We start from the raw sequence: 54,557 nt of genomic DNA on the forward strand, positions 1-54,557 counted from the left end.
CATGGCTTGTCCGGCGGGCAGGAAGAAGAACACCACGGTAATGATCAGCTGCGGCAGGAGCAGCAGATAGGGCAAGGTCTTGTGCCCGAATACAACGCGTTTTTCCATAGGGGGAACCCAAGGTACAGAAAAGCGGCGGTTGAAATAACCGCCGCCTGAAACCGCCATCGCGCATGCCGCGCGTGGCGCCCGGAGCCCGAAAGCACCGGCACTCATAAAAACACGATAGGCTTAAAGCCCCAGAAAAACCAGGGCTTTAAGCCTCGTAAGTCCTTGTCGCAACATGGAAAATGCCGATTGACAAGGCGGTCAGATCACGCGAAAGGGCGTTACTTTACACTCTTCTCGAACTTTTCCAGCAACTCGTTGCCGCGCTTGACGATGTTCTCGGCGCCGTCCTTCGGAGCAACCTTGCCCGAAACGATGCGTTCGATTTCAGCGTCTTCGATTTCGCGGATCTGGGGCAGGAAGCCCAGGCGCAGGCCGCGCGATTGGGCGGTCGTTTCGACGTTCAATTGCTTCACGCCGACTTCGGTGCCCGGGTTCTTGTCGTAGAAGCCTTCCTTCTTGGTCAGCTCGTACGCAGCCTTGGTGACGGGCACGTAGCCGGTCTGCTGGTGCCAGCGGGCGGCGATTTCGGGGCTGGCCAGGAACTTGAAGAACGCGGTCACGCCCTTGTAGGTTTCGGGCTTCTTGTTGGCGAAGACCCACAGCGAGGCGCCGCCGATGATGGTGTTCTGCGGCGCGCCTTGCACGTCGGCGTAGTAAGGCAGCGTGGAGGTGCCGAACTCGAACTTGGCGTTCTTGGCGATGTTCGCGCGCAGGCCGGACGAGCCGGTGATCATGGCGCACTTGCCGCTGATGAACAGCGAGTTGGGCTCGTCGCCGCGGCCGCCATACATGAAGATGCCTTCCTTGCCGAGCTTGGCCAGGTTTTCCAGGTGGCGCACGTGCAGCGGGGTGTTGATGGCGATGCGCGCATCCACGCCGCCGAAGCCGTTGTCCTTGGTGGCGTACGGCACGTTATGCCAGGCCGAGAAGGTCTCGAGCTGGGTCCACGACGGCCACGACGTGGTGTAGCCGCATTCCTGGCCAGCGGCCTTCAGCTTCTGGCCGGCAGCGGCCAGCTCTTCCCAGGTCTTGGGGGGATTGTCGGCGTCCAGGCCAGCCTTCTTGAAGGCGTCCTTGTTGTAGTAAAAGACGACGGTCGAGCTGTTGAACGGCATCGACACCAGCTTGCCGTCGGCCGACGAGTAGTAGCCAGCCACCGCGCCGATGAATTCCTTGGGATCGATCGGATTGCCGGCTTCTTCGGACATCTGCTGCACCGGCTTGATGGCGCCCTTGGCGTACATCATGGTGGCGGTGCCGACTTCGAAGACCTGCAGGATGTCCGGCGCGTTGCCGGCGCGGAACGCGGCGATGCCGGCGTTCATGGATTCACCGTAGTTGCCCTTGTAGATGGCCTTGACCTGGTAGTCGGGGTTCTTCTTGTTGAATTCCTCGACCAGGCCGTTGACGCGGTCGCCCAGCGCGCCTTCCATCGAATGCCAGAACTGGATCTCGGTGGCTGCTTGCGCGGAAGCGCCGGCGAAAGCCGTCATGATGGCGGCAAAGGTCAGTGCAATACGATGGGATCGCATAAAGGGTTCTCCAGTTGGGCGTGTTGCGAACGGGTTGTCCGGGCGCATGAAACACGACACCTTATGAATTGTTTGTGACAAAACCGTGACTTTCACATCACTACAAACGCCTGTCAAATTGCGCGTTTCATGCGCGAACGAACATTTCTGGGGTTTTTGCTGCCCGGAAGTGACCGTTTACAATTGCCGCCTATGAAAAACGAACTTTCGATTGCGTTCATCGGCGGTGAGGGCAGGGTGAGAGCCCTGGCCGCGCGCCCGGCCGGCAAAGTATGCGCCGCCAGGGACGTTCATGTCATTGACATAAACCAGCATGCAACGCGCGCATCGCAGGCGGGGCGGCCGACGGGCGCGCGAGCCCGTAATGGTCGCATGGTGCGCACCGCCGGGGCACTGTTCGCGCGCGCGACACGGAACATGCAAGGTGTTGCGGCTTCGACACGTCAATGGATGCAAGACAACGTCGCGATTGCGCGAATGGCTGCAGTTGGCGCAGTGCGCGGGCCGATCGGAGCGTGCCGCCAATGACACCGTCCGCCGCGCGCTTTCCGGCCATGACCCGCCTGCAGTTCGGCATTTCGGTGCTGTGCATGCTGGCTGTCGTGGTCGGCTCCAATATCCTGGTGCAGGTGCCGCTCAATGACTGGCTGACATGGGGCGGGCTGTCCTATCCGGTGGCGTTCCTGGTCACCGATGTGCTCAACCGCCGCTTCGGCCCGGGCGCCGCCCGGCGCGTGGTGTGGTTTGGCTTTGCCGCCGCCCTGGCCGTGTCCGTCTGGGTGGCCTCGCCGCGCATCGCGCTGGCCTCGGGGCTGGCGTATATCTGTGCGCAGCTCGTCGACATCCAGGTGTTCGACCGCCTGCGCGACCAGCGCTGGTGGCGTGCGCCGCTGGCGTCCGGGGTGCTGGGCGCCATATTGGATACGGCGGTGTTCTTCAGCGTGGCATTCGCCGCATCCGGGGCGCCGTGGGTCACGTGGATGCTGGGCGACCTGGCGATCAAGCTGGTCGTCAATATCAGCATGCTGGCGCCGTTCCGTGCCCTGATGTGGAACCTGGCCAAGCCCGCGAACGCTTAGCCGCGTTCCGCTCCGTCTGCGCGAGGCCATGACTACGCGCGTCCGATGCTGTTTTAAGCCGGACGCGCGTTTTTTATTAATCCGCCAGACATTATTTGCGCGGTACGCAGTAAGTCCGGCGTAAGCACTGTATTTAAATGCGTTCTTAAACGCCGTATTAATGCGTTTTCATATAAATAGCCTAACCATAAATTCCAGCAAAGCGCCAGCGGACATCGCAGCCGGAATTGCGTTTTCTCCAACGAATTCACCGCATTACGCGAGCTATCCGTCACGAATAAAAGCCCCAATTGAAATATTGGGGATTACACGCAGTGACAGTATGACGGCTTGCTTTCAGAATACCGGCCACACCGTGTTTTTGCCCAAGAAGCCGGCGACGGGCAATGCGGACGAAGGGGTACTCTCCCGATAAGCCGTGTTGGACAGAGCCGCTCAAAACCTCGCTGGAGAACTCCGCATGAAGTTTCTGAATCGCCTTACCCCGGTAGCCATGGCGCTTGGGGCACTTGCCTTGGCTGGCGCCGCGCACGCCGCCGACACGATCAAGATCGGCATTCCCCAGCCCATGACCGGTCCCAACACGCAATACGGCGACCAGATCCAGGCCGGCGCGCTGACCGCCATCGAGACCATCAACGCCAAGGGTGGCGTCAAGGGCAAGAAGCTCGAACCGATCCTGATCGACGACGGCTGCGAACCCAAGCAGGCCGTGCCCGCCGCCAACCGCGTGGTCAACTCCGGCGCCAAGTTCGCCGTGGCCCATGCATGCTCGGGCGTTACGGTCGCCGCCGTGAAGGTCTACGAGGAAGAGGGCATTGTCGGCATCACCCCGGGCGCCACGTCGCCCCTGGTCACCGACACGATCAAGCCGCATTTCTTCTTCCGCACCATCGGCCGCGACGACCAGCAAGGTCCGTACGCCGCCGGCTACATCGCCAAGACCTTGAAGCCCCAGAAGGTTGCCGTGCTCCACGACAAGCAGACCTACGGCTCGGGCGTGGCCACGCAGGTCAAGGACGCGCTGGCCAAGGAAAAGGTCAACGTCGCGCTGTTTGAAGGCATCAACGTCGGCGACAGCGACTACTCGGCCATCATCACCAAGCTGAAGTCCGCGGGCGTGGACCTGGTCTACTTCGGCGGCTATCACCCCGAGCTGGGCCTGCTGCTGCGCCAGGCGCGTGAACAGGGCCTGAAGGTTCAGTTCATGGGTCCGGAAGGCACGGCCAACCAGGATCTGGTGGCAATCGCCGGTCCGGCCATCGACGGTCTGCTGGTCACGCTGCCGGCCGACTTCACCAAGCTGCCGGGCAACGAAAGCATCGTCAAGGCCTTCAAGGACGCCAAGCGCGATCCGGACGGCGCCTTCCAGATGCCGGCCTACGCCGCGGTCCAGATCCTGGCTGACAGCATCAACGCTGTCGGCGAAGATCCGGCCAAGGTCGCCGACTACATGCACAAGACCACGTTCAACACCGGCATCGGCAAGGTCGAATACGATGCCAAGGGCGACCTGAAGGACTTTGAGTTCGCCGTCTATAAGTGGGACAAGGACGGAAAGAAGACCCAGCTGTAAACTCGCGATCCCGCCGGCGTGTCGCCGGCGTGTAGGGCCTGCTGTCTCCGTCTTGCCGTAATCCGCGTAGCGATGCGCCAAAAGCGCTGTGCGGCCGGCAAGGCGGCGCCGGCAGGCCCTTATAAAATACGCCCAGGTTTCCGGCTCCGGGTCTCGCTACCGGAGCCGGAACTATTTGGAGCAATGGAATCATGTCCGACCTCATACCCCAACTTACCCAGCAATTCTTCAATGGATTGTCCCTGGGAGCGATCTACGCGCTGATTGCCATCGGCTACACAATGGTCTACGGCATCATCGGCATGATCAATTTCGCCCACGGCGAAATCTATATGATCGGCGCCTATGTGGGCCTGGTCACCTTGACGGCAATCGGCACCAACAGCGGCTTGCCGACCCCCTTCATCATCGCGGCCATGCTGCTCGTTGCCATTACGGTTACCGGCATCTACGGCTTTTCGGTCGAACGCGTGGCGTACCGGCCGGTGCGCGGCAGTCCCCGTCTGGTGGCGCTGATTTCCGCCATCGGGATGTCGATCTTCCTGCAGAACTGGGTGGCCCTCGGCCAGGGCGCACGCGACATGGCCGTGCCCTCGCTGGTGTCGGGCGCCGTGCAGTTCCACATGGGATCGGACTTCGACGTGACCGTGCCGTATTCGCGCCTCATGATCATCGTGGTGACGGTGGTGCTGATGATCGCGCTGACGCTGTTCATCAAGTATTCCCGCATGGGCCGCGCATCGCGCGCCTGCTCGCAGGACATGCACATGGCCAACCTGCTGGGCATCGACACCAACCGCGTGATCTCGTTCACGTTCGTGATGGGTGCGATCCTGGCGGCAGTGGGCGGCGTGCTGATCGCCATCACCATCGGCAAGCTCAATCCCTTCATCGGCTTCCTGGCCGGCATCAAGGCCTTCACGGCGGCGGTGCTGGGCGGTATCGGCAGCATCCCCGGCGCCATGCTGGGCGGCGTGCTGCTGGGCCTGGCCGAGACCTTCGCGGCCGCCTATATATCGTCGCAGTACAAGGACATCGTGGCGTTCTCGCTGCTGGTCCTGATTCTGCTGTTCCGTCCCACCGGGCTGCTGGGCAAACCTGAGGTGGAAAAAGTCTGATGTCGACCAACAATCTCAAAAACGCCACGATGGCGGCCGTGCTGACGGCGGTCATCGTCACCCCGGTCTTCGGTCTGCAGCTTATCCGCCAGGGCGCGCGCACGTCGATGGAATCGAACTGGTCGCTGGTGGCGCTGGCCGCGGCGGTGGTGTTCGTTTTCCAGCTGCTGCGACCGTGGCTTGCCATACCGTTCAAAAAGTTGAAGACCAGCCTGCCGACGCTGTCGTCGGCGCCCGCCCGCAACCATAAGCCGCTGATGCTGCTGCTGCTTGCCGTTGCGGTGATCTGGCCGTTTTTCGCGGGCCGCAGTTCGGTGGACATCGCCACGCTGGTGCTGATCTACGTGATGCTGGGCCTGGGCCTGAACATCGTGGTGGGTTTTGCCGGGCTGCTGGATCTGGGCTTCGTGGGCTTTTACGCCGTCGGCGCCTACACGTATGCGTTGCTCTATCACTGGGGCGGCTGGAGCTTCTGGGAAGCGCTGCCGTTCGCGGGTGCAATGTCGGCGCTGTTCGGTTTCGTGCTGGGCTTTCCGGTGCTGCGGCTGCGCGGTGACTATCTGGCCATCGTGACGCTGGGCTTCGGTGAAATCATCCGCCTGCTGCTGATCAACCTGAATAAGATGACGGGCGGTCCTGACGGTATTTCCGGCATTCCGAAGCCGACGTTCTTCGGCCTGGAAATGACGCGCCGCCCCAGCACCGAGGGCGGAACGACGTTCCATGAGTTCTTTGGGCTGACGTTCCAGAACCAGGACATGGTGATCTACCTGTACATGATGGCGCTGCTGCTGGCGCTGGTGACGCTGTTCGTCTCCACGCGCCTGATCCGCATGCCGGTCGGCCGCGCCTGGGAGGCGCTGCGCGAGGACGAGATCGCCTGCCGTTCGCTGGGCCTGAATCCCACGCGCATCAAGCTGTCCGCATTCACGCTGGGCGCCATGTTTGCCGGCTTTGGCGGCGCGTTCTTCGCGGCGCGCCAGGGCATGGTGAATCCGGAGTCCTTCACGTTCATCGAGTCCGCGCTGATCCTGGCCATCGTGGTGCTGGGCGGCATGGGTTCGCAGGTGGGTGTGATCCTCGCTGCCATCCTGCTGACCGTGCTGCCCGAACTGGCGCGCGAGTTCGCCGAGTACCGGATGCTGATGTTCGGTCTGGTGATGGTATTGATGATGATGTGGCGTCCGCAGGGGTTGTTGCCCATGAAGCGTCCCCACGTGGAGCTGGCTAAATGAGCGAGGCATTGCTGAAAGTTTCCGGCCTGACCATGCGGTTCGGCGGCCTCCTGGCCGTCGACAGCGTGGGTTTCGAGGTCATGTCCGACGAGGTCTTTGCCATCATCGGCCCGAACGGGGCGGGCAAAACCACGGTGTTCAACTGCGTGGGCGGCTTTTATGCGCCAACGGCCGGTGAAATCGTCATGGACGGCAAGCCCATCACGGGTCTTGCCAGCCACAAGGTGGCGCGCCATGGGCTGGTGCGCACGTTTCAGAACGTGCGCCTGTTCAAGCAGCTGACGGTGCTGGAAAACCTGCTGGTCGCGCAGCATACGCAGGTCGAGTCCCGGCTTCTGCCTGGTCTGCTGAAGACCAAGGGCTATCGCCAATCCGAATCCGAGGCGCTGTCGCGTGCGGCGCAATGGCTGGATTTCATGGGCCTGCGCGAGTTCGCCAACCGCGAAGCCGGCAACCTGGCCTATGGCCACCAGCGGCGTCTGGAAATCGCGCGCTGCATGATCACCAAGCCGCGCCTGCTGATGCTGGATGAGCCGGCCGCGGGTCTTAATCCTCAGGAAAAACGCGATCTGCAATCGCTCATCGACCAGCTACGCCGCGAATTCGGCGTGGCGGTGCTGCTGATCGAGCACGACATGAGCCTGATCATGGGCATTTCGGACCGCATTCTGGTCATGGAACACGGCAAGCCCATCACGACCGGCACCCCCGAGCAGGTGCGCAACGACGAGCGCGTCATCAAGGCGTACCTGGGGGAGGAATGATGCTGAAGCTGGAAAACATACACACGTACTATGGCGCCATCCAGGCGTTGAACGGCGTGTCGGTGGACGTCAACCAAGGCGAGATCGTCACGCTGATCGGCGCCAACGGGGCGGGCAAGACGACGCTGCTGATGACGGTCTGCGGCAATCCGCGGGCGCGCGAAGGCAAGATCACGTTCGAAGGCGAGGACATCACAAACAAGGACACGCACCACATCATGCGCAGTGGCATTGCCATTTCGCCTGAAGGACGGCGCGTGTTCAAGGACCTGACGGTCGCCGAGAACCTGATGATGGGCGGCTTCTTCTCCAAGCGCGACCAGATTGAGGCCGGCATTGACCACGTCTACGGTCTGTTCCCGCGCTTAAAAGAGCGCGCCAGCCAGCGCGCGGGCCTGATGTCGGGCGGCGAACAGCAGATGCTGGCCATCGGCCGCGCGCTGATGACCCGGCCGCGCCTCTTGCTGCTGGACGAACCGACGCTGGGCCTGGCTCCGCTGGTGATCGCCCAGATCTTCGACATCATCCGCGAGATCCGCGAGCAGGGCGTGACCGTGTTCCTGGTCGAGCAGAACGCCAACAAGGCACTGGGCGTGGCGGACCGCGGCTACGTGCTGGAAAACGGCCGCGTGGTACTGCAGGACACCGGCGCCAACCTGCTGGTCAACGACAAGGTGCGCAAGGCGTACCTGGGCGGTTGACCTCTTCCCCACGAAGGAAGCAGGCGCATCGAAAGATGCGCCTTTTTTTTGTTTTGGCGGTGGGAATGCGTAGCGGCCGGTGTCTGACACCCTTGAAGCACTGCGGCTGACCCGGGGTTATCGCACTTGGGTGTCAGACACCTCGTTCAGCGGCACTTCGCGTAGCGGCCGGTGTCTGACACGCTTGAAGCACTGCGGCTGACCCGGGGTTATCGCGCTTGGGTGTCAGACACCTCGTTCAGCGGCACTTCGCGTGGCGGCCTGTGTCTGACACCCTTGAAGCACTGCGGCTAACCCGGGGTCAACTCACCTGGGTGTCAGACACATCATGCCCCTTACGCGGCGATCCGTTCCGCGGGCTGGTCGGCCTGGTAGTGCGCGATGGCGGCGCGGGCAAGGGCGTCGATGGAGTCGGTGAGGGTCACGCCCAGGCTGGGGCGCAGGGCGTGGGGGACGGCCAGGGGCAGTTCCGTGCAGCCCAGCACCACGGCGTCGGCGCCGCGGGCCTTCAGGCGGGCGATGCATTCGGCGGCGGGCGCGAAAGCGTCTTCGAGCTGGTTTCCCTTGACGGCGCGGATCGAGCCCATGCAGAAGCGTTCGACTTCGTCGTCGTCAGGCACGATGCACTCGTAGCCTTGGGCTTCGAGGTGGCGCTGGTAGAGACCGAGCTTGAGCGTGGCAGCGGTGCCCATCAGGCCGATGCGGCCGCTGGGCAGGCCGAGCCGGCGCAGGTCTTCGATGACCGCCTGGATGATGTGCAGCACCGGCAGTTGCGTGGACGCGGCGATCTCGTCGAACCACAGGTGGGCGGTGTTGCACGGAATGGCGATGAGCTGGGCGCCGGCCTGTTCCAGGAAGCGCACGCCATCAACCATGTGGGGCAGGGGGCTTTCTCCGCCGGCCATGTAGGCGCTGGACCGGTCAGGAATGCGGGGATCGTTGCGCAGCAAGGTGGGAATGTGTTGCTGGTCAACCGTGGCGGGCGTCAGCGCCGCCAGGCGAAGGGCAAAGGCCGCGCCGGCCATGGGGCCCATTCCGCCCAATACACCCAGGTAGCAGCCCTGGGAAAACGTCTTCACTTTAGGTACTCCGTGCTCATGCATCACCGGGCGTCAGGACATGGCCCGGGCGTTCGGTGCCCGTCCGTTCCCCGTCCCAGACCTGCCTGCCGTTGACCCACACGGCGTGGATGCCCCGGCTTGCCTGAATGGGCGCTGAAAAAGTGGCCGCGTCGGTGACGGTGGCGGGATCGAACAGCACCAGGTCAGCATGATACCCCTCCCGGAGCAGGCCGCGCCGGGCGACGCCGTACTGGGCCGCGGCCAATCCCGTCATCTTGTGGATGGCGGACTCGAGCGACAGCAGGTTCTGTTCACGCACCATGGTGCGTAGCACGTTCGTGAACGTGCCCCATTGGCGGGGGTGCGGATGCGGGTCGAAGGGCAGACCGTCCGAGCCAACCATGGTCAGCGGATGGGCGAAGATGCGTTTGACGTCCGACGGGTCCATCAGGAAATAGATGGCGCCGGCCGGGGCCAGCCGGGCGACGGCGGCTTCGTCGTCCAGGCCCAGTTCGGCCATGACGTCGCTGAAGTCGCGGCCCGTGGCCTCGGGATAGCCTTTGGACCAGGTGATCATCGTGCGGCTGGCGAGCCGCGCGCGGTCCAGCCGCAGCATGGTCGACGTCGCGGGGTAGGGGTGGCAGTCCAGGCAGACGGGCTGCGCGGCCGCGGCGCGGCTGATGAGGTCCAGCGTTTCGCGGGTGCGGCCGTGATTGCGTTCGCCGGCCAGCTTGTGATGCGAGAACACCACGCGGGATTCGGTTTCGCGGCCGATGAGCAGCGCCTCTTCCATGGCGGGCACGATGTGGTCGGCCTCGTCGCGCAGGTGCGTGGCGTAGATGCCGGCTCGGCCGCGCAGCGGTTGGCACACGTCGATGATCTCGTCCGTGGGCGCGGCGCTGGCCGGCGGATAGAAGGTGCCGGTCGATACGCCGAACGCGCCGGCGTCCAGCGCTTCCTGCATCAGGTCGCGCATGGCGGCCCGTTCGGCGTCGTTGGCCGCGCGCGAGGTGTCGTCCATGACGGCGACGCGCAAGGTGGTGTGACCCACCAGCGGAATCACGTTGACGGCCGCCGGCGTGTCGCGCAGGGCGTCCATCCAGGCGCGGAAGGTGCCAAAGCGGAACAGCGCTGGCGGACCCAGCAGATCGAGCGGCTGCGGGACCTGCGTGCGCGCGAGCGGCGCCAGGCTGATGCCGCAGTTGCCGGTGACGACCGTGGTGATGCCTTGCGACACCTTGGGCAGCATGTCGGGATGCGCCAGCAGGTAGCCGTCATCGTGGGTGTGCGAGTCGATGAATCCCGGCGCCAGGACCTGGCCCCGGCCGTCGATGACCGGCACGCCTGCGGGCTGGGCAAAGCTGCCCACCGCCGCGATGTGCCCGCCGCGCACAGCCAGGTCGCCGTGGGTGGCGGGCCCGCCCGAGCCGTCGATGAGCGTGGCGCCCGCGACGATGAAGTCAGCCTGCAAGGTGTCTGCCGTCATGAAGAATGCTCAGTCCAGTTTTTCGATGCCGGCGGTGTCGATGATCTGCTGCCACTTGGCGGTTTCGCGATCGATCAGCTTCTTGAAGTCCGCCGGGGAGCCGGTGGCAGGTTCCGCGCCCAGCGTGGCCAGGCCCTGGCGCACTTCCGGCGCTTGCAGCGCCTTCTGAATGGCGGCGTTCAGCGTCGCCACCACGTCGTCGGGCGTGCCCTTGGGCGCGACCACGCCGCCCCAGGCGACGGTCTCGTAGCCCTTCAGGCCGGATTCGTCCAGCGTGGGCACGTCGGGCATCAGCGACAGGCGCTTCAGGCTGCTGACGCCGATGGCGCGGACCTTGCCGCTCTTGACCAGCGGCGCGGCCTCGGACGTGTTGACGAACAGGTAGTCCAGGCGGCCGCCCAGCAGATCCTGGATGGCGGCGGGGCCGCCGTTGTACGGGATGAACATCACGTCCAGCTTGGCCATGCTCTTGAAGAGCTCGCCGCCCATGTGGCCGGTGGTGCCGACGCCCGATGCGCCATAGGACAGACGGCCCGGCTCCTTGCGGGCGCGGTCGATCAGTTCCTGCACGCTGTTGACGGGCGAATCGGCCGGGACGATCAGGGCGTTGTACAGGTCGAACATGTGGGCGACCGGCGTCAGGTCCTTGTCCACGTCGTACGGCAGGCGCTTGAACAGCGAGCGGTTGACCGCCAGCGTATTGATGTTGCCGTAGCCGACCGTGTAGCCGTCCGGGGCTGCGCGCTTGATGAGCGCAATGCCGATGTTGCCGGCAGCGCCAGGGCGGTTTTCGACGACCATCGTGGCGCCGGTGTCCCGGGCGATCTGCGTGGTGATCAGGCGCGACAACACGTCGGGCGAGCCGCCAGCGGCGGAAGGCACCACGAAGGTGATCGGCTTGTCGGGATAGCCGGCGGCCGAGGCGGCGCCGGCAAAGGCGACGCTGAGCGCCGCCATGGAAAGACTGCGAAGGAGCGCGCTGCGCATGGTGGATTTCCCCTGGTTTTGTTTTGTGGAGCGGGCAGATTACACCCGCCCATGCGGCACTGCGTCATCGAAAAATGTCTCAAACCTATAATCCCCCGTTATTGGAAAAGGGGAAAAAAATGGAAGCCGATGGGTATGCCGACGAGGTCGGGCCGAGCGCCGGGCGGCCGCTGAACCTGCGCCAGATCGAGGTGTTCCGAGCCATCATGATGGCCGGCTCGATCAGCGGGGCGGGGCGCATGCTGCATGTGTCGCAGCCAGCCGTGAGCCGGGTGCTGGCCCTGACGGAAAACCGCCTGGGCTACCGGCTGTTCGAGCGCGTCAAGAGCCGGCTGTCGCCCACGGCCGAGGCCCGGCGCCTGTATGCCGAGGTCGAGCAGGTGTATGGCGGTATCCAGCGCGTGAACGACCTGGCCGCCAGCCTCGGGCAGTCGGGCGCGGGCATGCTGAAGATCGTGGCAAGCGCCAGTTTCGGGCAGCGCCTGATCCCCATGGCGCTGGATCGGTTTCGCGGACGCAATGCGGGCGCGCGGGTCGATTACCGGAGCGTGACGTTCGACGAGCTGGCGGCGTACTTTCTGTCGGGACAGGCGGACATCGGCATTTCCATGCAGCCGCCGGATCATCCGAACCTGACGTCGGTCCGGCTGGCGCGCGTGCCGGTGGTGTGCGTGCTGCCGCCCGGGCATCCGCTTGCCAGCCACGACGCGGTGCGGCCGGAAGACTTTTCGTCGGCGGCGTGGATCGGCTACCCGCGCGATACGCCGCTGGGACGCGCGCTGCAGCCGTTCTTCGGCGAAGGCCCGCACTGCGCGGCGGCGATCGAGGTGCATTCGCCTGTGACCGCCTGTTCCTTCGTGCAGCAGGGCCTTGGACCGGCGCTGGTGGATGCCTGGTGCGTCACGCCGGATCAGGCCGCGCACATGGCGCTGCGTCCGATCACGCCCGAGGCCAGCGTGGAGATCTGGGCGACGCATTCCAATCTGAGCGCGCCGCCCTTGCTGGCACGGCGCTTTCTGGCTGCGGTGAAGAAGATCCTGGAGAGCGACGCGCTGCCCGGGGTGACGCCGGAATAGGACTTCCGTGCGTCAGCCGGGCAGCGCAGCCGCTTACAGTCCTTCGGCCTGCAGCGCGGCCTTGACGCCGGCGTTGGCCTGCATGCGCTCGAAGAACGCGGACAGGTTGGAAAGGCCGGACAGGTCCACTTCCTTGGCGTGCGCCCAGCGCAGCACGACGAACAGGTAGGCGTCCGCGACCGAGGGCGCGGCGCCTGCCAGATACGACTTGCCCGCCAGTTGCGTGTCCAGTTGCGCGAACAGCTTGGTCAAGAGCGCCGAGGCCGAGGCGGCCAGTTCCTTCTGCGCGCCTTCGTCCTTCAGGTAGCGCTGCGCGCCGAAAAGCAGCGAGAACGTCTTGTGGACGTCGGAGTTGATGAAGCCGACCCAGCGGCGCACTTCGGCGCGTGAACGCGCGGTGCCGTCGCCCAGCAGCGTGCTTTCGGGCGCCTGTTCGGCCAGGTACTCCAGGATGGATACGTTCTGCGTGATTGCCCAGTCGCCATCGGTCAGTGCAGGCACGGCGCCCAGCGGATTGATCCGCAGAAACTCGGGCTCCTTGAGCGCCTCGCGGCTGAGTTTGTGCGTTTCATACGGCTTGCCGATCCACTCGAGCACGATGTGGGAAGCGAGCGAGCACGCGCCGGGCATGTAGTACAGTTTCATCTGTCGGAGACTCCTGGAAGGAAGAACGGGAGATCTCCCGTCCGTGGGCGCTATGGTACGCCAACCGGGTATGCCATTCGCGAGTGGTCCCGCGTCTCTCCGTCATGCCTTCCGCGCCCGCTTTTCAATCTGTCGCCGCCGGAGATGTCCATGCAGTCACGCACCGCCGCGAGCACGCGCGCAATTCCCTTTCTCTTGTCTTTGACCCTGGTTTGCGCCGCCGCGCCCGCGATCGCGCAAGCCTCGCAGGAACCGCCCTCGGCGCCTGCGCGCGTGATGCCCGTTGTCGGTGGCCTGGACCATCCCTGGTCCATGGCGTTCCTGCCCGACGGCGGCATCCTGATCACCGAACGACCGGGGAACCTGCGGCTGTTGCGTACGCCCGGCGGGTTGTCCAAGCCGCTGACCGGTGTGCCCAAGGTCGCCGCGCGCGGCCAGGGTGGCCTGCTGGACGTGGTGCTGTCGCCGGACTTTGCGACCGATCGCTACGTGTATCTGTCGTATGCGGAGTCGGACGGAGACAAGAGCGGCACGGCCGTGGGACGCGGCCGGCTGGCCGACGATGCCAGCGGGCTGGAAGACTTCAAGGTGATCTTCCGCCAGGAGCCCAAGCTGTCGTCCGGGCTGCATTTCGGATCGCGCCTGGTGTTTGACGGCAAGGGCTATCTCTACATTGCGCTGGGCGAGAACAACCAGCGGCCCACGGCGCAAGACCTGGACAAGTTGCAGGGCAAGGTCGTGCGGCTCAAGGCCGACGGCGCTCTGCCAGACGACAACCCCTTTGTGGGCAAACAGGGCGCGCGGCCCGAGATCTGGTCGTACGGCCATCGCAATCCGCAAGGCATGGCGCTCAACCCGTGGACCGGCGAGCTCTGGGAAAACGAACACGGGCCGCGCGGCGGCGACGAAGTCAACGTGGTGCAGCCGGGCAAGAACTACGGCTGGCCGCTGGCGACCTACGGCATCAACTATTCGGGCCTGAAGATTCCCGAGGCCAAGGGTGAGACGCTGCCGGGGATGGAATCGCCGATCTACTGGTGGCCGAAGTCGCCCGCCATCAGCGGCATGGCGTTCTATGACGCCGACCGCTTTCCGGCCTGGCGCAATTCGCTCTTCATCGGCGCGCTGGGCAACCAGAACCTGATGCGCCTGACCGTCGACGGCAATCGCGTGGTCGAGAAGGAAAGGCTGCTGGTCGACCGCAAGCGCCGGATCCGCGACGTGCGGCAGGGGCCGGACGGTTATGTGTATGTGCTGACTGACGCTTCGCCGGGCGAACTGCTGCGGGTGGCGCCGGCTGAAACAGGAGGGTGACCGTCATGAAGACGTATGAACTCATCGGGTCCGCGGGCTGCGGCTCCGCCATCGTCGAGATGGCGCTGGTGCTGGCCAATGTGCCGCACGTGCTGACGGACGTGCCTTATTTGAAGCCCGGTCCCGAGCGGGACCGGCTGCTGCATCTGAATCCGCTGGGGCAGGTGCCTACCCTGATCCTGCCCGACGGCGAGGTCATGACCGAAAGCGCGGCGATGATCCTGCACCTGAACGACGTGGCGCCGCAGGCAGGTCTTGCGCCCTCGGCGGACAAGCCGGAACGGGCGCGCTTTCTGAATCTGCTGGTGCGGATCGTGGCGGCGGTCTATCCCACCTTCACATACGGCGACGATCCCGCGCAGTGGACGACGCCAGGCGATGCGGTTGACCTGCTGCGCGAGCGCGTCCACACGCGCCGCGCCGAGCTATGGCAGGAATTGGAACGCCAGGCGGGCGCGCCGCACATGCTGGGGCGGCGGTTTTCGGCGCTGGACCTGTATGTGACGGTCATGACGCATTGGCGCCCGGGTCCCTCGTGGTTCAGTGCGATGTGCCCGGCTTTGACTGCGGTGGCGCGCGAAGCCGCGATGGAACCCAATGTGGCCAAGGTGTTGCAGCGGCACTTTCCGCCGCCCAGCGAATAACGCGGGCGGCCGGGCAAGGCAGCGTCAGGTGGCGGCACGCCGGCGCGATTTGCCTCGCGCCTCGCGCAAGGCGATGTACACGCCGCTGCCCGCAATGAAAACGGCGCCCAGATACGCATAGGCGTCGGGCGCCTCGCGCCAGAATATCCAACCCAGGATCGTGGCCCAGACCAGGCCCGTGTAGTCGAAGGGCGCCACGACAGAAGCCGGGCCGATGCGGAATCCCTGCGTGATCAGCGCCAGCCCCAGCGTGCTGAACAGCGCCACGCCACCGAAATAAGGCAGGTCTTCGACGGCCGGCGCGCGCCACACCCACGGCAGTCCGATCGCGCTGCACACCAATTGCCCCAGCACGATGTAGAACGTGGTGGTCAGCATGCCTTCGGCGCGGTTGATACCGCGCGCCGTGATCATCATGACGGCGTAGAGCAGGGCGGTGGTCAGCGGCAGCAGGGTGGCGGCCTGGAAGGCCTGCGTGCCCGGGCGCACCACGATCAGCACGCCCGCAAAGCCCGCCAATACCGCCAGCCAGCGCTTGCCGTCGACACGTTCCTTAAGGATCAGCACCGACAGCGCGGTGACGAACAGCGGCGCGGCAAACGCGATGGCGGTGGCTTCGGCCAGCGGCAGCGCCTGCAATCCAAGATAGAAGCAACAGGCCGAGACCACGTTGATGGCGCCGCGCGTCAGGTGCAGGCCGGGATGCGTCGTGCGCAGCACGCGGCGTCCACCCAGCCACAGCGCCAGCGCGGTCACGAAAGGCAGCGCGATCAGCGCGCGCAGGAAGAGAATCTGCAGCGGGTTGTAGCTGGCGCCCAGCCACTTGGCGTTGGCGTCGCTGAGCGTCAGAAAGAAAATGCCGCCCGCCACGCAGGCGATGCCTGCGGCTGCGGAATGTTCACGGACGGCGGGTAATGCGGTGCTTGGGGACATCTGAAACCTGCAAGGGCGGCGGTTCCTGCCACCGGTGGATGAAGAACGGAAGACTTTTTCAGCTTTGCGCGCGGTAGGCGGCAATGGCGACCATCGCCCAAGCGGCCAGGAAGGCCGTACCGCCGAACGGCGTGACCGCGCCCAGCCAATGCGTGCCGGTCAGCGTCAGCACGTACAGGCTGCCCGAAAACAGCACGATGCCGACGAACATCACGACGCCCGCGGCCGACAGCAGCGGCGACCCGAAGCGGGCACCCAGCAGCGCGATGATGAAGATGCCCAGCGCGTGGACCAGGTGGTACATGACGCCGGTCTGCCACACGGCCAGCATGTCGGGCGTCAGGATGCGCTTGAGCCCATGCGCGCCGAACGCCCCGGCGCCCACCGCCACCATGAGATTGATCGCCGCGAGTATCGTGAGCTGCCGGTCCGTCATTGCGTGTCCTTGAGAGAAATGCGAGGGGGATTTTGCCGCCGCCTATGATAGGCCCAAATATGGTGCATGATCGGCCGCCACGGTTCCCGCCTTGCGCGTCGATTTCCAAATGGGATATTATAAATTCAATTTGGTAATTCAGCCGCCCCATGCGCTGGCCGGGTCCTCCGGTTGGCTGTTCGTCCAAGCGGCGCCCGGAGCAGATCATGACCATCGCCCTGACCGATAAATCTCTCGCCAAGCGCGGCGCCACCACCAAACGTCCGCCGCGCCCCAGGCAGCTTTTTCGCGGCCTGATCGACAGCCCGCTCACCGACATTGCCCGGGACGTGCACCGCGGGCTGCCCGCGCAGATGGTCGACGATGCCGCCGATTACCTGCAGGTGCCCAAGTCGGAAATCATGGCGATCACCGAGGTCAAGGCGGCGTCGCTGTCGCGCTGGACGCGCGAAGGCCAGGCGCTGCCGCTCGGTGAATCCGACCGGCTTGCCCGCGTCGCCCGGGTGGTGCGCGTTGCCCGCCAGGTGCTGGGCAGCGACGAGGAAGCGGTGCTATGGCTGAACACGCCCGTGCCCGCGCTGGGCAACGTCAAGCCGTTGTCGCTACTGACCTCGGACGCCAGCAGCCGCATTGTCGAAGACACGCTGGCCCGCGCCGCCGCGGGCGTTTACGCATGACCGACTACGTTTCGCTCTGGCGCATTGGCACCACGGCGGGCAAGTACCGGGCGGACGACCTCTCCGGCGCCGGGGCGGCCGCGGTGGGCGGACGCTACAACAGCCCGGGCACGCCGGTCGTGTATGCCTCGGCCAGCGTGGCGCTGGCGGTGCTGGAAACGGTGGTGCATTTTGCCGCCCGCGCGTCCGAGCACGCCAACCGCTACCTGATCGAACTGGCCGTGCCCAACGGCATCTTCGAGGCACGCCAGTCGCTGTCGCTGGTGCAGTTGCAGGACGACTATCCGTTCTGGGACGCGGTGCCCTTTGCCGAGGCCTCGCAGGCCGTGGGCGACAACTGGGTGGCGTCGGGCGTGTCGGCGCTGCTGGAATTGCCCAGCGCCATCGTCCCGTACCGTGGCGTGCCGGACTGCAATTTCCTCATCAATCCGGCGCATCCGGACGCCGAGGATATCGTGGTGGTGCGGCGTGAACGCTTCATCTACGATCCGCGATTGCGGCCGGCGTAAGCATCCAAAAGCAGGCGTCAAAGCAAACGCGCCCGGTGCCGGGCGCGTTTGTTTTTTGATTGCAACGCTGGCGTCAGTCGACCGTCAACACGGCCCGGCCCACGACCTTGCCTTCGCGCAGCGAGGTCAGCACGCGGTCCGCCTCGGCCAGCGCGTGGCGGTGCACCGGCATCGGCGGCACCTTGCCCGCCCGCACCAGTTCCATCAATTCCTTCAGTTCGGCCAGGTTGCCCACATAGCTGCCGATGATGGACAGCGCCTTCATCGGAATCAAGGCGATGGGCCAGGTGGATCCGCCGCCGAACAGGCCGACGATGATGAGCTTGCCGCCCTTGGTCAGGAAGTCGAACGCCAGCGAGGTGGTGGCCGGCGCGCCGACCAGATCGATTGCGGCCCGCACCGGCTTGCCGCCGGCGGCCTGCATGATCTGCTGCGCGGCATCGGGTGCGGCGCCGTCAATGGCCGCCAGCGCGCCCGCGTCCAACGCCGCCTGGCGCTTGGCCGGGTCGATGTCGACGACGATGGCGCCCGCGCCGCCCAGCGCCTTGATCAGCGTCAGGCTCATGAGGCCCAGGCCGCCCGCGCCGAAGATCACGACGGGATGCTCGCGGTAGATGTCGGCGCCGATCTTCTGCAATGCGGAGTACGTGGTGAGCCCCGAGCATGCGTACGGTGCGATCTGCGCGGGGTCCAGGTCGCCGATGTCGATGAGGTAGCGGGGATGCGGCACCACGATGTGGTCGGCATAGCCGCCAGCGCGATGCACGCCCAGGCAGGCGGGCGCCGTGCAGTGGTTCTCCATGCCGGCCGCGCACGACGCGCATTTGCCGCATCCGATCCACGGATAGACGAGGTAATTGCGGTCGGTGGCGAGGCCTTGCGCGTCGGGGCCGGCCGCCACGACGGCGCCAACCGTTTCGTGGCCCATGGTCAGCGGCAACGATACGCCACGGTCCTTGAGCGACAGGGTCCGGCCCTGGCCGAGGTCGTAGCCGCCTTCCCACAGATGGATGTCGCTGTGGCACACGCCGGCCGCGCGGACCTTGAGCAGCACCTGCGACCCCTGCGGGGTGGGCGTGGGCTGGTCCATCTCCTGCAGCGGTTCGCGGAAATTGACGACGCAATAGCACTTCATGGTTGTCTCCTTTTTATTTCTTGACCAGGGGGCATTCGCTGTCGGCGAGCGACACGAAGACCTTTTCGCCCGGCACCGTGGACAGGATGCGGTAGTAGTCGTTCGGATGCTTGGATTCGGCAGGCTTTTTCACCTCGACCAGGTACAGGTCCATGATGACGCGGCCATCTTCGGGGCGCACCCGAGCATTCTTGATCAGTTTGGTCGTGATGGGCAATTCGCGCATTTTCTGGTTGACCACCGCCGCGTCGAAGGTGCCTGCGGCCTGCGCGGCCTGCAGGTAATGCGTGGTGGCTACGTAGCTCAGGGCCTGCACGATGGACGGCGCGCGCGTGACGCCCATCTTCTTTTGCCAGCGCTGCGTCCAGGCGCGCGTGTCCTCGTCGGCGTCCCAGTAAAAGCCGGTGGGGAAGGTCAGCCCCTGCGCGACCGGCAACCCCATCGCGTGGACGTCGTTGATGAAGGTCAGGAACGTCAGCATCCGCTGCTTGCCGCCCGCCAGACCGAACTCCTGCGCCTGCTTGATGAGGTTGACCAGATCGCCGCCTGCGCTGGCCAGGCCCACGACGTCAGCCTTGGAAGACTGGGCCTGAACGAGGAACGACGCAAAGTCCATGGCGCCCAGCGGGTGGCGCGTGCTGCCCACGACCTTGCCGCCCGCACCCTGCACGAAGCGCGACGCGTTGGTTTCCAGCGATTTGCCGAAGACGTAATCGGTGGTGATGAAGTACCAGCTCTTGCCGCCGCTCTCGACGACGCTTTTGACCACCGCGTTGGCCAGCGCGTAGGTATCGGGCGCCCACTGCGTGCTGAGGTTGCTGCATTGTTTGCCGCTGAAGTCTCCGGCAAAACCGCCGCTGATCAGCGCCGTGCCGCCTTTTTCGCGCGCCACGCCCTGCGCGGCCAGCCCGGCCGAGCTGGCGCCGCCGTCCACCACCGCGACCAGATTCTGGGTGTCGAACCAACGGCGAACCAGCGCGGACGCCACGTCGGCTTTGTTCTGGTTATCCGCGCCGACGACCTCGACGGTCTTGCCGGCCACCTTGCCGCCGAAATCCTCCACAGCCATGCGCACGGCTGTCTCGGACCCGAGGCCGCCCAGGTCGGAATAGATGCCGGAGCGGTCGTTGGATACGCCCAACCGCACGACGTCGGTCTGGGCTTGGGCCGCGCAGGCGGCCAGGGTGGCGGCCAGAGCCGCCAACACGGGTTTGATACGCATCTTTCTGTCTCCCAGCCCTGAAACGGACCGTTTTAATGAACGTTATGGATGACGCGACAACTCGGGAAGGCGGCGCCGGTGCTCCAGCCGGCTGAAACTTATTTCACATTGGTGAATGCAAATTCCTGTGCAAGAATTTAGGTACCTGCACATGAAAAGTCAACACGGTGGAACACCCTAGTGCGGGTGCCGAAACCCCGTTGCCACGAAGGAGGGCCGACGCCGTGGAAGTGAAACTTGTCGCTCGCACACTGGAGTTGCTGGAGCTGTTTGCGCAGACGAAACGGCCCATGCCGCTGACCGAACTGGCCCAAGGGCTGGGCGCGCCGATGTCGAGCTGCCTGGCGTTGGTGCGCACGCTCGTGGCGCGGGGGTATCTGTACGAAGTCCGGCGCCGCGCCGGGTATTACCCCACTGGCAAACTGCACGGTCTGGCGGCGCAGATCCTGGCGGGCGACCCCTGGCTGGATCTGGTGCGGCCGCGTCTTTCCGCGCTGCGCGACGCAGCCAACGAAACCGTGATGCTGGGCAAGATCCAGGATGGCGCCGTGGTGTTCCTGGACGTGGCCGAGTCGACGCAGCCCGTGCACTACGCGGCGCGGCCGGGCGAACGCCGGCCGCTGCACACCAGTTCGGTCGCCAAGGCCATCCTGGCGCGTCTGCCGGCCGCCGAGCGCGACCACGTGCTGGCGGCGGCGCAATACACGCGCTACACGGACCGCACACTGACAACCCGCGAAGACCTGCTGGCTGACGTGGACAGAGCTGGCGAGCGGGGTTGGGCGTCGAACGTGGGGGAGAGCGTTGCGGACCTGACGGGCTTGGCCGTCGCACTGGATCTGGGCGGCGAATGGTACGCGCTATGCCTGGCAGGGCCCACGCCGCGAGTGTGGGCGCAGCGCGAGGAGAACCTGATGCATCTGCGCGAAGCGGCCGAGGCGATCCGGCGCGATCGGGAGGGATAAGCGGACGGCGATATCAGGGCCCGCGGCGCACCAGCGTGGATTTACCGAACAAGCTCTCGATCAGATCCACCGCGAGCTCCGCTGTCCGGTTGCGCACGTCGAGCGCGGGATTCAGTTCCACCACGTCCAGCGAACGCATGAGGCCGGTGTCGGCAATCATTTCCATGCAGAGCTGGGCCTCGCGGTAGGTGGGGCCGCCCATGACCGTGGTGCCCACGCCCGGCGCGATCTCGGGATCCAGGAAGTCCACGTCGAAACTCACGTGCAGGTGCGTGTCGGCGTCCAGGCCAGCCAACGCGGCCTGCATGGTGGCGCGCATGCCCATCTCATCCAGATACCGCATATCGAAGACCTCGAGGCCGGCGTCGTGCAGCAGGCGCTTTTCGCCGGGGTCGACGCTGCGGATGCCGATCTGGCGCACGCAGGACGGATCGATGTCCGGGCACTCGCCCGACATGCCGGTCAGCGGCGCGGGGCCGTTGCCGCACAGGCAGGCCACCGGCATGCCGTGCAGGTTGCCGGTGGGCGTGAGCAGGTGGGTGTTGAAGTCGGCGTGCGCATCCAGCCAAAGCACGCGCAGCTTTTTGCCGGCGGCGCGGCAATGCCGCGCGACGGCGCTGACCGAGCCGATGCCCAGGCTGTGGTCTCCGCCCAGCAGGACGGGCAGACGGCCTTCGGCCAGTTCTTCGTACACGGCATCGTGCACTGCCTGATTCCACGCGGTCACTTCTTCCAGGTGACGATAGCCGTCCACCGGCGGCAGCCAGGGATTGGCGGGGCCGTACAGGTTGCCGCGGTCGCGGACCTGAAAGCCCTGGGCCTCGATGACCGGTCCCAGATCCGCGACTCGGAGCGCTTCAGGTCCCATCGACGCGCCGCGCGCGCCGGCGCCGATGTCGGTCGGTGCGCCGATCAGGGTGACTTGGGTAGGCAGGGTGGGGGTGTTAGCCGAGTCGTTCGTCAACGCGTTCGTCAATTCGCATGCTCCGTATTGCGGTGTTCAGAGTGGGGGATCAGGCGGCGGACAGCACCGCCGCCAGTTGGTCGCACGCCCAGTCCACCTCGTCCCGCGTGACGATCAGGGGCGGCGACAGGCGCAGGGTATGACCGTGGGTGTCCTTGACCAGCAAGCCTCGCGCCTGGAGCCGTTCGCACCAGAGGCGGGCGCCGCCAGCGTCCGGCTCCAGTTCCACGGCCAGCATCAGGCCGCGTCCGCGCACCTCGCGCACGGGGCCGGGCAGCGCGCGCAGGCGCTCCAGAAAATGCGCACCCACGGCGGCGGCGTTCTCGATCATGCCTTCCTCGGTCAGCACCCGCAGCGCGGCGCGCGCGATGGCGCACGCCAGCGGATTGCCGCCGAAGGTGCTGCCGTGCTGCCCGGGCTGGAAGACGCCCAGCACGTCGGCATTGGACAGCACGGCGGACACGGGATAGAAGCCGCCGGACAGCGCCTTGCCGACAAGCGTGACATCGGCTTCGATGCCTTCGTGCTCCTCGGCCAGCAGCTTGCCCGTGCGCCCCAGGCCGGTCTGGATCTCGTCCAGGATCAGCGTGATGCCGCGCTCCGTGCAGCGTTGGCGCACGCTCCTGAAGTACCCGGGGGGCGGCATCACGACACCGGCTTCGCCCTGTATCGGTTCGACTAGAAACGCGACCGTGCGGTCGGAAATGGCGTCATTGAAGGCGTCGAAGTCGCCAAAAGGCACAACCTTGAAGCCGGGGGCGAACGGGCCGTAATGGCCATAGGCGTCGGGGTCGGTGGAAAACCCCACGATGCCCAGCGTGCGGCCATGGAAATTGTTGGCGCACACGATGATCTCGGCCTCGCCCTCGGGCACGCCGCGCACCTCGTAGCCCCACTTGCGCACGGCCTTGATGGCGGTTTCCACGGCCTCGGCACCGCTGTTCATGGGCAGGATCTTGTGGGCGCCCGTGAGGCGCGCCAGATCTTCGTAGAAGCCCGCCATCTGGTCATGGCGGAAGGCGCGCGACGTGAGCGTGAGCTTTTGCGCCTGCTCGGTCATGGCGGCCAGGATGCGCGGGTGGCAATGGCCCTGGTTGACGGCGGAATACGCGGCCAGGCAGTCCAGGTATTTGCGCCCGTCGACGTCATAGACCCAGACGCCGCTGCCGCGCGCCAGCACGACGTCCAGCGGATGGTAGTTGTGCGCACCCAACTGATCTTCGATGTGGTCGCGGCGGCTGGCGGCGGACTGCGCGCCGGGCTGGGGGGTCATCACGGCATGCATGCACGTCTCCCAAGGGCGTATTGGGGCCATCTTAGCGCCGCCAGCACGGCTTGGCATTGCCATTGCATGACAAAGGCCTTTCCGGGGCTGGTGCGCCGGGTGCTGCACAATAGCGCCTGTGCCGGACCGTCGTCCGGCGTTCCGATTCTGTGGATAGCTGACATGCTTGTGCACCAATTGCTTAACAAACTGATGCGCGGCGCCGCGGTGGCGGCGCTGGGATTGGCGGTGGTTGCGCCGGCAGCGGCGCAGGAACAGCCCCTGCGCATCGGCGTGATTGCCAGCGTGGCCAACGAAGCCACCGAACTGGCGATTGCCCAGGCCAAGCAGCAGGGATTGGACGTCAAGCTGGTGGAATTCAATGATTGGGTGCTGCCCAACATTGCCGTGGCCGACGGCTCGGTGGACGCCAACTTCTTTCAGCATGCGCCGTTTCTAGAGCTCTTCAACCAGCGGCGCGGCGCCAACCTGCAGCCGATTGCGTACGGCTATTCGACCACCATCGGGCTGTTTTCCAAGAAGCTGAAGAAGGGCGACCCGGTGCCCGAGGGCGCGACCATCGCGGTGCCGAACGACCCGGTCAACACCGGCCGCGCCTTGCTGCTTTTGCAGTCGATGGGGCTGATTACGCTCAAGCCGGGCGTTGCCCATCAGGCCAGCCTGCAGGACGTGGTGGCCAATCCCAAGAAGCTCAAATTCGTCCAGATCGAAGGCTCGCAGTCGGCCCGCACGTTCGATGATGTGACGGCGTCGGTCACCTACACGACGTTCGCCAAGCAGGCGGGGCTGAACGAAAAGGATGGGCTGGCCTTCGACAATACCGATCCGGACAGCATCCGGCGCTACGCCATCCGCTGGGTGGCCAAGCCCGAGAAGGCGCAGGACCCGCGTCTCTTGAAGTTCATTGCCATCTATCAGAACTCGCCCGAAGTGAAGGCGACGCTCAAGCGGCTGTATGGCGATCTGATTTCGTTTCCCTGGTAGGGCGTTAACCGGTCGGCAATCGGAATAAAATCAGGGTTTGCCCCGACAAACCCTTCTTATCAAAGGCCGGCCGCGCTGCGTGCCGAACCTGATTCCAATGTCTGACCTCGATGACCGCGACCGGAAACTCTTGACGCTGCTGGCCGACGACGCCACGCCCAGCTATGCGGAGCTGGGCAAACAGCTCAACCTGTCGGCGCCCGCGGTGCACGAGCGGGTCAAGCGGCTCAAGCGCGACGGGCTCATCAAGGGCATCGCCGCCAAGCTCGATGGCGCAAAGATGGGCCGGCCGCTGCTGGCCTTCGTGCATGTGGACACGATCAACTGGACGATCACTCAGCAGGTGCTGGGCCTGGCCGAGTTGAACGAGGTCGAGGAGATTCACACCATTACCGGCAAGAGCGCCATGCTGCTGAAAGTGCGCGTGCGCGATACCCAGGCGCTGGAACTGCTGCTGGCGCGCATCCACCAGATCGAAGGCATCTCCAACACGACCAGCGATATCGCCCTGACCAGTTATCTGGAGCGCGGGCCGCTGCCTGAGGCCGCCTGATCGCAGGCCGCCTGAACGGCAGCCCCGCGGTTCAACGGGCAGGGGCGGCTCGCAGCCGCAGGCGCGTGATTTCCGACGGCGCCCACAAGCGCTTGGGCGGGCCCCAATAGCCGGTGCCGCGGCTCGTGTAGACCCACATCTGTCCCAGCCGATGCAGCCCCGCCGTAAACGGTTGCTGAAACCGGACGAAGAATCCCCACGGAAAGAACTGCCCGCCATGCGTATGGCCGGAGAGCTGCAGCGTGTAGCCGGCCGGCTCGGCCGCCGCCGCGCTGCGCGGCTGATGGGCCAGCAGGATGCGCGGAAAGGCGTCGGCCGGCGCGCCGGCCAGCGCCGCGCGCGGATTGCTGCGTTGCTGCGGGTCGAAGGCGCCGGCGCTGAAGTCCGTGACGCCGGCCACCACCACCGGCAGCCCCGACGGATGGATCACGGCATGCTCGTTCAAGAGAACGCGCAGCCCAAGGCGGCGGAATTCCGTAATCCACGGGCCCGCGCCCGAATAGTATTCGTGGTTGCCGGTGACCAGATACACGCCGAACGGCGCGCGCAGATCGCCCAACGGACGGGCTTGCGCGGCAAGCTGCTCGACGCTGCCGTCCACCACATCGCCCGTGATGGCGATCATGTCGGGCAACTGGTCGTTGACCGCGTCGACAATGGCTTGCACATAGCGGCGCTTGATGGTCGGGCCGACATGGATGTCGCTGATCTGCACGATGGAAAAGCCGTCCAGGTCTTGCGGCAGGCCGGCGATCGGCACGTCCACGTCGACCACGCGGGCGCGGCGCCGCGCGTTGTAGAACCCCGCCAGCGTGCCGGCCAGCGCAAGCCCGATGACCGTCCACGCGCTGGCGCGCCGCAGGGCGATCCACGGCAGATCGGCACCTGCTGCCAGATTGCCCAGCCACAGCAGCAGCATGAGCGCGTCGCGCAGCACGGTCAGCACAAAGAGCGACGAGAACAGTCCCATGGCCAGCAGGCCGACCCAGGCGATGCGGTCGCCCCACGGCGGGTTGACGGAGGACCGCGCCAGCATGCCCATCGGGATCAGCACGCACGAAAGCACTAGAAAGAGGATGGCGGCGGCAGTGCCTTCACCGCCAAGCAGCAGGTCGGGGATCAGGCGGGCGCCGACGTACACATGGGCGAGGGCGCCCAGGGTCAGAAAGCGCAGGAAGAATGAAGATTGGCGCAGGGACACGGCGGCGGGCGGGCGCGCCGTAGCCGACGCGCAGGGAATCAGGGAACCGCCATTCTATGCTCCGCCGGCGCCTGGACTGATAAACGCAGCGCTGCGCGTCCGCCTGGCGCAGCACCACCGCCTGGCGCGGGACCCTCAGACCGGCAGCTCGCCTTCCCGGCAGATCAGGCTGGCGTCCATCTCGTCAAGGCGGTTGATGCCCAGCATGGCAATGTTGCGATCGACCTCGGCGCGCAGCAGCCCGATGGCATGCGCCACGCCTTGCTGGCCGCCCACCGCCGCGGCGTAGTTGAAGGGACGGCCCACAAACACGCAGCGTGCGCCCAGGGCCAGCGCCTTGAGCACATCGCCGCCGCGCCGCACGCCGCTGTCCATCATCACCGTCATCGCACCGGCCTGGGCGACCACGCCCGGCAACGCGCGCAGCGGCGAGATCGCGCCGTCGAGCTGGCGCGCGCCGTGATTGGACACGATGATGCCGTCCGCGCCATGCTGCCGCGCCAGTGCGGCGTCGCGTGGATGCAGGATGCCCTTGATGACGAGCGTGCCCGGCCATTGCCGGCGGATGTGCGCCACGTGTTCCCAACTGAGATGGTCGCGCGCCGAGAAGTCGCGCAGCACCGACGCGGAGACGATGGGCGCGCCGCGCGTGGCGAAGGAATTCTCGAAGTGCGGCATGCCATGCGCCAGCAGCGTGCGCAGGAACGTGCCGGCCAGCCAGCGCGGGCGCGCCAGTCCGTCCAGGGCCAGGCGCAGGCTGGGCTTGAGCGGCGTCGAGAATCCGGTGCGCACGTTGTTCTCGCGGTTGGCGGACACGGGGATGTCCACGGTCAGCACCAGGGTCTCAAAGCCCGCGCGGCGCGCGCGTTCGATCAGCGCATCGATCTTGGCGGGGTCGCCGGGCAGGTACGCCTGGAACCAGGTGCCGGGCGCTTCGGCGATGACGGCTTCGAGCGGGATCAGCGACGTCCCGCTCAGGATCGCGGGCACGTTCTGCTCGCGTGCCGCGCGGGCCAGCACGATATCGCCGCGGTAGGCCGACAGCGCGCTGATGCCCATGGGCGCGATGCCGAAGGGCGACGCGTAGGTGCGGCCAAACAGGTCAGTCTGCTGCGTGCGGCGGGACACATCCACCAGCACCCGCGGGGTGAACGCGTACTGCGCAAAGGCCTCGCGGTTGCCGTTGAGCGATTGGTTGTCTTCGGCTGCGCCGGCGATGTAGCCGAAGATCGGACGTGGCAGCCGGCGGCGCGCCGCGGCTTCGAAATCGTCCAGGGACAGCATGCGCCCGAGCGCGCGGGGCAGCTTGGCGGCGGCGCCAGGGGTGACGATGGGGGTGGCGTCAGGGGATGCGGCGGGCAGGGCGGTGGTAGTCATGGCGGGCCGGTAAAAGCCCGTAATCTAGCAACGCCTGTTGAACGCAGAAAGCGAATAAAACAGAAGCGGCCCGTTCGCTTGCGGCGAACAGGCTGCGATACGGAGGTCTAGGCCTGCGTGGGCAGCGCCAACAGCTCACCCATGCGCACCGGGCCCAGCACCGAGGGCGTGTCGGCCCAGCGGATCTTGTCCGGTCCGAACAGGACGATGGCCGTGGAACCCAGCTTGAACCGGCCCATCTCGGCGCCCTTTTCAAGAAAGATGGGGGCGCGGGCGGCGGCGTCGTAGCGCACGGATTTGACCCGGCGCTTGAACGGCGTCACCAGACCGGCCCACACGGTTTCGATGGACGCCACGATCATCGCGCCCACCAGCACGACGGCCATGGGACCGTGTTCGGTGTCGAAGATGCAGACGACGCGTTCGTTGCGCGCGAACAGGCGCGGCACGTTGCGGGCGGTCAGCGGATTGACGGAAAACAGGCGCCCGGGCACGTGGACCATTTCGCGCAGCGTGCCGGCGACGGGCATGTGGACGCGGTGATAGTCCTTGGGCGACAGGTAGATGGTGGCAAACTGGCCGCCCTGGAACGGCGCGGCGCGTTCGGTGTCGCCGCCGAGCAGGTCGGCGAGCCCGTAGCTGTGGCCCTTGGCCTGGAAGATGCGGCCTTGTTCGATGGCGCCCATCTGGCTGATGGCGCCATCGGCCGGACACACCACCGAGCCCGGTTCTTCGTCCAGCGGCCGCGCGCCGTCTTTCAGCGCACGCGTGAAGAAGTCATTGAAGCAGTCGTAGGCCAACGGGTCTTCTTGCAGCGCCTCGCTCATGTTCACGCCGTACTTGCGGACGAAACGCGAGATCATCCAGTTCTTCACCGCGGGTTCGCGGCAGTCCGATGCGTATCCGAAGAAGCGCGACACCAGGTGGTGCGGCGCGAGATACTGGCTGGCAAGAAATAGTTGGTCTTTGATAGGCATCTATGGCGCTAAAAAACGCGTCCCGCATACAGCGGGACGTGGTTGATGGTTGCCGCGCGGGCCAGGTCGACGCTGGAGTCCGGCAATTCGCCGCGATTGTAACGCGGTTGGACGCGCGCGGCGCGCAAAAACGCGTCAGGCCGCCTTGGCCGCCAGCTTGGTCTTGTAGAGCCAATCCTTGTAGTCGTCCAGGTCGCCGTCGAACGGGTTGACCTTGCCATCGGCGACGATGATGAACTGGTCGGTGGTGGCGCGCAGCAGGTGACGGTCGTGCGATACCAGCACCAGCGTGCCCTCGAACTGCGCCAGCGCATCCGTCAGCGCCTCGCGCGTTTCCAGATCCAGGTGGTTGGTCGGCTCGTCCAGCAGCAGCAGATTGGGGCGTTGCCACACGATCAGCGCCAGCGCCAGCCGCGCCTTTTCTCCGCCGGAAAACGGCGCGATCGAGCTGGTAGCCATGGCGCCGTTGAAATTGAAGCTGCCCAGGAAGTTGCGCAGTTCCTGTTCGCGCACGGTCGGCGCGATCTTGGTCATGTGCCAAAGCGGCGATTCGTCGTGGCGCAGCATTTCGACCTGATGCTGGGCGAAGTAACCGATGGACAGTCCCTTGTTGAACTGCGTGTCGCCGGCCAGCGACTCGATCTCGCCCGCGATGGTCTTGATGAAGGTCGACTTGCCCGCGCCGTTGATGCCCAAGAGGCCGATGCGCTGGCCCGCCTGCAGCGAGAAGTTGATACCCGACACGATGATCTTGTCGGACACGGCTTCCGTGACCTCGTCCTCGATGCGATAACCCGCGCTGACCTTGTCCATCGTGAGCAGCGGATTGGGCGCGCGCAGCGGCTCGCGGAATTCGAACGAGAATTCGGCGGCAGCGCGCAGCGGCGCGACTTCTTCCATGCGCGCCAGGGCCTTGATCCGGCTCTGCGCCTGGCGTGCCTTGCTGGCCTGCGCCTTGAAACGGTCGATGAACGATTGCAGGTGCGCGCGCTGGCGCATCTGCTTTTCCATCATGCCCTGCGCCAATTCAAGCTGTGCGGCGCGCTGGCGTTCGAAGGACGAATAATGGCCCGAGTAACGCTTGAGCTTGCGCTCGTCGATGTGGACGATGACGTTGACCACGCCGTCCAGGAAATCGCGGTCATGCGAGATGACGATGAGCGTGCCCGGATAACGCTTGAGCCAATCTTCCAGCCAGATGATCGCGTCCAGGTCCAAGTGGTTGGTGGGTTCGTCCAGCAGTAGCAGATCGGACGGGCACATCAGCGCCTGGGCCAGGTTCAGGCGCATGCGCCAGCCGCCCGAAAAGCTGGTGAGCGGCAGGTGCATCTGCGCCTGCGTGAAGCCCAGGCCGGTCAAGAGCTGCTCGGCGCGCGAGTGGACCGTGTAGGCGTCGGCGTCGGCCAGCGCCGCATAGATCTCGCCCATGCGCAGACCGTTCTCCGCGCTTTCCGGCTCGGCTTCCAGCGCGGCCAGTTCCGCTTCCAGCTTGCGCAGCGTGGTGTCGCCGTCAATGGCGTACTCGATGGCTGGGCGGTCGAGCGCGGGCGTTTCCTGCGCGACGTGGGCCACGCGCCAGGATGCGGGATAGTCGAGGTCGCCCTGGTCGGCGTGCAGCGTGCCGCGCAAGAGGCCGAACAGACTCGACTTGCCCGCGCCATTGGCGCCGATGAGGCCGATCTTGTCGCCGGGATTCAGAAGCAGGTCGACCTTGTCGAGCAACGGCTTGACGCCGCGCATGAGTGAAACTTGTTGGAAACGGATCATGGATGTAGGGCTGGATGGCGCGGTGCGCGCGCGGCAAGGCACCCGCGAAGGGCGCGGTGCGGGAAAGCGGAAACCGGGGCGGGATGGCGCGCGCAACGTGCGCGCCGGCGCGAGGAGGATCGGATGAAAGCGAACCCCATCCGAACGAAGGGGGGGATTGTACTCGGCCGGACAGGTCCGGGTGGGGAGCTTCGGCCGGACAGGTCCGGGCGGGGAGCTTCGGCCGGGGAGCTTCGGCCGGACAGGTCCGGGCGCGTAGCTTCGGCCAGGAAGCTCCGCCTCCCTACGGCGCCTGAATCGCCGCAGCCAGGGCCAGCACGCGTTCGGCCTCGCTTGCGTGCAGGTTCTCCACCAATGCCCCGTCGACCACCGCCACGCCCTTGCCCTCGGCCTGCGCGGCTTGCCACGCGTCCAGGCGCTTGCGCGCCGTGTCGAGTTCTTCAGGCGTCGGCGCAAAGGCCGCATTCGCGGCGGCGATCTGGCGGGGATGGATCAGCGTCTTGCCATCAAAGCCCTGGTCGCGTCCTTGCCGGCAGGTGTCCTGCAGGCCCGCGTCATCGTTCAGGTCCAGATGCACGCCGTCCAGCACGGCGAGGCCGTGCGCCCGCGCCGCCATCACCGCCAGCGAGCGCGCCAGCAGGGTCTCATTGCGCGAGGGCGTGTGGCGGGCATGCAGGTCCTTCACCAGATCCGACGTGCCAACGACGATGGCGGCCAGCCGCGGGTGGCCGCCGGCAATGGCATCGAGCCGTAAAAAGCCCAACGGCGTCTCCGCCATGGCCCACAGTGGCAGGTCCGCGGGCGCGCCGGCCGCATCGAGCGCCTGCGCCAGCGCCGCCAACTGGGCGGGGGTCTCGACCTTGGGCAACAGCACGGCATCGGCGCCGGCCTGTGCGATGGCGCGCACGTCGTCGAGTCCCCAGGGCGTGTCCAAGGCGTTGACGCGCACGATGCACTCGCGCCGTCCGTAGCCGCCTTCGCGCAGTGCGGCGGCGACCTGGGCGCGGGCCTGCGCCTTGGCGTCGGGCGCCACCGCATCTTCCAGGTCGAGGATCAGCACGTCCGCATCGAGCGTACGCGCCTTGTGCAATGCACGCGCGTTGGCGCCGGGCATGTAGAGAACGGAACGGCGGGGGCGGATAGGGGCATTCATGCGGGCGGTCTCAGAGTTTGGGCAAGCCGCCAACTATGGTGACGGGCGTGGTGCAGACGTAGCCCACGCCATAGACGGTGCGGATGCCCAGGTCGCCGCCGGCCAGCTCGCGCAGCTTGCGCCGCAACCGGTGCATGTGGGCGTCCAGCCGGTGCGTGTCGTAGGCCTCGGCGCTGGCGCCCAGGGCTTCAACGAGGCGGGCGCGCGACAGCGGCAGCGGGGCCGCCTGGATCAGCGCGCCGATCAGGCGGCTTTCGGTGTCGGTGATGTCGACGCTGACCTGGCTGGGCGAGGTCAGCGTGCGGCGCGCGGGGTCGAAGCGCCAGGCGTCCGATTGCGCGTCCTCGGCGTTGGCGGCCGGCACGACGCGCAGGCGCCGCGATAGCGCCACGAGCGTGGCGCCCAGCTCGGCCAGGTTGACGGGCTTGGTCAGGTAGTGGTCGGCGCCCAGGCTCAGCCCCGACACCTTGTCTTCGCTCAGGAGCCGTCCGGTGAGCATGATGATGCCCATGGACGGATAGGTGGTGCGCAGATGCGACACGCGCGCCAGCCCGTCGCCGTCCGGCAGCATGGCGTCCAGCACGAGGATCGCGGGCGTGACGGTGAGCAACAGCTTGTCCAGCTCGGCCAGCGAGCCCGCAGTGAGGATGGCTTTGTCCAGGCCCAGGTCCTGGATGTACTCGGCGATGGAATCGCGCCAATCCCCGTGGTCGTCGACGACGATGATCGTCACGGCGCGGCGCGCTCTCGCGGTCCTTGGGCGAACAGGTGTGTTCTCGTCATGCTGTGAATTCTTTGAGGGCCGCGTTCGCGCGGAAAATCGGGGGACGACGTTATGCGTATCTGATCTGCGTGCGCGCAGAATATCATTCCCGCCGATGCGGCGGCGCGGCATGGATCAAGGATGTGATCCAAGCGATGGGCAAAAATCGATTGGTCAAAAATTGCGCAGCCCGATGCGCATCGCCCGAAAGGCCATCAGCCGGGCGTTTCGGTTTTTCTTATCCACAAATTCTGTGGATAAGAAAAACCAGCCCGGATACCGTCCCACCTACGAAGGGAGTAATTCCACCGGCACGCCATCGGGCACTTTGCGCATCCGATCGCGCTCAATCCGGGCCGGCGCAAAGCGCGTTTTGCGCGCAGCAGCATTTTGCAGCAGCACTGACAGCACCGAACCCTTATCCTGGATCCATCGCGTCTTGCCACGCAGCAGCTTGGCCGCGTTCTCCGCGGTGCCCAGCCGGTACGACATGGCGTTGATCTCGATCGAGGACTTGCCGTTGAACAGCGACTCGTCGATCTCGGTGATGGCGGCCGCGTCCAGGTTGTTGCTTTCGTGGTCGATGCGGTAGACGTACTTCAGGCTATGGAAGGGGTCTTCCACGACGATGAGTTTTTCCGACCCGGACACGTCGGACATCATGCCGATCACGCGCGACTCGACCATCTGGTTGCCGCGTTGTTCTTCGGTGTAAATGAAAATGCTGTGCCGCACGGGGGCGGACTGGGCCGGCGCGGCCCCTACAAGGCGAGAACGATCCATACCTGAACGAAAAGAAGCGGGGAGGGGGCGCAAAGGCCCCCGGAGATGCGCATGATACCAATTGTTTCAGGTGTGTGCTGTAACAACTGACGTTGGCGGCCCCCGCCTGCGGGAAATCAGCCGCGCGTGCCCAGCTTTTCGCGGCGCTGGCGGACGGCCAGGGCCAGGGCGTCAAGCACGGGCTCGGTCTGCGTCCAGCCCAGGCAGGCGTCGGTGATGGAAACGCCGTGACGCAGCGGCTCGCCGGGCTTGAGGTCCTGGCGGCCTTCTTCAAGATGGCTTTCGATCATGACGCCCGTGATGCGGCTGTCGCCTTGGGCCAGCTGGGCGGCGATGTCGTTGGCCACGTCGATCTGGCGCAGGTGCGACTTGTTGGAGTTGGCGTGCGAGCAGTCGATCATGACCTGTTCGCGCTGGCCTGCCTTGCGCAGGGCGTCGCAACAGGCTTGCACGCTGGCGGCGTCGTAGTTCGGGCCTTGCTTGCCGCCGCGCAGGATCACGTGGGTGTCCTGGTTGCCGCGGGTTTCGAAGATGGCTGCCATGCCCATCTTGGTCATGCCCATGAACGCGTGCTTGGCGCTGGCGGCGACCATCGCGTCGGCAGCGATCTGCACGCCGCCGTCGGTGCCGTTCTTGAAGCCCAGCGGGCAGCTCAGGCCGGAGCTCAACTGGCGGTGGCTGGGGCTTTCCGTGGTGCGCGCGCCGATGGCGCCCCACGCGATCAGGTCGGCGATGTATTGCGGGCTGAGCAGGTCGAGGAATTCCGTGGCGATGGGCAGACCCAGGCCGCCGATGTCGAGCAGCAACTCGCGGGCGCGGCGCAGGCCTTCGTTGATGCGGAAACTGCCGTCCAGGCGCGGGTCGTTGATGTAGCCCTTCCAGCCGACGGTGGTGCGGGGCTTCTCGAAGTACACGCGCATGACGATCAGCAGGTCCTTCTTGTGCTCATCGGCGGCGATGCGCAGCTTGCGCGCGTATTCCATCGCTTGCGCGTGGTCGTGAATGGAGCACGGGCCCACCACCAGCACCAGCCGGTCGTCGCGGCCATGCAGCACGTCGGCGATCTGCGCGCGGCTTTGCTCGACGAGGTTCTGGATGCTGGCCGACACCGGCAGTTCATCCTGCAGCAGCGCGGGTGAAATCAGCGGGCGCACGGCGCTGATGCGGGTGTCGTCGGTGCGCGTGTTGTCCTGGGTGGCGTCGGCGGCGCCGACCTCGCGGTCGTGCAGGGGATCATCAATGCGGGTCAAGGGAAGCTCCGTGCCGGTAAATGCGGGAAAGTCCGCCATTATCGCACCCGCGGACGGTGGAGGCGGATGGGTGGTCTCGGCAAGCGAATTAACCCGTTATCGATAAAGACATGTTTTGCGTGGATGCCTTAGCATTGATTCACGCTCTCAGTTGGCCGGCGCAACCGGCTCGCGGCAGGCGCAGGCGGGGGCCGTGTGCGGCTTCTTTCCGTGTGTACAGGTCCAGGACGGTCAGCAATGCCAAAACCCGATGCCGGAGCGTCCCGACGGATTCTTCTCGTGGAAGATCACCCTGTCGAACGCGCCTACCTGCAGAACATGCTGCTGGCGTTGGGCTACCGCCGCGTGGCGGGCTTGGCAAGCAGCATCGAGGCGGTCGGCGCGATCACGCGTCAGTACCACGATGTGTTGATCAGCGACATCGTGATGGGCGAAGGCGACGGCACGCGCCTGCCCAACGACCTGCGCCGGCTGGTGGATGCGGGGCGTCTGAAAAGCATGCCGCCCATCATCTGGATCAGCAGCCTCAGCGACGAGCTGCTGCAGTCGCATGTCCGGCTGGCCCTGCAGGCCGGCTGCCCGTCGGCGCAGGCGCTGTCCAAGCCCGTGTCGCGCCTGGCGATGCAGCAGGCCATCAAGAATGCGCTGCACAGCATCGACGACGAATCCGCGTCGCCGGACAAACCCAAATCCGTGCGCCGCGAGGTCATGGAAGCGGCGCTGAGCCAGGCGCTGCTTTCCGGCAACGGCATGAGCGTGGTGCTGCAACCCCAGATCAGCCTGTCGACCGGGCGCGTGGTGGCGGCCGAGGCGCTGTCGCGCTGGGTCGACCCCAAGCTGGGCGCCATCTCCGCCGCCGACTTCGTGCCGGCGGCGCATCGGCTGGGCATGGACCGCATGCTGTTCAGCCGGGTCACCGACCGCGTGCTGAGCGTGCTACGCCAGATGCAGGACCTGGACATCGCCGTGCCGATCGCGATCAACGCCTCGGCGTCCACGCTGTGCTCGCGCGACCTGCCGGGCTTGCTGGAACAGAAGGTGGGGCAGGCGGGCCTGCCTGCCCGGCTGATCAAGGTCGAGCTTACTGAGGACGAGCCGGTGAACGACTGGCTGGCGCTGTCGTCGACATTGAACCTGTTGCGGGTGCGGGGTTTTGAATTGGCGATGGACGATTTCGGCGCGGGCATTGCGTCGATGCGCCTCTTTTCGGCCATGCCGTTCAACGAATTGAAGATCGACCGCGACTTCATCGTGCATATGCACCGCGAGCCCGCCTCGCGCGCCGTGGTGGCCGCAGCGATTGAAATGGGGCGGGTGCTGGGCCGGCGCGTGGTGGCCGAAGGCGTCGAGCAGGAGCGCGATGTGCAACTCCTGAGCGAACTGGGCTGCGATGTGGCGCAGGGCTACGGCATTTCCGTGCCCCTGGAACCCGATGCGTTCATCGAGTTCTGCCGCACGCACTGAGGGTCATGGGTTGAACGTCACAGACCGAACACGGCGATGTCACCCGGATAGTCGACCGAGAACTTCAGCACGGTCTCGCGCGACTTGCCCGGCTCCAGTTCCCATTCCCACACCAGCTTGCCGTCTTCTTCCCGCTTGATGTCGCGCTCGGACGGCGACAGCAGCTTGACCACGATTTTCTCGTTGCGCGAAATGGGCAGGCGGTCCGTGAAGGACACCTGTTCCTTCGTGGCCTTGTTGTTCTTGACGGTGATCTTGTACTCGTAGGTGACGCGCTTGCCGCTACCCGAAAATCCGGTGCTTTCGGTGTAGCGGTTCACCAGTTGGCGCTTGATGGAGATGCCATCGTCGGCGCCGAGGGCCAGTTCCAGTTTTTCGCCGGGCATCACCGCCTTCATGGCGCCCGACGCCACGAAGGCATCGTCCAGGAAGGTATTGAGCGGTCCCGCCAGGAAGGGAAAGTCGGTGTTGTTGCTGGCTTGCGCCGTCAGGTAGACGGTCTCGCGAAGACCCGGCGTGGACTGGTATTGCAAGGCGGCGGGCAGTTTGGCCGTGGCAATGGCGACGCGCTGCGTGGTGTTGTCCGACAGCAGCGTGGCGGGATTCTTGATCTGGAACGACGCACTGGTCGCGGCGTTCTGGACCTGGGCGGTCGAGACCTCGATGACTTCGGCCTCCGGCTCGGGCAGCACGGCGCTGTCTTCCATTGCGCTGGCGCGCGGCGCGCGCTTGGCATGCATCTCGGCCTGCACGGCGGCGGGAGCGGGCGCGGCGACGGGACGGGGCGGCGGGGGGGGCGCGGCCACGTCGATGATCCATGGGCGCAGCGTGGGCGCGCCGCCGCCCAGCGACGGCCGGGCGGTGGACAGCGTCAGCTTCACGTTCTTCCAGTCTTCGCCCGTGTTCTGGCGGATGACGCCAAAGTAGCCCAGATCGACATTGCGATCGGCCGGGCGCAGCCGTGCATCGTAGGCAGGCGTCCAGCGCGCGCCGGCCACTGCGTACGACAGCGCCAGATCCAGCTTGCCCGCCCGCGCCATGTTGACCCGCAACGTCACGGTCTTGGTGCGGCGGCCCGATTCGCCGCGCACAAGGCCAAGCTGGGTCTGCAGCGCCGTCATTTCGCGCTCCAGCTCGGTCTTCTGTTCGGCCACGCGCCGCAGGCCCGCCAGCGTGGTGGCCAGCGACTCGGCGCTGAGCGTCTGGATCGCCTTCAGTTCGTCCAGCGTGAGACGGGCGCCGTCCTTGGCCGGCTCCGTGGCCCCGCGCTGCATCATCAGGATGAGTTCGCGCTGGTTGTCCAGCACCGCAGCTTCGTCGTCCAGCGCGGCCTGGCGGCTGACCAGCTTGTCGATCTGCGCCTCGATCTGCCTTACGCGTTCGTTCGCGGTCGCGGCCTGATAGACGTCGCTGACCTTGACGTCGAGCAGCGTGGCCTGGCCGGTGCTTTTGGCGGACACCTGCAACGAGTTTTCCTGCAGCGACGCCGGCAGGTTTTCCAGCACCAGCTCGTGTTCGCCCGCGGCAAGCTCGCTGTTGGCGGCGCGGGTGACGACGGCGCGGTCCTGGTAGACGGTGACGGCGCCAATGGAGGAGGGCAGCGCGGCGGCGGCAGCCAGGCCAGGAATCGTTGCAAAAGCCAGAGCCAGAAGGGTACGTCTCACGGGAGCACCTTTATAAAGTTGAGCGCGGCTGACACCGCGTCTCCCACGGGGACGCATCGCCGGCAAGGGCGTGAGTCTAGCCCCGGCGCCGCCGGGACGGTTTACAGAAAATGACAAACGCGACAGGCGGATACGGGCTGCTGCGGGCCTTACTCGCGTTCGGGATGTGCCAGCCGGCGCAGCATGCCGACGGCGTTTTCCGCGGCCACCGATCGGTCATGGCGGCGATAGGCCATGTCCAGCAGCGCGTGCGGCGCATCGCCCTTGATTGGGCGGTACTCGATGCCTTGCGCGCCCATGTGGCGCATGGCGGCAGGCACGATGGAAATGCCCACGCCCGCCGCCACCAGGCTGACGATGGATGCCATCTGCGGCGCCTCCTGGATGACGCGCGGCGCGAACCCGGCACGCTGGCAGGCGGACTGGATGGCGTCGTACAGGCCCGCGCCGATGGGCCGGGGATAGAGGACAAAGTCCTCCTCGGCCAACGCCGAGATGGGGATGGCGCGCTTGCGGCTGAGCGGATGGTCGGGTGGCAGGGCGATCAGCATCGGCTCGTCCAGCACGCGTTCGGATTCGAATTCGGCGTCCAGGACGTAGGGCGGGCGCACGAAGGCGACATCCACCTCGCCGGCGCGCAGCCCGCGCAGCAGCGTGACGGTATTGCTTTCGGTCAGTGTGATGCGCACGTCCGGATAGCGGTCGCGGAAGGCGCGGATGGCGCGGGGCAAATAGGGATGGAATACAGCCGACGCCGTAAAGCCGACCGTGATGGCGCCACGTTCGCCGCGGCCCAGCCGCCGTGCCATATCGACGGCGCGGTCCGCGCTGGCCAGGATGGCGCGCGCGTCGTCCAGGAACTGGGCGCCGGCCTCGGTCAGCGCAATGCCCCGTGGCAGGCGCAGGAACAGCGGCGTGCCGATCTCGCGCTCGAGTTGCTGGATCTGCTGGCTGAGCGGCGGTTGGCCGATGCCAAGGCGGGCGGCCGCGCGCGTGAAGTGCAGTTCTTCGGCGACGGCGGTGAAGTAACGCAGGTGGCGCAATTCCATCGTTTTTAAATATGAGCTGGTCCGGTTTCATATATTGGACATATGCAGGGGAAAAGTCTACTTTGTCTTCACGGGCTCATGCCCGGCGTTTTTCGAGAATCCTGATGTCTACCCCTTCTGCAAGTCCCGCCACGAAACCCGGCGCCCCGGCTCCCGATTATCTGGCGCGCGGCACGCCGGGACTGCGCCGCGCCCAGTGGGCACTCTTCGCCGCCGGCTTTTCCACCTTTTCCCTGCTGTATTGCGTGCAGCCGCTGATGCCGTTGTTCACCCACGCGTTCAACGTATCGCCGGCCCAGAGCAGCCTGGTGCTGTCGCTGTGCACAGGGTTGCTGGCCATCGCCATCTTCTTCGTGGGCCTGTTTTCCGCCGCCTTGCCGCGCAAACGCGTCATGGCGTGGTCGCTGTTCGCGTCTGCCGTCCTCGGCACCATCGCGGCCGTCGCGCCGGACTGGCAAAGCCTCTTGGCGCTGCGTGCCCTGCAAGGCGTGGCGATGGGCGGGGTGCCAGCAGTGGCCATGGCGTACCTGGCTGAAGAGGTCGAGCCCGGCACGCTGGGCTTCGCGATGGGGCTGTACATCAGCGGCAGCGCGTTTGGCGGGCTGTCGGGGCGGGTCATAACCGGCCTGGTGTCCGACCATTTCGGATGGCGCGCGGCGATGGGCACGCTGGGACTGCTGGGCATCGTCGCGGCCATGCTGTTCGTGTGGCTCCTGCCGGCCTCGCGCCGCTTTACGCCGCGCCGCGGCCAGGGATGGGCGGGCGTCTGGGCGGATGTGCGCGAAGGCGCTAGCGCGCACCTGAAGAATGGGCCGCTGTGCGCGCTGTTCGCCATGGGCGGGCTGCTGATGGGCGCGTTCGTCGCGGTCTACAACTACGTGGGCTTTCGCCTGCTGCTGCCGCCGTTTTCGCTCAGCCAGACTTTCATCGGGTTCATCTTTGTCGTTTACCTGGTGGGCATCTTCGCCTCGACCTGGTTCGGCCGCCTGGCCGACCGGCACGGGCGCGGCGCGATGCTGGCCGCGGGCTCGGGCCTGGCGCTGGCGGGCTTGCTGCTGACGCTCTCCAATTCGCTACCCGTGCTGATCGCCGGGATCGTCGTCTTCACCTTCGGCTTTTTCGCGGCGCACGCCGTGGCTAGCGGCTGGGTCGGACAGATGGCGCGTGGCTACAAGGCGCTGGCCGCCTCGTTCTACCTTCTGGTCTATTACGTGGGATCAAGCGTGCTCGGGGCGCTCGGCGGCCAATTCTGGACGGCCGGCGGTTGGCACGGCGTGGCCGCGATGGCGGGTGGGCTGCTGGCGGCCGCACTGGTGATCAGCGCGGGCCTTGCGTGGCGCACGGGACGGCGGCATGCCACGGCCGGCGCCGCCGGTCCCGCCTGATCGCGCCCTTTTTCCCCAGGAAGGGTAGCGTCGCGTTACGGAGGGTTGCGCCACGTGTGCTTCTATCGCGATACATTCTGTATTGCGATAGGGGGAACCATGCTGACCAAGCAAGACCGCGTGTCCCTGCCATGGACCGACACGCTAGCTCGTCTTGAAGACGAACGCATCATGCTGGAGCGCATTGCTGCCGGCGTACCGATCCGGCAGGTGCTGGAGCACGTGCTGCACGCCATCGAGGCGCAGTCGAGCGTGACGCTGCGCGCGTCCATCGCGCTGGTGGACGACGCAGGGACCGAATTGCGGCATGGCGCCGCACCCAGCCTGCCGGACGCGTTCAATGCCGCCGTGGATCGGGTGGCCATTGGGCCGATGGCTGCCTCGTGGGGCGCCGCGGCGCACTCGCGCACGCCCGTCTACACGGACGACATCGCCAACGATCCGCGGTGGGCGCGGTGGCGCGACCTTGCCTTGGCCAATGGCCTGCGCGCATGTTGGTCCACGCCAATCAAGGCGCCTGACGGGCGGCTGCTGGGCGTGTTCTCCAATTACTACGACGAAAGCCGGCTGCCGTCCGCGCAGGATATCGACGCGATCGCAATGGTCACGCGCAGCGCGGCGCTGGCAATCGAACGGCATCTGCTGGACGTCGCGCTGCGCCGCAGCGGCGAACGCTGGCGCGCGATGTTCGACGGCATGCAGGAAGCCTTTTTCCTGGCCGAAGCCCTGCGCGGCGAGGACGGCCGTATCGCGGACTTCCGCTTTCTAGAGGTCAACCCCGCTTTTGAACGCCAGAGCGGCATGCGCGAAGGCGACACGCTGGGCCACACGCTGCGGGAGATGATTCCCGGGGTGCCCAGTCAGATCCTGGATACGTTCGCGCAAGTCGTGGAAACGGGCGAGCCTACCCAGTTCGAGTTCGCGGTGCCGGCGCCCAAGGATGCCTGGTATGAGGCGCGGGCCCGCAAGGAAGGCCCCGATCGCGTGATGGCACTGTTTCTTGACGTCACCGCGCGCAAGGCCGCCGAGACCGAGCTGTGGGAAGGCCAGCATCGCAAGAATTTCCTGCTGGCGCTTGGCGACCGCATGCGTGAACTGCATCTGCAGCCTGCAATCGAGGAGACCGCCTGCGCGGGACTGGGCCAGCATCTGTCGCTGGGACTGGTTGCGGTCCTGGATTGGGCCGGTGATGGCGCGGCGCCGGTGGTGTCGACGAGCTGGCGGTCCGAGACCGACCTGGCGAGCCAGGACGCACTGGCCACGCAAGAGCTGGGAGAAGATTTCGTTGAAGCGGTGCGCAAGGGGCGCACGACCTATTTGCAGCCGCTGGTGGCGCAAGAGGGCGGCGACATCCGCCCGTCGGCCATCGTCGTGCCGATGCGCCGCTGGGCGCGGCAAGGCGGTGCGCTGTTGGTCCGCCCCTTGTCGAGCAGCCGGCTCAAGCCCGCGGATCTGGCGTTTATCGAGGAAGTCGCCGAACGGATGTGCGACGCCGTCGAGCGCTCGCAGTATGCGCGCATGCTGGAGCAGCGTGTCGAACACGCCATCGCCGAGCGCGACCGCATCTGGCGGATGTCTCCCGAGCTGCTGGCCGTGATCGACGGCCGGCGCCGGTTCGCCAGCGTGAATCCCGCCGTGCAATCCATTCTGGGATGGAGTCCCGATCAGTTCCTGTCGATGGGACTGGCCGAACTGATCCACCCGGATGACCTGGACGCCACGCGCGCCGCCTGGTCGCATCAGGGGCAGGCGGAGGGCGGGCAGCCCGCCCGCCACCTGGAAAACCGGGTCCTGCGCCGCGAGGGCGGCTACAGCTGGATCACGTGGAGCATGTCGTGGTCGCAGGACAGCCTGTACGTGGCGGGGCGGGACGATTCGGACTTGAAGGCGCAGGCCGAGGCGCTGGCCGACACCGAGAACGCGTTGCGCCAGGCGCAAAAAATGGAAGCGGTGGGACGCCTGACCGGCGGCATCGCGCACGATTTCAACAACATGCTCCAGGGCATTACGGGCGCGCTGTACCTCATTCAGCGCAAGTTGTCGGGCGGCGTGCCTGAACAGGCGCAGCGCTTCATCACGGTGGCCATGGACTCGGCGAACCGCGCGGCGCATCTGACGCAGCGGCTTCTCACTTTTTCGCGGCGCCAGCCGATCGATCCCAAGCCGTTCAGCGTCGAGGGCACGCTGCATTCCATGACGGATCTGTTCCATCGCTATACCGGCGAGGGCGTGAAACTGGTCTTCGATCTGGAGCCGGGCCTGTGGCCCGTCAACTGCGACAAGAACCAGTTCGAGAACGCGATGCTCAACCTGGTGATCAACGCCTGCGACTCGATGCCCAACGGCGGCATTTTGACTGTTGCGGCGGCAAATACGCATCTCGATGCGACGTCGCTGCGCCAGAGCCCGGGCGTCACACCGGGCGCCTTTGTCGAGGTCACTGTGTCGGACGTGGGGTGCGGGATGTCGCCCGATGTGCTGGCGCACGCGTTCGATCCATTTTTCACCACCAAGCCGCTGGGCGAAGGCACGGGGCTGGGCCTGTCCATGACCTATGGCTTTGCCAAGCAGGCGGGCGGCAGCGCCGTGCTGGAAAGCGCGGAGGGCGTCGGGACGTCGGTCCGGCTGTACTTGCCGCGGCATCAGGGCGTGCCGGAAATGGCGGCCGATACGCCGCGTGCGACGGGCACGCAGGCGGCGTCTGCCGGCCAGGCCTTCGTCATCGTCGTGGAAGACGACACGAACGTGCGCGAAATGGTACGCGAGTCGCTGGTCGACATGGGCCTGCATGTGTTGACGGCCGGCGACGGCGAGGCGGGTCTGGAGCTGGTGACGTCCACCCGCAACCTGAGCCTGCTGGTGACTGACGTGGGACTGCCCAACCTGAACGGCCGCCAACTGGCGGACGCGGCGCGCGTGGCGCACCCCGGCCTGCGTGTCCTGCTCATGACGGGCTATGCGGAAAGCGCGGCCAGCGCGGGCGGATTTCTCGAAGACGGGATGGAACTCATCGTCAAGCCGTTCTCGTTGGACGCGCTGGGTGAGCGAGTGCAGCGCATGCTGGAGCAGAGCGCAGGCCCGCAGCGCGCCAAGTAGGGGTCAAGTGTTTCAACGGCAGGTAAAAAATGCCCCGCATGACGGACTACTTCCGGGGGAGGAGAGGCAGCAGGGGTCAGGCACGGGGCTTGCGACTAGGTCTGGGCATTTCAACCAAGGAGCTCCGCTATGAAACACCGTGCCATGACTTGCGCGTTTGCTTTGATTGCCGGCCTCGCGACTGCCGGCGGCGCCTATGCCCAATCCACGGGCCGCAGCACCCCCCCGACCTCGCCGTCCACGACGCCGAATGACGGGGCTGCCGTGCCGCCGAACACCAAGGTGCCTCCGGGCCAGATTCCTCCTGCCCCGAACGCGGCGCCCAATACGGGCACCACGCCTCCGAACCTGGACAAGAGCGGTCACATGAAGTCCGACAAGAGCCATTCGGAAATGCCCAATCGCAAGCGCGAAGCCAATGACAATGTGCCGAATACCCCGGCCGGCGGCGCCTCGCCTCCTCCGGGATATCCGAACACGGGCGGCAGCAAGTAAGCAGCCCACGCAAAAAGGCTTCCGCGAGGAAGCCTTTTTTTATGGGACGTAGGGGCTGTGGGATCGGTGTCAGACACCCTTGGGGCGGCTTGGCAACTTGGCGGTTGCGTCTAACGGGTGTCAGACACCTTAGGTCCGAGGTGTCTGACACCCCCTGCGACGCTGTTACGCGCTGACGACGCTGTGCCCGGGTGTCTGACACCGTCATCGGACGCCAATACCGCCACGCTTCAATGCTGGCGGCGCAGTTCGGCCGGCGGCACGCGCAGCTGGCCGCGGTACTTGGACACCGTGCGGCGGGCAAGCAGAATGCCGTTGGACGCCAGTTGCTGCGTCAGCGCCACGTCGGAAAGCGGCATGGACGGGTCTTCGGCTTCAACCATTTCCTTGATCAACGCGCGGACTGCCGCGGCGGAACACGAGCCCCCCGATTCCGTGGCGAGCTCGCGCGAAAAGAAGTGGCGGAACTCAAAGACGCCGCGCGGGGTGGTCATGTATTTGCTGACCGTGGCGCGCGACACGGTGGATTCGTGCATGTTCAGGTCGTCGGCCACCTCGCGCAGCATGAGCGGGCGCAGCGCCACTTCGCCGTACTCAAAGAACATCTGCTGGCGCTTCACGATCGCCTCGGCCACCCGCTGGATGGTCGTATAGCGCTGCTCGACATTGCGCACCAGCCAGCGCGCCTCTTGCAGTTCCTGCGCCATGGGGCTGCGGTCGTCCAGCCGCGCGCGGCGGAAAAGGTCGGCGTAGGCGCTGTGCAAGCGCGCGCGCGGCATGGCGCTGCGGTTGGGCAGCACGCGCCAGCGTCCCTGCCATTTGTCGACAAACACATCCGGCACGACGTAGACCGGCGCATCGCCGCTGTAGCGGCCGCCGGGCTTGGGATCCAGGTGCCGGATGAGCGTGCAGGCGTCGCGCAGGTCGTCGTCCGAACACCCCAGCGCGCGGCGCAGGCCGGCGTAATCGTTCTTGCCCAGTCGCTCCAGATGATCCTGCACGATGCGCTGAGCCAGCGCCCGGATGCTTTCGTCTTCGTCGGGCAGCGCCGCCAGTTGCAGCGTCAGGCATTCGCGCAGGTCGCGCGCCGCGATGCCGGGCACATCCAGCTGCTGCACCAGGCGCAGGGCCGCCATCCATTCGCTTTCGTCGGGAATCGGGTTGATATCTTCATCGGCCGCAGTGCAGAGCGTGTCCAGCGGCGAGCGCAGGTAGCCGTCGTCGTCCAGCGCGTCTACGATGAATTCGGCCAGCAGGCGGTCGCGCGGCTGCAGATGGTAGTTGCCCAGTTCGAAGGACAGGCGATCGCGCATCGACACATTGGCGCAGGCCCATTGGCCCAGGTCGCTGTCCCCGCCGGACGGGGCGTGCGTGGGGTAGTCGCCGGAGTAGGCGGGCGCATCGGGCGGGGGCTCATCCACGTCCGGACTTTCCGAAGCCGCGACAGGCTCCGGCGCGGCCTGTCCATCGGTCTCAGTCATCTCGCCGCGCACGCCAGGCGCGGTCGAAGCCGCCTCGGGCTCCGACTCGTCCGGATCTTCAAGAAAGGGGTTGGTGGCCAGCGCGTGCTGCACGGCCGTCGTGAACTCCAACGCCGACATCTGAAGCAGCTTGACGGATTGTTGCAGACGCGGCGCCAGCGTCATTTGCTGGCGCAGGCGAAGTTCTTGCATCGGGTGGCCCAATCGAGTCTCCTGAAGGGGCAGCCGCCGGAAGGCGGCTCATTCCTCTTCTATACGCAAAGATCGTGCCAGCCTTGTGCGCGGGGCGAAGCCGCGTCGGGAACGCGGCATGCTGGGAGAGTATTACAAAGGGGGTGGTAAGAACTGCTCAGGCGGCCGCGCCGGGTTCGTCCTTTTCATAGACATCCAGGCGGTTGTATAGCGTCTTCAGACTGACGCCGAGCGTCTCGGCAGCCAGCCGTTTGTCGCCCGCATGATGCGCCAGCGTAGCCAGGATGAATTCGCGCTGGGCGCGCCCGAGCGGCATGCCCACGGGGAAGTTCAACGATCCTTCGCGCATCTGGGCCTGGTTGGGGCCTCGGTTGCGCGACAGCAGTTCGGCGTCCAGCTCGGTGTCGGCCATGATGTAGGCGCGCTGGATCACGTTGCGCAGCTCGCGGACATTGCCCGGCCAGTCGTGCGCCTTGATCGCTTCCAGCATGTGCGGGGAAAACGTCTTTTGCGTGCCGTGCTGGGCATTGAGCGTGTCCAGGAATTGCTTCGCCAGCAGCAGGGCATCGTCGCCGCGCTCGCGCAAGGGCGGTACGCGCAGCGGAATTACGAGCAGGCGGTGCAGGAAATCCTGGCGCAGCCGGCCGTCCGCGACCGAGGCGGCCGGATCCCGGTTGCTGGCACAGATGACACGCACATTGGCGCGCAACACGTCCGTGCCGCCCACGCGCTGATACGTACCCACTTCCAGCACGCGCAGGAAATGCACCTGCATGTCCGGCGGCATTTCCGTGACTTCGTCCAGGAACAAGGTGCCGCCGCTGGCAAACTCGAAATAGCCGGCATTCTGGGATACGGCACCGGTGAAGCTGCCTTTCTCGTGGCCGAAGAGTTCCGCATGCGCCAACGATCCGCTGATCGCGCCGCAATTGACCGCCACGAAGGGCTGGTCGCGGCGATCGCTCGCATCGTGGATGGCGCGCGCGACAATTTCCTTACCCGCGCCACTTTCACCGATAATGAACACGCTTGCATCGGTGGCTGCGGCAAGGGAGATCTGACTCCCCAGCTTGCGCATTTGCGGCGACATGCCGCTGGTGTCTGCGAAAACGGAAGTGGGGGAAGGCGCGGTAGCGCGCGTAGCGGTATTTCGACTAGCCATACTTGATCCCTAGTCCCGGAAGCGGGCCTGCAGCTCCATCGTAGAGGGCCGGCTGCCGTCTGATTGCGACGAGTTGCAAGTATTGGAAAACGTTGGTCGAAACGGGCGAATATTTGCGCCGGCCGACCCCATAGTGACTATTCTCACAGTTATAGAAGGGATACGGAGATAGCATGCCTCACCTGCTGATCGTCGATGACGACGATGCGATACGGGAAACACTGGCCGAAATCGGCCGCGATAGCGGGTTTTCGGTGGCCCTGGCGGCCAGCGTCAAGGACGCCCTGATCCAGCTCGAACGGCAAGCGCCGGACCTGGTGCTGACGGACGTCCGGCTGCCGGGTGGCAGCGGCATGGACATCTTCAAGAACGTTGCCGCGAGCAGCGCCGAAGTGGTGGTGATGACCGGCCACGGTACTGTCGACAACGCCGTCCAGGCCTTGCGCCTGGGTGCGACCGACTATCTGGTCAAGCCGATCTGCATGGAGCGCCTGGAGGAAATCCTCAAGCGCATCATGATCAATTCGGGCGGCGAGATGCCCGGCACCCCATTCGAGGAACCGGGCCGTTTTGGCAAGCTGTTTGGCAAGTCTGAACGGATGCAGACGCTATACCGCCAGATCGGGCGCGTGGCGCCCACCACGGTCACCACCTTGCTGATTGGCGAAAGCGGCACCGGCAAGGAACTGGCCGCCCATGCCATCCACGAACTCAGTCCGCGCCGTCAGCGGCCGTTCATCGCGGTCAACTGCGGCGCAATTTCGCCCAACCTGATCGAAAGCGAAATGTTCGGCCACGAGCGCGGCAGCTTTACCGGCGCCGATCGCCAGCACAAGGGTTACTTCGAACGCGCGGACGGCGGCACGCTGTTCCTGGACGAAGTCACGGAGATGCCGCTCGACTTGCAGGTCAAGCTGCTGCGCGTGCTGGAAACCGGGCAGTTCATGCGCGTGGGCACCAATCGCGAGATCGCTTGCGACATTCGCGTGGTGGCCGCCACGAACCGAAATCCGGAACAGGCCGTGCAGGAAGGCAAGCTGCGCGAAGACTTGTATTACCGCTTGAGCGTATTCCCCATCGAGCTGCCGGCGCTGCGCGATCGCGGCAGCGACATCCAGTTTCTGGCTCAGCGCTTCCTGCAGACGCTCAACGAAGAGTCCGGCAAGACCAAGGCGTTTTCGCCTGAGGCGGCCGCGGCGCTCGAGCAATACGAATGGCCGGGCAACGTGCGCGAGTTGAAGAATTTTGTTCGTCGCGCGTTCATCATGGCGGATGGCGACGTGCTGGATCTGGACATGCTGGTGCCACATGTCTCGCCCGGTGGCGAGTCGGCTGGCGGCCAGGTCAGCGTGCCCGTCGGCGAGACGCTGGCCGAGGCCGACCGGCGTCTTATCCTGGCGACGCTTGAACGGTGCAACGGCGTCAAGAAGCAGGCGGCTGCCGTGCTGGGCATCAGTCCCAAGACGCTCTACAACCGTCTGGAGGAATACGCGGCAGCGGGCTATGCGCTGCCTGGCGAGAATCCCCGGACGGGCGGGCCGTCCCGGGAATCCGCTTAAGACCGCTTATTTGTTGTAGCGGGTCTTCAGGTCGGCCATGCAGGCGTCCTTGGCATTACCGGACATGGCATCGCACTTTTCCTTGCCGACTTTATAGTCGGCATCGTTGCGCGTCTTTGCCGCGTCATGCGAGGCCTCGGCCTTTTCCTTCGCGGCCTTGGTGTCTGCCTTGGCCTTGTCGCGCGTGGCTTCGGCCTGTTGCTGGCAGACGTCCTTCTGGTTGCCCTTCATGCCGTCGCATTGCTTCCTGTCCATCTTGTATTGGTTGTCGATCTGATCGTTCGTGCGAACGCCAGCGGTGCCAGTCTGCGCGGAGGCCTGGAACGCGAGGACCGAAAAGCAGAGGGCAAAAGCGGGGCAAATCGTTTTGGACAGCTTCATGACTGACTCCTTTGGAAAGTGGTCCGATAGTTGGCGGACCCGACAGGGGTCAGAGCAAGCGCCGTGCCCAGCGCCGTCAGGCACGGCGCTTGCGCGGGGTACGGCGGCCCGGCCGCCATTCTCGGCTGGGCGCGTTTCAAGGAGAGCATTCATGACGACCCCACACGAACAACAGCCCGGAAAGTCCAAGGCCAACACCCCGAAGGACGACACGGAAGCGTCGAACCAGAGCGGGCAATTCGGGGCTGACAAGCCGACCGATAAGGAAGAGCCCTTCAAGCGCGAATCGGACAAGGCGCCGAACACCAAAGGGGCCGAGTATGAAGAGGGCGGCCAGTATCCGGGCAAGCGTCCCGGAGGGAAGTGACGCCGTTGTCCCAGCGCCGGCAGTCCCGGCGGCGCGGTTTCGCGCCGCATAAACGGTACCAGCGGGGCACCGGGCGGGGCATATCGGGCGGGCGCCTTCGTTGAATGCGTTCAGCGGGGCGCTTCGTTCAGGTCATCGGCCAAGCGAAACAGCAGCACGACGCAGTACAACGCGGCGATGCCGATCAGGCCGTAGACGACGCGCGCCGCCGCAGCATGCGGCAGGATTTTTGCGATCACATCCAGATTGACGGCGGCGATCAAGCCGCTGTTCAAACCGCCCGCCACCACGGCGATCAGCGCCGTCCAGTCCAGCGCGGACAGGCTGCACGTGGGGCTGTCGCGGCCATCGTCCGACACTGCCAGGGATACCGGCTGTGGCAACACGTCTGACAAGGGCTCCGGCTCATCGGGACCAGGACCGGCAAACAGCTCCTCGCTACGGGAAATTTCCATCGTCTTTCCTCATTGGGGCGGCGCGGGTCGTTCAGGGATCCGCGACGCCGATACGTAGGGGCTAGCCGCCGTTGCGGACCGGGTCGGGCGCATCGCGCGAGATGCCGGCCTCGTCCGCGTCCGTGATGCGATCGGTCGCGACGTCCGCGCCGTCGTCGTCCTCGAAGTCCGGTTCCACGCTTTCGCGTTCGCCGGTGGCCTGGGAATCGCTGTCGGTGTGCCGGCGGTCGAACGGCAGGTCGCTGGCGGAATCCGAGGAGTCACTGGGACCCAGATCGGGTCGGCCGCTGTCGTCGGGGTTCAGATCAGTGTCGGGAATACGGGGCATGGCAATCTCCGGATAGGACGGGGTGCGGATACGGAACGGCGCGAGGACGCCGCATGTGGTCGCGGATTGGCAGCAAGCGCCATGCCGAAGGCGCGGATCAACGGGGCGAGTCGGACGGGGTAGGAGCAGGGCAGGTATGGAAGTTGCTCCTGATGGGTGAATTTTCTACCGGGAGATTGTCATGTCCTTGATTGTCGCTGCACGGTTCCAGACCTTCGACGAAGCCACGCTGGCCGCCCAGAAGCTGTTTGCCGAGGGCTATACCGAGGACGACATCCACACGTTCTACGTCAGCATCGCCGGCGAGCACGGGCGCTTTCCGCTTGGCGGCGACCGCGTCGCGGACCCGGACGCCAAAGGCGGGCATTTCGGTGCGGTCGCCGGCGCGTCGCTATTGGGTCTGGTGTTTGCCTTGGTGGCGGGAGTGATCGCCGCGCAATTTGCCGCGTCGATCTTCATCACCATTGCGGCGGCCGGCGTGGGCGCCTATATCGGGGCGCTGGCGGGCGCCATGTGGGTGATCGGCCGCAAGAAGCGCGTGCGCACGGCGCCCGGCGAGCCCGAGAAATCCCACCCGCCGGTACGCCAGGCTGGTGTGATGCTGGCGCTGCATGTGGACATCGGCCACGAACAGCAGGCGCGCCAGCTTCTGCGCGAGGCGGGCGGCACGGATATCGAGCGGGCGAATGGCCGTTGGCAAGACGGCAAGTGGCAGGACTTTGATCCGCTGGATCCGCCGCGCCGCGTTGAAGCGCCCACGACCGCCAATTGAATGCCAATAGGCCCTCAGCACGGAGACATAACAATGAAGCCATTTTCAATTTCCTCGTTGGCGGCCGTCGCTGCGGCGCTCGTCCTGGCGGGCGCCGGCCCGCTGAGCCAAGCCGCCGAACTTGACGCGTCGGACGCGCGATTCCTGCAGGCGGCGTCGGGCGCCGGCATGTTCGAGGTGCAGGCGGCCGAGCTGGCCGGCAAGCGCGCGCAGGACGCGCAGGTGCGCGCCTTCGCGTCCAAGATGCTGGAACAGCACACTGCCGTGAACAAGGAACTGAAGGCGCTGGCCGCCGCGAAGAATGTGGCGTTGCCGGATCAACCGGCCGAGCCTGAGCGCGCCACGCTGCACGAACTGCGTGGCAAGACCGGCGCGGCGTTTGACCAGCTCTACATCCAGAAGGCGGCCGTGGATGCCCACGCCACCGCCAACCGCCTGTTCGAGACGGCCGCGAAGGAGTCGGAGGATGCGCAGGTGCGAGACTTTGCGGTACGCACCTTGCCGATGCTGAGCGACCACTATGCAATGAGCCGGGCGCTTCAGCGCGAACCCGCTGTCAATGGAGACCGGATCCATCCCGCTCCCAAGGGCGAGGCGCCGCCGGTGTCCCCGGCATCCCGATCCGCGCCGGCGTCGGTGGTGCCGGAAAAGTGACGTGCGTAGCGGGGCGCGGAGGGGCAGTGCGCGGCGCGCCCGCGCTCAGTCGCCCGCGCTGCCGGTGATGGGCAGCACGATGCCGGTGATGTAGCTAGAGCATTCAGGCGAAGCCAGAAAGACATAAGCCGGCGAGATTTCCTCGGGCTGCGCTGGGCGTTTGAAGTCCGTTTTTTCGCCAAACGACTTGATCTCTTCGGCGCTTCGGTCGGCCGGATTCAGCGGCGTCCACACGGGTCCAGGCGCCACCGCGTTCACGCGGATGCCTTGCTCGGCAAGATTGGCGGCCAGCGATCGGGTGAAGGCATGGATCGCCCCCTTGGTGGACGAATAGTCAAGCAGCTTGGCGCTGCCGTTCAGGCCTGTGACCGAGCCCGTGTTGATGATGGCGTCGCCCGCCTTCAGGTGTTCAAGCGCCGCGCGCGCCATGTAGAAATAGCCGGTGATGTTGGTGCGCAGCGTCTTGTCCCATTTCTCGTCGCTGATTTCCGGCAGCGTTTCGGTGTGCAGCTGGTAGGCGGCGTTGTTGACCAGGATGTCGAGTTTGCCGAAGTGCTTGGCGACCTGCGCCACCGCTTCGTTGCAAAAGGCCGCGTCCTGCACATCGCCCGGAATCAGCAGGCATTGGCGGCCCTCGGCTTGCACCGCGCGGCTGGTCTCCTTGGCATCTTCGTGTTCGTCCAGGTACAGCACCGCGACGTCGGCGCCCTCGCGGGCAAACAGAACCGCGACGGCGCGGCCGATGCCGGAGTCGCCACCGGTGATGATGGCAACCTTGTCCTGCAGTTTGCCGCTGCCTTTGTAGCCGGGCGCCTGGTACTGCGGTTTGAGCAGCATGTCGGCTTCAACGCCTGGCTGTTCGTCCAGATGCTGGCCCGGCATGGGCGGCGTGGGATGCGGGCGGTCGCCGGTCTGGGCGCTTTTGGGTGTGCTCATGTTTTCTCCCATTGGGCGGCGCGGGATGCGCCTTGCGCCCGGGAGTCAAGCAAACGCCGTGCCCGGCGGCCGCGTCGAACGGTCTACTGGCGCCCGACAATGATGCCGAGCAGAAACGCCGCGCCCGCCGCAAGCCCGACCGCCTGCCAGGGGCGCGCGTGGATGTATTCCTCGGTGCAATCCAGAGTTTCGCGCATGAGGTCATGCGCGTTGTCGGACGCATCGCGCAGGCTTTGACGCGTGGCTTGAAGCTGGTCGCTCAAGCGCGCCTTCAAGGCCTCAAGGTCCGTTGCCGAGCTGTCGCTGAGCGTGGCTTCCAGCTCGTCGATCCAGCTTTCCGGATGCCGCGAGCGCCGGTAGGCGCCACGATCGTCGGGGCCGTTCTCGGGAAAGTCGGAAGGCATAGGGGTATTCGTCGTGGCCATCGAAAGCTCCTGACTGTCGGGCGGAAAATGCGCCGTCGCGGCCGGCCCGGGCGGCCGCGTGGCGGGGCGAGGCTTACGCCTCGACCATGTCTCGGCATGCCAGCGTGCAGGCGATGCAGGCGCCCGCGCAGATCTGGCATTTTTCGGATTCGTGCGTGGAGCACTGCCTGGCGCAAGCGTCGCAGACCAGCGCGCACAGGGTGCACAGCGCCTGCGCGAATTCGCCTTCGCGGGCCAGCATGGCCGCGCATAGCCGGCAAACCGCCGCGCAGTCGGTGCAAAGGGCGATGCAGGACCTGAGCTGCGCCGGGTTCTGCCGCAGGCAACTGGCGGCGCACTGGTCGCACGCCACTGCGCATTCATAGCAGGCTTGCACACATTGTTCGAAGTTTGGGTCTCGCATTGCATCTCCTTGTGAGCGGCCGAGGCCGCGCCGCCACACAAGTGCAGGGCGCCCGGCGGCACATCCGCTTGCAATTTGAAGGTCTTGACAGTTTTTCCCGCGGGCGAGGAACCGTAGGATGAAGGTTCGCAAAGGCAGGAGATCACCATGAAACCTTCGTCCGCACCCAAATCCACCCCGTCGGCGCGCGCCGACAAATCCGCGCAGGACAACGCTAAGATACTGCCGCCGAGTGGTCCCGTCGACGTGCCGAATCTACCGGATAAACCCGACGCCGACACGCCCGATGAGGCGGCGCGCGACAAACGCGAAGTGGTCGACAACAAGACCGAGTCGAACTGGGCCGACGGCTCCGCGCCGCAACCCCGCGCCAAGAACGCGCGGTCGTCGATTTTCTGATCAGTCATCGGCCGCCTGCTGGTCGTGAAGGAACGCGAGCAGGCGCCGCTCGTCGGCGCTGAGCCCGCGAGGACCCGCCGGGGCGGCTTTGCGGGCCGGTAACGTGCCGGTCAGGTAAGCCTCCATGATTGCGGGGTGCACATAGCACGCGCGGCAGACGGCCGGCGTGTTGGCCAGCCGTTTCGAGACTTCTTTGATCACGTCCACGGCCTCCTGCTTGGCGCGCCGCTCGTCGTCGGCCTGGCGCACCTGCAGCGCGGCATAGGCCATCACGGAGCCAGCCCAGGTGCGGTAGTGTTTCGCCGTGTATTCGCCGCCGCCCGCGTTGCGCAGATAGGCGTTGACCGCGCCCGAATCGACCGGATGCTTGGCCCCGTCGCTATCCAGATACTGAAATAGTTGTTGGCCGGGAATGTCCAGGCACTGCTTGATGATGCGCGCGACCCGCCGGTCGGTGACCGTCACGTCGTGCGCCACGCCGCTCTTGCCCTGAAAACGGAACCGGAAGCGGCTGCCGGCCACGGTCGTGTGCCGGCGTGTCAGCGTCGTGAGGCCATACGATTTGTTGGCTCGTGCGTCTTCGCGTCCGCCGATGCGGATCAGCGTGATCTCCAGCAGGCGCACCAGTACGGAGATCACCTTGTCCTGCGTGAGGCCGGGGATTTTCATGTCGCGTTCGACCTGGCGCCGGATGCCGGGCAGGGCGTGACCGAAGGACAGCAGGTTCTTGTATTTGGTGGCATCGCGCACCGCCGTCCAGTCCGGGTGGTACCGATACTGCTTGCGGCCCCGCGCGTCGCGCCCCGTGGCCTGCAGATGCCCATCTTTCAGCGGGCAGATCCATACGTTCTCGTAGGCCGGAGGAATGGCCAGAGCGTTGATGCGCTGGATTTCGGATTCGTCGGTGACACGAGCGCCGTTCTGATCCAGGTAATGAAACGTATGGGCGTTGACCCGCACGCGGGTGTACCCGGGTTGCGTGTCATCCACATAGGTCAGCGCCGCCTCTTCGACGGGCAGCGGATCCGGGTCCTTTTGCGTGCGGGTGCTCATTCAATCTCCGGGTGCGCGCGGTAGCGCCCGCATCCAGCACGCCGCGTTCCCGGCCGGGCCTCGCAGGGCGGACGGCGGGTTTGGGCACGGCGCTTGCTGAAGACCGGGTTGGTGATCGTGCCGCCGGTACCCACGCCGGGCCTGAGGCGCCGCCAGCGAGAGAATCTTCACAGGAGAGTGCAATGCAAACCGTCCTGCAATTACATGTGCCGCCGAAGCCGGACCCGATTCCGCCCGGCTCGCCGCCGGGCGATCTGCCCGTGGATCCGGATACCGATGAGCCGGACGTGGATCTTCCCCCGCTATCCCCGCCCGTCAAGGAAATCGTGCCGCCGAAAGACGCCTGACGCTACGCGCCTGAACAACTCGAATCAACAAAAACCAAGGAGTCATTATGTCGACCATCCTGCTGATCATCCTGATCCTGCTGCTTATCGGCGCCGTGCCCGCTTGGCCGCATAGCCGTGGCTGGGGCTACTACCCCAGCGGCCTCTTGGGCATCGTCGTAGTGGTGCTCATTGTGTTGCTGCTGATGGGACGCATATAGCGCCATGACACGCTGAAGGCCGCCGGA

At 65.8% G+C, this 54,557-nt stretch carries 56 protein-coding genes (1 of these 56 running past the window's edge); 25 read left to right on the plus strand and 31 right to left on the minus strand.

Features of this window, described 5'->3' with window-relative positions:
• Positions 1 to 108, minus strand: partial view of a sn-glycerol-3-phosphate ABC transporter permease UgpA gene (gene ugpA, locus ASD71_RS05930; RefSeq protein WP_056561051.1) — the start only. Its footprint begins 774 nt before the window's first position; the window shows 108 of its 882 coding nt (coding positions 1-108); the start codon lies at positions 106 to 108; its stop codon lies beyond the left edge, outside the window.
• A gap of 221 nt (positions 109 to 329) precedes the next feature.
• Positions 330 to 1,643, minus strand: a complete 1,314-nt coding sequence (gene ugpB / locus ASD71_RS05935; protein ID WP_056561054.1) for a sn-glycerol-3-phosphate ABC transporter substrate-binding protein UgpB — start codon at positions 1,641 to 1,643, stop codon at positions 330 to 332.
• Between the two features lie 524 nt (positions 1,644 to 2,167).
• Between ugpB and ASD71_RS05940 the strand changes: the two genes are divergently transcribed.
• From ASD71_RS05940 to ASD71_RS05965, 6 genes are all read left to right on the plus strand, one after another.
• Positions 2,168 to 2,722 (plus strand): queuosine precursor transporter, encoded by a 555-nt coding sequence (locus ASD71_RS05940; RefSeq protein ID WP_056561057.1) that lies wholly within the window; start codon positions 2,168 to 2,170, stop codon positions 2,720 to 2,722.
• A gap of 460 nt (positions 2,723 to 3,182) precedes the next feature.
• Positions 3,183 to 4,298, plus strand: coding sequence for a high-affinity branched-chain amino acid ABC transporter substrate-binding protein (locus ASD71_RS05945; protein ID WP_056561060.1), 1,116 nt, complete (start codon positions 3,183 to 3,185; stop codon positions 4,296 to 4,298).
• A 191-nt stretch (positions 4,299 to 4,489) separates the two neighbouring features.
• The gene (gene livH / locus ASD71_RS05950) at positions 4,490 to 5,416 is read left to right on the plus strand and encodes a high-affinity branched-chain amino acid ABC transporter permease LivH (RefSeq protein WP_056561063.1); all 927 of its coding nucleotides are present in this window, start codon (positions 4,490 to 4,492) and stop codon (positions 5,414 to 5,416) included.
• A complete protein-coding gene (locus ASD71_RS05955; RefSeq protein WP_056561065.1) occupies positions 5,416 to 6,651 on the plus strand; it encodes a high-affinity branched-chain amino acid ABC transporter permease LivM in 1,236 nt (411 codons plus the stop codon). The genes livH and ASD71_RS05955 overlap by 1 nt, the downstream gene beginning before the upstream one ends.
• Positions 6,648 to 7,415, plus strand: coding sequence for a high-affinity branched-chain amino acid ABC transporter ATP-binding protein LivG (gene livG, locus ASD71_RS05960; protein WP_056561068.1), 768 nt, complete (start codon positions 6,648 to 6,650; stop codon positions 7,413 to 7,415). Before ASD71_RS05955 ends, livG begins: the two co-directional genes overlap by 4 nt.
• Positions 7,415 to 8,116, plus strand: a complete 702-nt coding sequence (locus ASD71_RS05965; protein ID WP_056561071.1) for an ABC transporter ATP-binding protein — start codon at positions 7,415 to 7,417, stop codon at positions 8,114 to 8,116. The genes livG and ASD71_RS05965 overlap by 1 nt, the downstream gene beginning before the upstream one ends.
• A 335-nt stretch (positions 8,117 to 8,451) precedes the next feature.
• Here ASD71_RS05965 and ASD71_RS05970 read toward each other — a convergent pair whose 3' ends face one another.
• The 3 genes from ASD71_RS05970 to ASD71_RS05980 are packed head-to-tail and all read right to left on the minus strand — an operon-like array spanning position 8,452 to position 11,650.
• Positions 8,452 to 9,195, minus strand: coding sequence for an aspartate/glutamate racemase family protein (locus tag ASD71_RS05970; protein ID WP_056561074.1), 744 nt, complete (start codon positions 9,193 to 9,195; stop codon positions 8,452 to 8,454).
• A 16-nt stretch (positions 9,196 to 9,211) separates the two neighbouring features.
• Positions 9,212 to 10,663 (minus strand): amidohydrolase family protein, encoded by a 1,452-nt coding sequence (locus ASD71_RS05975; protein ID WP_056561087.1) that lies wholly within the window; start codon positions 10,661 to 10,663, stop codon positions 9,212 to 9,214.
• A gap of 9 nt (positions 10,664 to 10,672) precedes the next feature.
• A complete protein-coding gene (locus ASD71_RS05980) occupies positions 10,673 to 11,650 on the minus strand; it encodes a tripartite tricarboxylate transporter substrate binding protein (protein ID WP_056561092.1) in 978 nt (325 codons plus the stop codon).
• Between the two features lie 119 nt (positions 11,651 to 11,769).
• Between ASD71_RS05980 and ASD71_RS05985 the strand changes: the two genes are divergently transcribed.
• The gene (locus tag ASD71_RS05985) at positions 11,770 to 12,726 is read left to right on the plus strand and encodes a LysR family transcriptional regulator (RefSeq protein WP_056561093.1); all 957 of its coding nucleotides are present in this window, start codon (positions 11,770 to 11,772) and stop codon (positions 12,724 to 12,726) included.
• Positions 12,727 to 12,759: 33 nt separating this feature from the next.
• On the opposite strand, the gene ASD71_RS05990 is transcribed toward ASD71_RS05985, so the two are convergent.
• Entirely contained in the window at positions 12,760 to 13,371 is a 612-nt protein-coding gene (locus ASD71_RS05990; RefSeq protein ID WP_056561100.1) for a glutathione binding-like protein, read from the minus strand.
• Between the two features lie 150 nt (positions 13,372 to 13,521).
• Here ASD71_RS05990 and ASD71_RS05995 point away from each other — a divergent pair, with 150 nt between their 5' ends.
• A complete protein-coding gene (locus ASD71_RS05995; RefSeq protein WP_082578803.1) occupies positions 13,522 to 14,685 on the plus strand; it encodes a PQQ-dependent sugar dehydrogenase in 1,164 nt (387 codons plus the stop codon).
• A gap of 5 nt (positions 14,686 to 14,690) precedes the next feature.
• Complete coding sequence (locus tag ASD71_RS06000; protein ID WP_056566466.1) at positions 14,691 to 15,329, plus strand: glutathione S-transferase family protein; 639 nt, start codon at positions 14,691 to 14,693, stop codon at positions 15,327 to 15,329.
• Between the two features lie 24 nt (positions 15,330 to 15,353).
• Here ASD71_RS06000 and ASD71_RS06005 read toward each other — a convergent pair whose 3' ends face one another.
• Together ASD71_RS06005 and ASD71_RS06010 are read right to left on the minus strand one after the other, a co-directional pair.
• Complete coding sequence (locus ASD71_RS06005) at positions 15,354 to 16,262, minus strand: DMT family transporter (protein WP_056561103.1); 909 nt, start codon at positions 16,260 to 16,262, stop codon at positions 15,354 to 15,356.
• A gap of 58 nt (positions 16,263 to 16,320) precedes the next feature.
• The gene (locus ASD71_RS06010; protein ID WP_056561106.1) at positions 16,321 to 16,698 is read right to left on the minus strand and encodes a DUF423 domain-containing protein; all 378 of its coding nucleotides are present in this window, start codon (positions 16,696 to 16,698) and stop codon (positions 16,321 to 16,323) included.
• A 206-nt stretch (positions 16,699 to 16,904) separates the two neighbouring features.
• Here ASD71_RS06010 and ASD71_RS06015 point away from each other — a divergent pair, with 206 nt between their 5' ends.
• Both ASD71_RS06015 and ASD71_RS06020 read left to right on the plus strand, forming a co-directional pair.
• Positions 16,905 to 17,375, plus strand: a complete 471-nt coding sequence (locus tag ASD71_RS06015) for an antitoxin Xre/MbcA/ParS toxin-binding domain-containing protein (RefSeq protein WP_056561109.1) — start codon at positions 16,905 to 16,907, stop codon at positions 17,373 to 17,375.
• Entirely contained in the window at positions 17,372 to 17,884 is a 513-nt protein-coding gene (locus tag ASD71_RS06020) for an RES family NAD+ phosphorylase (protein WP_056561112.1), read from the plus strand. The genes ASD71_RS06015 and ASD71_RS06020 overlap by 4 nt, the downstream gene beginning before the upstream one ends.
• A gap of 73 nt (positions 17,885 to 17,957) precedes the next feature.
• Here ASD71_RS06020 and ASD71_RS06025 read toward each other — a convergent pair whose 3' ends face one another.
• Both ASD71_RS06025 and ASD71_RS06030 read right to left on the minus strand, forming a co-directional pair.
• Entirely contained in the window at positions 17,958 to 19,019 is a 1,062-nt protein-coding gene (locus ASD71_RS06025) for an alcohol dehydrogenase (protein WP_056561115.1), read from the minus strand.
• Between the two features lie 13 nt (positions 19,020 to 19,032).
• Positions 19,033 to 20,241 carry an ABC transporter substrate-binding protein gene (locus tag ASD71_RS06030; RefSeq protein ID WP_056561116.1) on the minus strand — a complete coding sequence of 403 codons (1,209 nt, stop codon included), beginning with the start codon at positions 20,239 to 20,241 and terminating at the stop codon, positions 19,033 to 19,035.
• A 224-nt stretch (positions 20,242 to 20,465) separates the two neighbouring features.
• Between ASD71_RS06030 and ASD71_RS06035 the strand changes: the two genes are divergently transcribed.
• Positions 20,466 to 21,206, plus strand: coding sequence for an IclR family transcriptional regulator (locus ASD71_RS06035; RefSeq protein ID WP_056561119.1), 741 nt, complete (start codon positions 20,466 to 20,468; stop codon positions 21,204 to 21,206).
• A 13-nt stretch (positions 21,207 to 21,219) separates the two neighbouring features.
• Here the strand turns inward: ASD71_RS06035 and rocF are convergent, their stop codons facing one another.
• Positions 21,220 to 22,140, minus strand: coding sequence for an arginase (gene rocF / locus ASD71_RS06040; RefSeq protein WP_156395176.1), 921 nt, complete (start codon positions 22,138 to 22,140; stop codon positions 21,220 to 21,222).
• 79 nt (positions 22,141 to 22,219) lie between these two features.
• On the minus strand, positions 22,220 to 23,455 hold the full coding sequence (gene rocD / locus ASD71_RS06045; RefSeq protein ID WP_200949359.1) for an ornithine--oxo-acid transaminase: 1,236 nt from the start codon (positions 23,453 to 23,455) through the stop codon (positions 22,220 to 22,222).
• A 192-nt stretch (positions 23,456 to 23,647) separates the two neighbouring features.
• Between rocD and ASD71_RS06050 the strand changes: the two genes are divergently transcribed.
• Positions 23,648 to 24,439, plus strand: coding sequence for a MetQ/NlpA family ABC transporter substrate-binding protein (locus ASD71_RS06050; protein WP_056566472.1), 792 nt, complete (start codon positions 23,648 to 23,650; stop codon positions 24,437 to 24,439).
• A 97-nt stretch (positions 24,440 to 24,536) separates the two neighbouring features.
• Complete coding sequence (locus tag ASD71_RS06055; protein ID WP_056561122.1) at positions 24,537 to 24,992, plus strand: Lrp/AsnC family transcriptional regulator; 456 nt, start codon at positions 24,537 to 24,539, stop codon at positions 24,990 to 24,992.
• A 31-nt stretch (positions 24,993 to 25,023) separates the two neighbouring features.
• Here the strand turns inward: ASD71_RS06055 and ASD71_RS06060 are convergent, their stop codons facing one another.
• From ASD71_RS06060 to ASD71_RS06095, 8 genes are all read right to left on the minus strand, one after another.
• Positions 25,024 to 26,193: a metallophosphoesterase gene (locus ASD71_RS06060; protein WP_056561125.1), complete on the minus strand. Its 1,170-nt coding sequence runs from the start codon at positions 26,191 to 26,193 to the stop codon at positions 25,024 to 25,026.
• A 135-nt stretch (positions 26,194 to 26,328) separates the two neighbouring features.
• The gene (locus ASD71_RS06065; protein WP_369818958.1) at positions 26,329 to 27,477 is read right to left on the minus strand and encodes an alpha-hydroxy acid oxidase; all 1,149 of its coding nucleotides are present in this window, start codon (positions 27,475 to 27,477) and stop codon (positions 26,329 to 26,331) included.
• A gap of 200 nt (positions 27,478 to 27,677) precedes the next feature.
• Entirely contained in the window at positions 27,678 to 28,547 is an 870-nt protein-coding gene (gene asd, locus ASD71_RS06070) for an archaetidylserine decarboxylase (protein ID WP_056561132.1), read from the minus strand.
• Between the two features lie 135 nt (positions 28,548 to 28,682).
• Positions 28,683 to 30,314 (minus strand): ATP-binding cassette domain-containing protein, encoded by a 1,632-nt coding sequence (locus tag ASD71_RS06075; protein ID WP_056561135.1) that lies wholly within the window; start codon positions 30,312 to 30,314, stop codon positions 28,683 to 28,685.
• A gap of 283 nt (positions 30,315 to 30,597) precedes the next feature.
• Positions 30,598 to 31,467 (minus strand): CoA ester lyase, encoded by an 870-nt coding sequence (locus ASD71_RS06080; protein ID WP_056561139.1) that lies wholly within the window; start codon positions 31,465 to 31,467, stop codon positions 30,598 to 30,600.
• A gap of 10 nt (positions 31,468 to 31,477) precedes the next feature.
• Entirely contained in the window at positions 31,478 to 32,200 is a 723-nt protein-coding gene (locus ASD71_RS06085) for a response regulator transcription factor (RefSeq protein ID WP_056561142.1), read from the minus strand.
• Between the two features lie 318 nt (positions 32,201 to 32,518).
• A complete protein-coding gene (locus ASD71_RS06090; RefSeq protein WP_056561145.1) occupies positions 32,519 to 33,013 on the minus strand; it encodes a hypothetical protein in 495 nt (164 codons plus the stop codon).
• 116 nt (positions 33,014 to 33,129) lie between these two features.
• Positions 33,130 to 34,263: a 3-deoxy-7-phosphoheptulonate synthase gene (locus ASD71_RS06095; protein ID WP_056566474.1), complete on the minus strand. Its 1,134-nt coding sequence runs from the start codon at positions 34,261 to 34,263 to the stop codon at positions 33,130 to 33,132.
• 237 nt (positions 34,264 to 34,500) lie between these two features.
• Here ASD71_RS06095 and ASD71_RS06100 point away from each other — a divergent pair, with 237 nt between their 5' ends.
• Positions 34,501 to 35,727: an EAL domain-containing protein gene (locus tag ASD71_RS06100; protein ID WP_056561148.1), complete on the plus strand. Its 1,227-nt coding sequence runs from the start codon at positions 34,501 to 34,503 to the stop codon at positions 35,725 to 35,727.
• A gap of 17 nt (positions 35,728 to 35,744) precedes the next feature.
• Here the strand turns inward: ASD71_RS06100 and ASD71_RS06105 are convergent, their stop codons facing one another.
• Positions 35,745 to 37,391: a mucoidy inhibitor MuiA family protein gene (locus tag ASD71_RS06105; RefSeq protein ID WP_056561152.1), complete on the minus strand. Its 1,647-nt coding sequence runs from the start codon at positions 37,389 to 37,391 to the stop codon at positions 35,745 to 35,747.
• A 149-nt stretch (positions 37,392 to 37,540) separates the two neighbouring features.
• Positions 37,541 to 38,440: a LysR family transcriptional regulator gene (locus tag ASD71_RS06110; RefSeq protein WP_056561155.1), complete on the minus strand. Its 900-nt coding sequence runs from the start codon at positions 38,438 to 38,440 to the stop codon at positions 37,541 to 37,543.
• A gap of 104 nt (positions 38,441 to 38,544) precedes the next feature.
• Here ASD71_RS06110 and ASD71_RS06115 point away from each other — a divergent pair, with 104 nt between their 5' ends.
• From ASD71_RS06115 to ASD71_RS06125, 3 genes are all read left to right on the plus strand, one after another.
• On the plus strand, positions 38,545 to 39,825 hold the full coding sequence (locus ASD71_RS06115; protein ID WP_056561158.1) for an MFS transporter: 1,281 nt from the start codon (positions 38,545 to 38,547) through the stop codon (positions 39,823 to 39,825).
• Between the two features lie 99 nt (positions 39,826 to 39,924).
• A complete protein-coding gene (locus ASD71_RS06120; RefSeq protein WP_056561161.1) occupies positions 39,925 to 42,921 on the plus strand; it encodes a GAF domain-containing protein in 2,997 nt (998 codons plus the stop codon).
• Positions 42,922 to 43,050: 129 nt separating this feature from the next.
• Positions 43,051 to 43,416, plus strand: coding sequence for a hypothetical protein (locus ASD71_RS06125; RefSeq protein WP_056561164.1), 366 nt, complete (start codon positions 43,051 to 43,053; stop codon positions 43,414 to 43,416).
• Positions 43,417 to 43,646: 230 nt separating this feature from the next.
• Here the strand turns inward: ASD71_RS06125 and ASD71_RS06130 are convergent, their stop codons facing one another.
• Complete coding sequence (locus ASD71_RS06130) at positions 43,647 to 45,089, minus strand: RNA polymerase factor sigma-54 (RefSeq protein ID WP_056561166.1); 1,443 nt, start codon at positions 45,087 to 45,089, stop codon at positions 43,647 to 43,649.
• Between the two features lie 157 nt (positions 45,090 to 45,246).
• Positions 45,247 to 46,167, minus strand: a complete 921-nt coding sequence (locus ASD71_RS06135; protein WP_056566476.1) for a sigma-54-dependent Fis family transcriptional regulator — start codon at positions 46,165 to 46,167, stop codon at positions 45,247 to 45,249.
• 257 nt (positions 46,168 to 46,424) lie between these two features.
• On the opposite strand from ASD71_RS06135, the gene ASD71_RS06140 reads away from it, so the two are divergent.
• Entirely contained in the window at positions 46,425 to 47,810 is a 1,386-nt protein-coding gene (locus ASD71_RS06140) for a sigma-54 dependent transcriptional regulator (protein WP_056561168.1), read from the plus strand.
• 6 nt (positions 47,811 to 47,816) lie between these two features.
• On the opposite strand, the gene ASD71_RS06145 is transcribed toward ASD71_RS06140, so the two are convergent.
• Complete coding sequence (locus ASD71_RS06145) at positions 47,817 to 48,191, minus strand: hypothetical protein (protein ID WP_056561170.1); 375 nt, start codon at positions 48,189 to 48,191, stop codon at positions 47,817 to 47,819.
• A gap of 151 nt (positions 48,192 to 48,342) precedes the next feature.
• Between ASD71_RS06145 and ASD71_RS06150 the strand changes: the two genes are divergently transcribed.
• Positions 48,343 to 48,558 carry a hypothetical protein gene (locus tag ASD71_RS06150; protein ID WP_056561172.1) on the plus strand — a complete coding sequence of 72 codons (216 nt, stop codon included), beginning with the start codon at positions 48,343 to 48,345 and terminating at the stop codon, positions 48,556 to 48,558.
• Positions 48,559 to 48,668: 110 nt separating this feature from the next.
• On the opposite strand, the gene ASD71_RS06155 is transcribed toward ASD71_RS06150, so the two are convergent.
• The gene (locus ASD71_RS06155; protein ID WP_082578806.1) at positions 48,669 to 49,013 is read right to left on the minus strand and encodes a DUF378 domain-containing protein; all 345 of its coding nucleotides are present in this window, start codon (positions 49,011 to 49,013) and stop codon (positions 48,669 to 48,671) included.
• Between the two features lie 61 nt (positions 49,014 to 49,074).
• The gene (locus ASD71_RS06160) at positions 49,075 to 49,341 is read right to left on the minus strand and encodes a hypothetical protein (RefSeq protein ID WP_056561174.1); all 267 of its coding nucleotides are present in this window, start codon (positions 49,339 to 49,341) and stop codon (positions 49,075 to 49,077) included.
• Positions 49,342 to 49,522: 181 nt separating this feature from the next.
• On the opposite strand from ASD71_RS06160, the gene ASD71_RS06165 reads away from it, so the two are divergent.
• Positions 49,523 to 50,113, plus strand: coding sequence for a hypothetical protein (locus tag ASD71_RS06165; protein ID WP_056561176.1), 591 nt, complete (start codon positions 49,523 to 49,525; stop codon positions 50,111 to 50,113).
• 33 nt (positions 50,114 to 50,146) lie between these two features.
• Positions 50,147 to 50,767 (plus strand): DUF4142 domain-containing protein, encoded by a 621-nt coding sequence (locus ASD71_RS06170; protein WP_056561178.1) that lies wholly within the window; start codon positions 50,147 to 50,149, stop codon positions 50,765 to 50,767.
• 45 nt (positions 50,768 to 50,812) lie between these two features.
• Here ASD71_RS06170 and ASD71_RS06175 read toward each other — a convergent pair whose 3' ends face one another.
• The 3 genes from ASD71_RS06175 to ASD71_RS06185 form a co-directional block, all read right to left on the minus strand.
• Positions 50,813 to 51,703 carry an SDR family oxidoreductase gene (locus ASD71_RS06175; RefSeq protein ID WP_056561180.1) on the minus strand — a complete coding sequence of 297 codons (891 nt, stop codon included), beginning with the start codon at positions 51,701 to 51,703 and terminating at the stop codon, positions 50,813 to 50,815.
• An 83-nt stretch (positions 51,704 to 51,786) separates the two neighbouring features.
• Positions 51,787 to 52,107: a YqjD family protein gene (locus ASD71_RS06180; protein ID WP_235512028.1), complete on the minus strand. Its 321-nt coding sequence runs from the start codon at positions 52,105 to 52,107 to the stop codon at positions 51,787 to 51,789.
• 94 nt (positions 52,108 to 52,201) lie between these two features.
• Complete coding sequence (locus tag ASD71_RS06185; RefSeq protein ID WP_056561185.1) at positions 52,202 to 52,531, minus strand: four-helix bundle copper-binding protein; 330 nt, start codon at positions 52,529 to 52,531, stop codon at positions 52,202 to 52,204.
• A gap of 147 nt (positions 52,532 to 52,678) precedes the next feature.
• Here ASD71_RS06185 and ASD71_RS06190 point away from each other — a divergent pair, with 147 nt between their 5' ends.
• On the plus strand, positions 52,679 to 52,930 hold the full coding sequence (locus tag ASD71_RS06190) for a hypothetical protein (RefSeq protein ID WP_056561187.1): 252 nt from the start codon (positions 52,679 to 52,681) through the stop codon (positions 52,928 to 52,930).
• Here ASD71_RS06190 and ASD71_RS06195 read toward each other — a convergent pair whose 3' ends face one another.
• Positions 52,931 to 53,983 (minus strand): DNA topoisomerase IB, encoded by a 1,053-nt coding sequence (locus tag ASD71_RS06195; protein ID WP_056561190.1) that lies wholly within the window; start codon positions 53,981 to 53,983, stop codon positions 52,931 to 52,933.
• A gap of 182 nt (positions 53,984 to 54,165) precedes the next feature.
• Between ASD71_RS06195 and ASD71_RS28170 the strand changes: the two genes are divergently transcribed.
• The gene (locus tag ASD71_RS28170) at positions 54,166 to 54,330 is read left to right on the plus strand and encodes a hypothetical protein (RefSeq protein WP_167427925.1); all 165 of its coding nucleotides are present in this window, start codon (positions 54,166 to 54,168) and stop codon (positions 54,328 to 54,330) included.
• A gap of 47 nt (positions 54,331 to 54,377) precedes the next feature.
• Positions 54,378 to 54,530 carry a DUF3309 family protein gene (locus ASD71_RS27475; RefSeq protein ID WP_082578807.1) on the plus strand — a complete coding sequence of 51 codons (153 nt, stop codon included), beginning with the start codon at positions 54,378 to 54,380 and terminating at the stop codon, positions 54,528 to 54,530.
• Positions 54,531 to 54,557 lie beyond the last annotated feature (27 nt).

The sequence above is a fragment of the Achromobacter sp. Root565 genome (genome assembly GCF_001427425.1).
GTDB classification, from domain to species: Bacteria; Pseudomonadota; Gammaproteobacteria; order Burkholderiales; family Burkholderiaceae_B; genus Achromobacter; species Achromobacter spanius_D.

What these genes read in the sequence shown, in the direction of transcription:
- ugpB (WP_056561054.1), bottom strand. Translation starts at nt 1,643, where the DNA reads ATGCGATCCCATCGTATTGCACTGACCTTTGCCGCCATCATGACGGCT.
- ASD71_RS05940 (WP_056561057.1), top strand. Translation starts at nt 2,168, where the DNA reads ATGACACCGTCCGCCGCGCGCTTTCCGGCCATGACCCGCCTGCAGTTC.
- ASD71_RS05945 (WP_056561060.1), top strand. Translation starts at nt 3,183, where the DNA reads ATGAAGTTTCTGAATCGCCTTACCCCGGTAGCCATGGCGCTTGGGGCA.
- livH (WP_056561063.1), top strand. Translation starts at nt 4,490, where the DNA reads ATGTCCGACCTCATACCCCAACTTACCCAGCAATTCTTCAATGGATTG.
- ASD71_RS05955 (WP_056561065.1), top strand. Translation starts at nt 5,416, where the DNA reads ATGTCGACCAACAATCTCAAAAACGCCACGATGGCGGCCGTGCTGACG.
- livG (WP_056561068.1), top strand. Translation starts at nt 6,648, where the DNA reads ATGAGCGAGGCATTGCTGAAAGTTTCCGGCCTGACCATGCGGTTCGGC.
- ASD71_RS05965 (WP_056561071.1), top strand. Translation starts at nt 7,415, where the DNA reads ATGCTGAAGCTGGAAAACATACACACGTACTATGGCGCCATCCAGGCG.
- ASD71_RS05975 (WP_056561087.1), bottom strand. Translation starts at nt 10,663, where the DNA reads ATGACGGCAGACACCTTGCAGGCTGACTTCATCGTCGCGGGCGCCACG.
- ASD71_RS05980 (WP_056561092.1), bottom strand. Translation starts at nt 11,650, where the DNA reads ATGCGCAGCGCGCTCCTTCGCAGTCTTTCCATGGCGGCGCTCAGCGTC.
- ASD71_RS05985 (WP_056561093.1), top strand. Translation starts at nt 11,770, where the DNA reads ATGGAAGCCGATGGGTATGCCGACGAGGTCGGGCCGAGCGCCGGGCGG.
- ASD71_RS05990 (WP_056561100.1), bottom strand. Translation starts at nt 13,371, where the DNA reads ATGAAACTGTACTACATGCCCGGCGCGTGCTCGCTCGCTTCCCACATC.
- ASD71_RS05995 (WP_082578803.1), top strand. Translation starts at nt 13,522, where the DNA reads ATGCAGTCACGCACCGCCGCGAGCACGCGCGCAATTCCCTTTCTCTTG.
- ASD71_RS06000 (WP_056566466.1), top strand. Translation starts at nt 14,691, where the DNA reads ATGAAGACGTATGAACTCATCGGGTCCGCGGGCTGCGGCTCCGCCATC.
- ASD71_RS06005 (WP_056561103.1), bottom strand. Translation starts at nt 16,262, where the DNA reads ATGTCCCCAAGCACCGCATTACCCGCCGTCCGTGAACATTCCGCAGCC.
- ASD71_RS06010 (WP_056561106.1), bottom strand. Translation starts at nt 16,698, where the DNA reads ATGACGGACCGGCAGCTCACGATACTCGCGGCGATCAATCTCATGGTG.
- ASD71_RS06015 (WP_056561109.1), top strand. Translation starts at nt 16,905, where the DNA reads ATGACCATCGCCCTGACCGATAAATCTCTCGCCAAGCGCGGCGCCACC.
- ASD71_RS06020 (WP_056561112.1), top strand. Translation starts at nt 17,372, where the DNA reads ATGACCGACTACGTTTCGCTCTGGCGCATTGGCACCACGGCGGGCAAG.
- ASD71_RS06025 (WP_056561115.1), bottom strand. Translation starts at nt 19,019, where the DNA reads ATGAAGTGCTATTGCGTCGTCAATTTCCGCGAACCGCTGCAGGAGATG.
- ASD71_RS06030 (WP_056561116.1), bottom strand. Translation starts at nt 20,241, where the DNA reads ATGCGTATCAAACCCGTGTTGGCGGCTCTGGCCGCCACCCTGGCCGCC.
- rocD (WP_200949359.1), bottom strand. Translation starts at nt 23,455, where the DNA reads ATGCATGCCGTGATGACCCCCCAGCCCGGCGCGCAGTCCGCCGCCAGC.
- ASD71_RS06050 (WP_056566472.1), top strand. Translation starts at nt 23,648, where the DNA reads ATGCGCGGCGCCGCGGTGGCGGCGCTGGGATTGGCGGTGGTTGCGCCG.
- ASD71_RS06055 (WP_056561122.1), top strand. Translation starts at nt 24,537, where the DNA reads ATGTCTGACCTCGATGACCGCGACCGGAAACTCTTGACGCTGCTGGCC.
- ASD71_RS06065 (WP_369818958.1), bottom strand. Translation starts at nt 27,477, where the DNA reads ATGCTGTCCCTGGACGATTTCGAAGCCGCGGCGCGCCGCCGGCTGCCA.
- asd (WP_056561132.1), bottom strand. Translation starts at nt 28,547, where the DNA reads ATGCCTATCAAAGACCAACTATTTCTTGCCAGCCAGTATCTCGCGCCG.
- ASD71_RS06075 (WP_056561135.1), bottom strand. Translation starts at nt 30,314, where the DNA reads ATGATCCGTTTCCAACAAGTTTCACTCATGCGCGGCGTCAAGCCGTTG.
- ASD71_RS06080 (WP_056561139.1), bottom strand. Translation starts at nt 31,467, where the DNA reads ATGAATGCCCCTATCCGCCCCCGCCGTTCCGTTCTCTACATGCCCGGC.
- ASD71_RS06090 (WP_056561145.1), bottom strand. Translation starts at nt 33,013, where the DNA reads ATGGATCGTTCTCGCCTTGTAGGGGCCGCGCCGGCCCAGTCCGCCCCC.
- ASD71_RS06100 (WP_056561148.1), top strand. Translation starts at nt 34,501, where the DNA reads ATGCCAAAACCCGATGCCGGAGCGTCCCGACGGATTCTTCTCGTGGAA.
- ASD71_RS06110 (WP_056561155.1), bottom strand. Translation starts at nt 38,440, where the DNA reads ATGGAATTGCGCCACCTGCGTTACTTCACCGCCGTCGCCGAAGAACTG.
- ASD71_RS06115 (WP_056561158.1), top strand. Translation starts at nt 38,545, where the DNA reads ATGTCTACCCCTTCTGCAAGTCCCGCCACGAAACCCGGCGCCCCGGCT.
- ASD71_RS06120 (WP_056561161.1), top strand. Translation starts at nt 39,925, where the DNA reads ATGCTGACCAAGCAAGACCGCGTGTCCCTGCCATGGACCGACACGCTA.
- ASD71_RS06125 (WP_056561164.1), top strand. Translation starts at nt 43,051, where the DNA reads ATGAAACACCGTGCCATGACTTGCGCGTTTGCTTTGATTGCCGGCCTC.
- ASD71_RS06130 (WP_056561166.1), bottom strand. Translation starts at nt 45,089, where the DNA reads ATGCAAGAACTTCGCCTGCGCCAGCAAATGACGCTGGCGCCGCGTCTG.
- ASD71_RS06135 (WP_056566476.1), bottom strand. Translation starts at nt 46,167, where the DNA reads ATGCGCAAGCTGGGGAGTCAGATCTCCCTTGCCGCAGCCACCGATGCA.
- ASD71_RS06140 (WP_056561168.1), top strand. Translation starts at nt 46,425, where the DNA reads ATGCCTCACCTGCTGATCGTCGATGACGACGATGCGATACGGGAAACA.
- ASD71_RS06145 (WP_056561170.1), bottom strand. Translation starts at nt 48,191, where the DNA reads ATGAAGCTGTCCAAAACGATTTGCCCCGCTTTTGCCCTCTGCTTTTCG.
- ASD71_RS06150 (WP_056561172.1), top strand. Translation starts at nt 48,343, where the DNA reads ATGACGACCCCACACGAACAACAGCCCGGAAAGTCCAAGGCCAACACC.
- ASD71_RS06155 (WP_082578806.1), bottom strand. Translation starts at nt 49,013, where the DNA reads ATGGAAATTTCCCGTAGCGAGGAGCTGTTTGCCGGTCCTGGTCCCGAT.
- ASD71_RS06160 (WP_056561174.1), bottom strand. Translation starts at nt 49,341, where the DNA reads ATGCCCCGTATTCCCGACACTGATCTGAACCCCGACGACAGCGGCCGA.
- ASD71_RS06165 (WP_056561176.1), top strand. Translation starts at nt 49,523, where the DNA reads ATGTCCTTGATTGTCGCTGCACGGTTCCAGACCTTCGACGAAGCCACG.
- ASD71_RS06170 (WP_056561178.1), top strand. Translation starts at nt 50,147, where the DNA reads ATGAAGCCATTTTCAATTTCCTCGTTGGCGGCCGTCGCTGCGGCGCTC.
- ASD71_RS06175 (WP_056561180.1), bottom strand. Translation starts at nt 51,703, where the DNA reads ATGAGCACACCCAAAAGCGCCCAGACCGGCGACCGCCCGCATCCCACG.
- ASD71_RS06180 (WP_235512028.1), bottom strand. Translation starts at nt 52,107, where the DNA reads ATGCCTTCCGACTTTCCCGAGAACGGCCCCGACGATCGTGGCGCCTAC.
- ASD71_RS06185 (WP_056561185.1), bottom strand. Translation starts at nt 52,531, where the DNA reads ATGCGAGACCCAAACTTCGAACAATGTGTGCAAGCCTGCTATGAATGC.
- ASD71_RS06190 (WP_056561187.1), top strand. Translation starts at nt 52,679, where the DNA reads ATGAAACCTTCGTCCGCACCCAAATCCACCCCGTCGGCGCGCGCCGAC.
- ASD71_RS06195 (WP_056561190.1), bottom strand. Translation starts at nt 53,983, where the DNA reads ATGAGCACCCGCACGCAAAAGGACCCGGATCCGCTGCCCGTCGAAGAG.
- ASD71_RS28170 (WP_167427925.1), top strand. Translation starts at nt 54,166, where the DNA reads ATGCAAACCGTCCTGCAATTACATGTGCCGCCGAAGCCGGACCCGATT.
- ASD71_RS27475 (WP_082578807.1), top strand. Translation starts at nt 54,378, where the DNA reads ATGTCGACCATCCTGCTGATCATCCTGATCCTGCTGCTTATCGGCGCC.